Origin of the sequence: Azospirillum sp. Sh1 (assembly GCF_008365135.1) — a bacterium.
GTDB lineage: Bacteria > Pseudomonadota > Alphaproteobacteria > Azospirillales > Azospirillaceae > Azospirillum > Azospirillum oryzae.
In genome coordinates this window covers 1-55614 of sequence record NZ_VTTK01000008.1, presented here as the reverse complement: position 1 = coordinate 55614, position 55614 = coordinate 1, and the positions used below count along the sequence as shown (strand labels likewise).

Here is a 55614-nt window from a genome sequence, read left to right as displayed (position 1 = left end):
CCCGGCTGGTTGGTGACGATCCGCCACAGGTTCGCCAGCACGGTCAACGCCATGGCGATGGCCGGGAAGAAGCCCGCCGCCGCATAGAAGGCCATGGGGAAGCGCAGGACGGTGGAGAAGGTCTCCATCCCGATCAGCAGCTGAATCCAGCTCCCCTGCACGAACAGCCACAGGGCGTACAGCATCATCAGGTGCGCGATCACCGCGCAGGCCCGCCGGACCTTGGCCGGCAGGCGGCTCTGCAGGATCTCCAGGCCCAGGTGCCGCTGGTGGCGCAGCGCCACGGTGGCGCCCAGGAACACCAGCCAGACGAACATCAGCCGCGCGATCTCTTCCGCCGCGACGATGCCGCTGTTGAAGACATAGCGCAGGACGACGTTGCCGAAGACGAGACCGACCATGACCGCCAGCATCAGCGCCATGATCCATTCGGTGACCCGCTCCAGCAGATCAGCAACGCGCTTCATGCGTTCCTCCCAAATTCTTCATCGCCGGTCAGGCGGGCATGCGCATCGGCGACGATGGCCTCGGCCGACTGCGTCACCTCATAGGACAGCACCGGCTCGTCGGCCGCCGGCATCTCCAGGTCGGCGAACTGGCTGTCGACCAGGGCCATCGGCATGAAATGGGCGGTGCGCGCCCCCATGCGCGAGGCGATCAGCGCCTTGTCGCCGTGCAGGTGCAGGAACACCACCCGCCTGGACCCGCCGCGCAACTTGTCGCGGTAGCGCCGCTTCAGCGCCGAACAGGCGACGACCAGCCCCCTGCCCTCGCGGTCGGCATCGGCGATGAAGCCGGCCAGCGTGGCCAGCCAGCCGTCGCGGTCGGCGTCGGTCAGCGGGATGCCGGCCGACATCTTCTCGATGTTGGCGGGCGGGTGGTGGGCGTCGCCCTCGATGAATTCATCGCCCAGGGCCAGGGCCAGGGCTTGGCCGACGCTGGACTTGCCGCAGCCGGCCACGCCCATCACCACGACGATCTGCGGCCCGGCGCCGGCCGACGGGGCGGCCGGCTGGTCGGGCTGAATGGCGGTCATGCCGGGGGACGGCGCGATGGAGGGACCGTTCATGAGGCTCATATTCCCGAATACCGGTGCGGGACGGCGTCCGCGAAGCCAAGTCGCGGCGGGCCACGCACTGACAAGGTTATGTTAGCGCTATCATTCGCGGGTCACTGAGAGGTCCACGACCATGGAGGCCGGACTGCACGGATGACGCCGAGACGAGGTGCTGATACTGTTAGCGCTAACCTTGACGCGCGTAAAGAGTTTTGTTTGAGTTGCGGACAAACTGATCGGGGATGGCCGCGGGTTGCAGGCTTAAGCTCTGCGTGGCATGCGGCTGTTGCTGAGCATGATACACATCGGTGACTGGCGAGCCCGCGCGACCTTCCGTCGCGCCGGCCGAAATCGGAACGCCGGAACTGAAAGGACGAAGCCCTGTGACGACCCGTGGCGGTGATCGGCCAGCAACCCCGGCGGTCAAGACGCGCAAGCCGCGCTCCTCGCGCACCGGCCGCGCCACCATGGCGGACGTGGCGGAGCGGGTGGGCATCAGCGCCATCACCGTCTCGCGCGCCTTCAAGCGGCCGGAGCTGGTGGCGCCGGAGCTTCGCCAGCGCATTCTCGACACCGCGCAGTCGATGGGCTACGTGCCGAATCAGGCCGCCAGCGCGCTCGCCTCGGCGCGGTCGATGACGGTTGCGGTTCTGATCCCGTCGATGACCAACATGGTCTTCGTCGAGACGCTGGCCGGCATCCACGACATGCTGCTGCCGCGCGGCTACCGCGCCCTGATCGGCGTCACCCACTATTCCCCGGTGGAGGAGGAGCGGCTGATCCGCACCTATCTGCAGTTCCAGCCCGACGGGATCCTGCTGACCGGCACCGACCATACCGAAATCACCCGCACCTACCTGTCGGCGCTCTCCAGCCCGACCGTCCACATGATGGAGCTGCTGGACGACCCCGACAGCCTCAGCGTCGGCTGTTCGCAGGAGGAGGGCGGCCGGCTGATGACCACCCACCTGCTGGAGCGCGGCTATCGCCGCATCGGCTTCGTCGCCGTGCAGCTCGACCCCCGCACGCTGGCGCGGCTCGACGGCTACCGCCATGCGCTGGAGGAGGCGGGGCTGTATGACGAGAAGCGCGTCTGGCGCCTGCCCGACCCGTCCTCCATCCATCTGGGCGCGGCGATGATCGACCGGCTGATGGCGGAGAACAGCGACTGCGACGCCGTCTTCTTCTGCAACGACGACTTGGCCCAGGGCGCTTTGTTCCAATGCCAGCGCCGCGGCATCCGCGTGCCCGACCAGCTCGCCGTCGCCGGCTTCAACGACCTGCCGGCCTCGGCCTGGACCACCCCGACCCTGACCACCGTCGCCACGCCGCGCTATGCCATCGGCCGCCACGCCGCCGCCATGCTGCTCGACCTGATGGACGGCAAGGAGCCGCCGCAGCGCCGCCTCGACCTCGGCCTGACCTTCATCGCGCGGGAGAGCACGTGAGGGGGAGTGGTTGGCTGACGGTGCCCCCTCCCTAACCCTCCCCCACCTTCGGTGGGAGAGGGGACTGCCGCCGTCCTTTGCAGAACCCTCACCAAGCATCCTGCCCCCTCTCCCGCCGAAGGCGGGGGAGGGATGGGGAGGGGGCATCCGACAATGCGACAATGATCCGGATCAACTGCGGCGCGTAAGGCCCGGCATGGCTGACGCGCAGGCTCGGCGTCGCTAAGCCGCGGGGCCGGGCGTAGACTGTGCGCATGCTGACGCTTCGACATCTGGCGATCGACACCGTCCGGGAGAACGTCGCCTTCCTCAACCGCCGCTGCACCCGCTACCATGTCGAGGATTTCCTCGGGCTGGGCCGGGTGGAGGTGCGGAACGACGGCCGTTCCCTGCTGGCGGTGCTGAACATCGTCGACGACCCCGCCATCGTCGCCCCCGACGAGATCGGCCTGTCCGACCCCGCCTTCGGCCAGCTCGGATTGGCGGCGGGCTCCGCCGTCCATCTCGTCCCCCCGACCCCGCCGGAAAGCTTCGAGCTGGTGCGCGCCAAGGTCGGCGGCGCCGCCCTGACCGACGAGCAGTTGGCCGCCATCATCCGTGACGTCACCGACCAGCGTTACTCCAAGATCGAGATCGCCGCCTTCCTGATCGCCTGCGCCAGCTTCATGACGACGGCGGAGGTACTGGGCCTGACCCGCGCCATGATCGCCGCCGGCACCCGGCTGCACTGGGAAGGTCTCGGCACCATCGCCGACAAGCACTGCATCGGCGGCATTCCCGGCAACCGCACCTCGATGATCGTGGTGCCGATCGTCGCCGCCCACGGCCTGCCGATCCCCAAGACGTCATCGCGCGCCATCACCTCGCCCGCCGGCACCGCCGACACCATGGAGGTGCTGGCCAATGTCGACGTTCCGGTGGAGCGCATGCAGGCCCTTGTGCGCGAGGCCAAGGGCTGTCTGGTCTGGGGCGGCCATGTCCGGCTGTCGCCGGCCGACGACATCCTGATCTCGGTCGAACGTCCGCTGGCCATCGACACCCGCGAACAGCTGGTCGCCTCCATCCTGTCGAAGAAGGTGGCGGCCGGCTCCACCCATCTGCTGATCGACATCCCCGTCGGCCCCAGCGCCAAGATCCGCAGCGCCGGCGAGGCGGTGCGCCTGCGCAAGCTGTTCGAGCATGTCGGCGACCGTCTCGGCCTGACGCTGGAGGTGGCGATCACCGACGGTTCGCAGCCGGTCGGGCGCGGCATCGGCCCGGTGCTGGAGGCGCGCGACGTGATGGCCGTCCTGCGCAACGCCCCCGCCGGGCCCGCCGACCTGAAGGAGCGCGCCCTGCTGCTGGCCGGCCGCATCCTGGAATTCGACCCAGCGGTGCGCGGCGGCAGCGGCAACCGCCGGGCGCGCGAGCTGCTGGAATCCGGCGCCGCCCTGGCCTCGATGGGACGCATCATCGCCCTGCAGGGTCCGCCGCCCGCCGTGGCGACGCTGGGCTCGCTGGTGGCGGAGGTCGCCTCCCCCGCCGACGGGATCGTGTCGTCGCTTGACTGCTACCGCCTCGCCCGCATCGCGCGGCTGGCCGGCGCGCCGACCGACAAGGGCGCCGGCATCGACCTGCTGCGCAAGGTGGGCGACCCGGTACGCCGGGGCGAACCGCTGTACCGCATCCACGCCAGCACCAACGCCGACTTCACCTTCGCCCAGGCCCATGCGGCCGACGACAATGGGGTGCGGGTGGTGGGGTGAAGTAAGCAGGAGCCAATCCCCTTCTCCCCCCCGGGGAGAAGGTCGGGATGAGGGGGTTCGGCGCAGCCGAAGAGAGCCAAGAAGCGGTTCCCCCTCACCCTAACCCTCTCCCCGGGGGGGAGAGGGGATAGACCAGAAGGAGCCGACCCATGTCCCTGTCGCTGACCTTCCATGGTGCCGCCGGCACGGTGACCGGCTCCTGCTTCCGCCTGTCCACGCCGAACGGCGACGTGCTGATCGATTGCGGCATGTTCCAGGGCACCAAGACGATCCGGGAACTGAACTACCGCCCCTTTCCCTTCGATCCAGCCGCCATAAAGGCCGTCCTGCTGACCCATGCCCACATCGACCATTCCGGCCTGCTGCCGAAGCTGACCCGGCTGGGCTTCCGTGGCCGCATCCACGCCACCGGCGGCACGGTGGACCTGCTGGAATACATGCTGCCCGACAGCGGCTACATCCAGGAGGGCGAGGTCGAGCGGCTGAACCGCCGCAACCGCCAGCGCGGCCGTCCGCCGGTCCAGGCGATCTACACACAGGACGACGCCATCCGCAGCCTGCGCCGGCTCCGCCGCGTCGAGTACGACCGCTGGACCGAGATCCTGCCCGGCCTGCGCGCCCGCTTCTGGCAGGCCGGCCACATCCTGGGCTCCGCCTCCATCGAAATCGAAGCCATTGATGGCTTCGGGGGCGGCGCTGCCGAACCCACCCGCATCCTGTTCTCCGGCGATCTCGGCCCTGGCGGCAAGAGCTTCCACGCCGATGCCGAGGGGCCGGAGCGGCCGGACTGGATGGTGCTGGAGACCACTTACGGCGACCGCGACCGCACCGACCTGGACGAGGCCGGACGGCAGGCGGTGCTGCGCGCCGAGGTTTCCGCGGCTCTGGCCGCCGGGGGTGTCCTGCTGATCCCGGTCTTCGCGGTGGAGCGCACGCAGGAACTGCTCTACGACCTCGACTGCCTGTTCGACGGCGGCCAGCTGCCGGCGGTGGACGTCTTCCTCGATTCGCCGCTCGCCGACGCGGTGACCGGCGTCTTCCGCCGCCATCTCGCCGATCTGGAGACCGACGGCGACCCCTTCACCCGCGCCAACTTCCACCATGTCCGCGGCGTGCCGGACAGCCAGCGCCTCAACAGCATCGCCGGCGGCGCCATCATCATGGCGGCCAGCGGCATGTGCGACGCCGGCCGCATCCGCCACCACCTGAAGAACCGCCTGTGGCGTCCGCAGGACACCGTCCTTCTGGTCGGCTATCAGGCCCCCGGCACGCTTGGCCGCCTGCTGCAGGAGGGCACCCCCCGCGTCCGTATCCATGGCGAGGAGATCGCGGTGAAGGCGAAGGTCCGCTCCATCGACGTCTATTCTGGCCATGCCGACCGTTCCACGCTGCTGGATTGGGTGGAGGCCCGCCACGGCGTCGGCCACGGCCTGTTCCTGGTCCATGGCGAGGAGCCCGCCCGCGCCTCCATCCGCCAGGCCCTGCTCGACAAGGGCTGGTCGGCGGAGCGCATCGCCCAGCCGGCGCTGGACGACCGCGTCGATCTCGCCGCGCCGCGCCCGCTGGTGCCGGCCGACCGTCATCCCCGCCTCGCCCCCGCCGATCTCGCCGCCGGTCTCGACTGGCACAACCATTATGCCGAGGCTCTGCTGGCGCTCCGACGCACGCTCGACGCCGCCCCCGACGACGCGGCACGCGAACGCATCCTGGCCGGCGTCATGGGCGCTCTCGACACCAACGAGAAAGCCGGGAAAGGAACCCAGCCATGACCGTCAAGCGCATCCTCATCGCTCTGGTCCTGCTGGCGCTGCTCGGCGCCGGCGCGGCCTATGGCTGGCGGGCGATGCAGGGCAACCGGCTGCCCGCCGGCTTCGCTTCCGGCAATGGCCGGATCGAGGCAAACGAGATCGACATCGCCACCAAATACGCCGCCCGCGTCCTGACCATCCCGGTCGAGGAAGGCGATCTGGTGGAGGCCGGCGCCATCATCGCCACGCTCGACACCCGCGACCTCGAAGCGCAGCTCCGCTCCGCCGAGGCCCAGCTGCGCCAGGCCCGCCGCGCCCGCGACGAAGCCGTCGCCCTGGTCGCCCAGCGCGCCAGCGAGGCCGACTTCGCCGCCAAGGAGATGGAGCGGGCGCTGGTCCTGTTCGGCAAGGGCCATGTCTCCGAACAGCGCGTCGATCAGGCCCGCAACAGCCGCCGCACCGCCGACGCCGCGCTCGACGCCGCCAAGAGCCATCTCGCCAGCGCCGACGAGGCGATCACCGCCGCGGCCGGCGATGCCGACCGCCTGACCACCCTGGTCGCCGACGGCGTGCTGAAGGCGCCGCGCAAGTCCCGCGTCCTCTACCGTCTGGCCGAACCCGGCGAGGTGCTGGCGGCGGGCGGCAAGGCGGCGACCTTGCTCGACCTGTCCAACGTCTACATGACCTTCTTCCTGCCGACCGACACGGCGGGAAACCTCGCGCTCGGCGCCGACGCCCGGATCCTGCTGGACGCCGTTCCCGACACCGCGATCCCCGCCGCCGTCACCTTCGTCGCCCCGCGCGCCCAGTTCACGCCCAAGCAGGTGGAGACCAAGTCCGAACGCGACCGCATGATGTTCCGCGTCAAGGCCCGCGTGCCGGAGGCGCTGGTGACCCGCTACATCGAGCGGGTGAAGACCGGCCTGACCGGCATGGCCTATGTGAAGCTGGACGACAAGGCGGTCTGGCCGGATTGGCTGGAATCGAAGCTGACGCGGGAGGCTTCCTCTTCCCCCCAAAATCCTCCCTCTCCCCCCCGGGGAGAGGGTCGGGGTGAGGGGGAGGCACAGCGTGATTTTGCCGAAATGGCTCCCTCTCCCGCCCCGGGAGAGGGAAGGGGCCCACCGCAAAGCGGCGGGAAGGGTGAGGGGGTAGGCAAGAATCCATGCGCTTCGAGACCATGCGGTTCGGGATCCTTGGCTTCCCCCTCACCCTCCCCGCCTTTGGCGGGTCCCCTCCCTCTCCCGGGGCGGGAGAGGGCATCATCATGACCCCCGCCCCCGCCGTCTCGCTGTCCGGCGTGCGGCACCGTTATGGCGGGACGGTGGCGCTGGAGGACGCCTCCCTCGACATCCCCGCCGGGGCCAGCGTCGCGGTGATCGGTCCGGACGGCGTCGGCAAATCGACCTTGCTCGGCCTGATCTCCACCGCCAAGAAAATCCAACAGGGCAGCATCCGCGTCCTTGGCACCGACGTTTCCGACCGCCACGGCCGCGCCGCCCTCCAGCCGCGCATCGCCTACATGCCGCAGGGTCTCGGCCGCAACCTCTACGCCGAACTCAGCGTCGCCGAGAATCTCCAGTTCTTCGGCCGCCTCTTCGGCCTCGACGCAGCCGAGCGCCGGCGCCGCATCGCCGACCTGCTGGAGTCCACCGGCCTCGCCCCCTTCCCCGACCGCCCGGCCGGCAAGCTGTCCGGCGGCATGAAGCAGAAGCTCGGCCTGTGCTGCGCCCTGCTGCACGACCCCGACCTGCTGATCCTCGACGAGCCGACGACCGGCGTCGATCCGCTCTCCCGCCGCCAGTTCTGGGACCTGATCGCCCGCATCCGCGCAGGCCGCCCCGGCATGACCGTGCTGGTCGCCACCTCCTACATGGACGAGGCGGAGCGCTTCGACCGGGTCGTGATGATGAATGCCGGCCGCCTGCTGGCCCACGACACCCCCGCCACGGTGAAGGCGCAGACCGGGGCCGCCGATCTTGAGGAGGCCTTCGTCGCCCTGCTGCCGGACGAGTCCAAACGCGGCCACCAACGCCTGACCGTCCCGCCCCGTCCGCCCGAGCCCGTCGGCGCCGAACCGGCCATCGAGGCGATCGGCCTGACCCGCCGCTTCGGCGATTTCACCGCGGTGTCGGACATCAGCTTCCGCATCGGCCGCGGCGAGATCTTCGGCTTCCTGGGGTCCAACGGCTGCGGCAAGACCACCACCATGAAGATGCTGACCGGCCTCTTGCCCGCCAGCGCCGGCGAGGCGCGGCTGTTCGGCAAACCGGTGGACGCCACCGATCTGGAGAGCCGCCGCCGCGTCGGCTACATGGCGCAGGCCTTCTCGCTCTATGGCGAACTGACGGTGCGCCAGAACCTCGACCTGCACGCCCGCCTGTTCGACCTTCGCGATGCCGAAACCCGGCTGGCCGCGCTGGTGGAGCGCTTCGGCCTGTCGCCTTACATCGACGCGGTGGCCGACCGCCTGCCCTTGGGCGTGCGGCAGCGGCTGTCGCTGGCCGTCGCCATCCTGCACGGTCCGGAGTTGCTGATCCTCGACGAGCCGACCTCCGGCGTCGATCCGGTGGCGCGCGACCAGTTCTGGCGCGACCTGATCGCGCTGTCGCGCGACCAGGGGGTGACGATCTTCGTCTCCACCCATTTCATGAACGAGGCGGCGCGCTGCGACCGGGTGGCCTTCATGAACGCCGGCCGCGTCATCGCCGCCGGCCCCCCCGACGAGCTGCGCCGCCAACAGCAGGCCGACAGCCTGGACGACGCCTTCATCGGCTTCATGGAGCAGGCGGAGGGAGCCGAAACCGAAGAGAATCGCCCTCTCCCGCCCCGGGAGAGGGAGGGGACCCACGCCGAAGGCGTGGGGAGGGTGAGGGGTGATCCAAGCATCCCGAACCGCATGGCTTCGCGCCTACCCCCTCACCCTTCCCATGCTCCGCATGGGCCCCTTCCCTCTCCCGGGGCGGGAGAGGGAGTATCCTCCCTCTCCCGCCGCCGCCTGCTCGCCTACGCATGGCGCGAAACCCTCGAACTCCGCCGCGACCCCGTCCGGCTCACCGTCGCACTGCTCGGCACGGTGCTGCTCATGCTGGTCTTCGGCTTCGGCATCACCATGGATGTGGAGAACCTGACCTTCGCCGTGCTCGACCACGACCGCTCGCCGGAAAGCCGCGCCTACATCGAGCAGTTCGACGGCTCGCGCAGTTTCCGCGCCACCCCGCCCGCCGTGGACGCCCGCGACCTCGCGCTGCGCCTGCAACGCGGCGAGGCGTCGCTGACCATCGAGATCCCCGAAGGCTTCGGCCGCGACCTCCGCCGTGGCCGCATCCCGGAAATCGCGGTGCGCATCGACGGCGCCATGCCCTTCCGGGCGGAGACCATCCAGGGCTACGTCTCCGGCCTGCACCAGCGCTTCATCCAGGATACCGCCACCGCCGCCGGAGCCACCCTGCCCGCCGCGCCCGCCACCTTGGAGATGCGTTACCGGTACAACCAGGCCTTCCGCAGCCTGGACGCCATGGTCCCCGCCACCATCGGCCTGCTGCTGGTCTTCATCCCCGCCATCCTGGCCGCCCTCGGCGTGGTGCGGGAGAAGGAACTGGGCTCCATCACCAACCTCTACGTCACCCCGGTGACCCGGCTGGAATTCCTGCTGGGCAAGCAGCTGCCCTACATCGCGCTCGCCGCCTTCAACCTGCTGCTGATGGTGGCGATGGCCGTCACCCTGTTCGGCGTGCCGGTGAAGGGCAGCCTGTTCGGGCTGCTGCTGGGCGGGCTGGTCTATGTGGTGGCGACCACGGCGCTGGGGCTGCTGATCTCCGTCTTCACCGCGACGCAGACGGCGGCGGTGTTCGGCACCGCCATCGTCACCATGCTGCCGGCCACCCAATTCTCCGGCATGCTGCAGCCGGTGGCGACGCTGGAGGGCGGGGCGTGGCTGTTCGGCACGCTGTTCCCCACCACCCATTTCCTGAAGATCTCCGTCGGCGCCTTCACCAAGGGCCTCGCCTTCCCGGAGCTTCTCCCCTTCATCCTGGCGACCGCCGCCTTCGTGCCCGTCTTCCTGGCGCTGGGCGTCGCCTTCCTGCCGAAACAGGAGCGCTGAGCCATGATGCGCTTCCTCCGAAACAGCCTGACATTGGCGCGCAAGGAGTGGATCAGCCTTCTGCGCGACGTCTTCATGCTGGGCTTCGTCGTCTATTCCTTCACCTTCTCCGTCTACAGCGAGGCGACCGGCATCTCGCATGACCTGCGCAACGCCGCCATCGCCATCGTGGACGAGGACCGCTCCACCCTGTCGCAGCGTCTGGTCTCCAGCTTTCACCAACCGGAGTTCCAGGCCCCGGTGATGATCGGCCATGCCGAGGTCGATCCGGCGATGGATTCCGCCCGCTACACCTTCGTGCTCGACATCCCGCCCGATTTCCAGGCCGACGTGCTGGCCGGCCGCAGCCCGACGATCCAGCTGCTGATCGACGCCACCGCCATGATGCAGGCCGGCATCGGCGCCGGCACCATCGAGGGCATCGTCGATGACGAGGTCGGCCGCTTCGTCCGCCGCGAGGCCGAGGGGTCCGCCGCCCCGGTCAGCCTTCAAATCCGCGTCGCCTACAACGAGGCGCTCGACACGAAATGGTTCACCGGCACCATGGCGGTGGTCAGCAACGTCACCATGCTGGCGGTGCTGCTGGCCGGCGCCGCCCTGATCCGCGAGCGCGAGCACGGCACGCTGGAACATCTGCTGGTGATGCCGGTGCGCCCGGCCGAGATCATGGCCGCCAAGGTGTTGGCGAATGGTGCGGTGATCCTGGGCCTGACGCTGGTGGCGCTCTATGTGGTGCTGCGCGGCCTGTTGTCGGTGCCGCTGGCCGGCTCGGTCCCGCTGTTTTTGGCCGGGACGGCGCTCTACCTGTTCTTCGCGACGGCGCTCGGCATCTTTCTCGGCACCGTGGCGCGCTCGATGCCGCAGCTGGGCTTGCTGTTCATCCTGATCGTGCTGCCGATGGACATGCTGTCCGGCGGCTTCACCCCGCTGGAAAGCGAACCGGAATGGCTGCAGATGGCGATGCAGCTGTCACCGTCCACCCATTTCGTCGCCTTCGCCCAGGCGATCCTGTTCCGCGGAGCGGGCTTCGACGTGGTGTGGCCGCGCTTCGCCGCGACCGCCGGCATCGGCGCGCTGTTCTTCGCCTGGAGCCTGGTGCGGTTCAGAAGGCATTTGGCGAGTTTCAGGTGAGGGGGCGTGGTGCCCCCTCCCTAACCCTCCCCCACCTTCGGTGGGAGAGGGAACTCCGCCGCTCTTGCACTTAACTCCCTCTCCCGCGAGAGCGGGGGAGGGTTGGGGAGGGGGCACCGTCAGCCGACGACTCCCCACCCCCAAAAACACCCCTCAGTGCGACCCGCCGCCCTCGAACGACGGCGCGCTCAGCCCCGACGCCACCAGCTGCTCGATCAGCGCGTTCTTCAGCCGCTCCAGCCCTTCCTGGCTGTAGGACTCGGCGCGGGCCACCAGCACGTCCTGGGTGTTGGACGCGCGCAGCAGCCACCAGCCGTCGTCGGTCGTCACGCGGACGCCGTCGATGTCGTTGACTTTGGCGCCCGACGCCTTGACGCGGCCCTTGACCTCCTCGACCACGGCGAACTTGCGTTCCTCGTCGATCTGGAAGCGGGTCTCCGGCGTGTTGACCATGTCCGGCAGGCCGTCGCGCAGGTCCGCCAGCGTGGTGCCCAGCTTGCTGACCAGCCCGACCAGCCGCACGCCGCAATACAGCGCGTCGTCGAAGCCGTACCACTTGTCGGCGAAGAAGATGTGGCCCGACATCTCGCCGGCCAGCGGCGACCCGGTCTCCGCCATCTTGGCCTTCAGCAGCGAGTGGCCGGTCTTCCACATCAGCGGGTTGCCGCCATGCTTGGCGATCTCGTCGAACAGGGCCTGGCTGGCCTTGACGTCGGCGATGATGGTGGCGCCCGGATGGCTCTTCAGCACGTCGGCGGCGTAGAGCGCGACCAGTTGGTCGCCCCACACCACGCGGCCCTTGTGGTCGATGGCGCCGATGCGGTCGCCGTCGCCGTCGAAGCCGATGCCGATGTCGCAGCCATGCTCCGCCACCGCCTTCTTCAGGTCGACCAGATTGGCTTCGACCGTCGGGTCCGGGTGGTGGTTGGGGAAGTTGCCGTCGATGTCGTCGAACAGCAGGACATGGGTGCCCGGCAGCTTGGCGGTCAGGCGGCGCAGGATCTCGCCCGACGCGCCGTTGCCGGCGTCCCAGGCGATCTTCAGGTCGCGCGTGCCGTCATAGTCCTTCAGCAGGCGGGCGACATACTCATCCCTAACGTCGATCTTCTCCGACGAGCCCTGGCCCTGCTCCCAGTCGGCCTTGGCCGCCATGGTGCCGAGTTCCAGGATCTGCTGGCCATAGACCGGGCCCTTGCCCAGCATCATCTTGATGCCGTTGTAGTCCGGCGGGTTGTGCGAGCCGGTGATCATTATGCCGGCCGCCGCCTCGCGGTCGCGGGTGGCGAAATACAGCATCGGCGTGGGGCCGAGCCCGATGCGCAGGACGTGCAGGCCGGTCGAAACCAGCCCCTCGACCAGCGCCTCCTCCAGTTCCGGCGAGGACAGACGGCCGTCATAGCCGACGCAGACCGTCTTGCCGCCCTTGCGCACCACCACGGTGCCGAAGGAGCGGCCGACCGCGCGGGCGTCGGCGGGGGTCAGCGTCTTGCCGACGATGCCGCGGATGTCGTACTCGCGCAGCACCGTGGGGTGGAAGGTATGGGCTTCGCTCATCGTCTCGTTAGTCCTCTGTTGGACGCCGTCTTTGGACCGTTAGCCGCGGTCCATTCCACCCGCCGGCGACGGCCGGCCGATGGAGCTGTAGGTGAAGCCGGCCTTCGCCATGTCCTCGGGGTTGTAGATGTTGCGCAGGTCGATCATCACCGGCCGCTTCAGCATCGACTTGACCCGACGCAGGTCGAGCGCGCGGAATTCGTTCCACTCCGTGAGAATAGCGACGCAATCGGCCCCTTCCAAGGTGCCGTAGGCGTCCTTGGCCCATTCCACGCCGGGAAGCAGCTTTTCGGCCTCGTGCATCGCCGCCGGATCGAAGGCGCGCACATGGGCGCCGGCCGCCTGAAGCGCCGGGACGATGTCCAGCGACGGGCTGTCGCGCATGTCGTCGGTGTTCGGCTTGAAGGCGACGCCCAGCACGGCGACGGTCTTGCCGTCCACCGACCCGCCGCAGGCGGCGATGATGCGCTCCGCCATCTGCTTCTTGCGCTTGTCGTTGATGTCGACCACCGTCTCGATGATGCGCAGCGGGCTGCCGACCTGCTGGGCGGTGCGGACCAGCGCCAGCGTGTCCTTGGGGAAGCAGGACCCGCCGTAGCCCGGACCGGGGTGCAGGAACTTCTTGCCGATGCGGCCGTCCAGCCCGATGCCGCGCGCCACGTCATGGACGTTGGCGCCGACCTTCTCGCACAGGTCGGCGATCTCGTTGATGAAGGTGATCTTGGCGGCCAGGAAGGTGTTGGCGGCGTATTTGGTCAGCTCCGCCGTCTCCAGCGAGGTCACCACGATCGGCGTCTCGATCAGGTAGAGCGGCCGGTAGAGCCGGCGCATCACGTCGCCCGCGCGGTCGGAGGTGGCGCCGATGACGACGCGGTCGGGCCGCATGAAGTCGCCGATGGCGGAGCCTTCGCGCAGGAATTCCGGGTTGGAGGCGACGTCGAACTCGGCGTCGGGGCGCACGCGGCGGATGATCGCCTCGACCTCGCGGCCTGTCCCGACCGGGACCGTCGATTTCGTCACCACCACCGTGTAGTGGTCGAGATGCTGGGCGATCTCCTCGGCGGCGCCGAAGACATAGGACAGGTCGGCATGGCCGTCGCCGCGGCGCGACGGGGTGCCGACCGCGATGAACACGGCGTCGACGCCCTGCATCGCCTCCTTCAGATCCATGGTGAAGGACAGGCGGCCGGCGGCGACGTTGCGGGCGACCAGATCGTCCAGGCCGGGTTCATAGATCGGAATCTCGCCGCGCTTCAGCCGCTCGATCTTGCCGGCGTCCTTGTCGACGCAAGTGACGTGCACGCCGAACTCCGAAAAGCAGGCGCCGGAGACCAGGCCGACATAGCCCGTGCCGATCATCGCTATGCGCATCGCGTCCCCCTCATGTCCTTGAAAATAAGGAAACCTGTATGTCTCTGGGATGCCCTACCAGGGGGCGTTCCTCATGGCCGGTCTTTTCGATTGTCCGGCTCTTGTCATCGCGCAGCACTCAGTGGCGCAGTCCAAACGCACGCGCCCGCCGCCGTCCGGATCAGGGGACGGGGGCGGGCACGGCATCAGGACTGCAGCCCGTCGCTCAGCAATATTTGCGCAGCATCTCGCGCACCTTGTCGGCCATGTCCGGCCGGTTCAGCGCGTGGGCCAGCGTCGCCTCGATGAAGCCGACCTTGTCGCCGCAGTCGTAGCGGGTGCCTTCGAAGCGCAGGCCGTGGAACGGCTGGTTGCCGATCAACTTGGCCATGGCGTCGGTCAGCTGGATTTCGTTGCCGGTGCCGCGCTGCTGCTTTTCCAGATGGTCGAAGATTTCCGGCTGCAGGATGTAGCGGCCGATGATCGACAGCGTCGACGGCGCTTCTTCCGGCTTCGGCTTTTCGACGAGGCCACGGACGGTGGCCAGACGGCCGTCGTCCTTCTCGACGTCCAGGATGCCGTAGCTGCTGGTGCGTTCGCGCGGCACGTCGACGACGGCGACGATGTTGCCGCCGACCTCCTCATAGGCCTCGACCATCTGCTTCAGGCAGGGGGTCTTGCCCTGGACGTAGTCGTCGGGCAGCACGATGGCGAATGGGTCGTTGCCGATCAGGGCGCGGGCGCACCACACGGCGTGGCCGAGGCCGAGCGGAACCTGCTGGCGGGTGTAGAAGCAGCGGCCGGGAGCGATCTCGCTGTGGCGGACCTCCTCCAGCGCGTCCAACTTGCCGCGCTCTTCAAGCGTGCGGTTCAGTTCGGTGTCGGCGTCGAAATGGTCTTCGATGGCGCGCTTGGAACGGCCGGTGACGAAAACGAAATCCTCGATGCCGGCGGCGCGCGCCTCTTCGACGGCATGCTGCAGCAGGGGGCGGTCGACCAGGGGCAGCATCTCTTTCGGGATGGCCTTGGTGGCGGGCAGGAAGCGCGTGCCGAGACCGGCGACCGGGAACACCACCTTGCGCACGGGTTTCCGCATTGGACGTCTCTTGTGGTTGAGGCGAAATCAATTCCATGGTCCCACGGGACCGCCCAACCGCAAGCGAAGCCTGCGGAAGCACGGGCCGTGGTCCCCGGCTTTCTGCCACGCCTTCCGCGACTGCGCAACAAACCTTCCGAGACCGGGCAAAAGGCTAGTCCCGGCGGCCGAAATCAAAAGAAAACCGGCCGAATGTCCTCGTACAAGCCGATCTTTATCCGCAAGGTCCGAAGTCGGCCCGGACCTTTCTCATAGGCAGTAACGCTTGGAAAAGCGCGGCAAACCACGGGCGCGACACCGTGCCGCTGGCAATCCGCCGCCATGGCTTCGCTTACGGACTTTCCGTATGACGCTCGATTGCGATTTCGTCGCGAATACTTGCGCAAGCGGCCCGCCGGCGGCCATGGTGCCGGCCATGATCTCCGACTCGCGTACCTCCATCTTGCCGCCCCCGCCCTCGGCCACCCCACCCTCGTTGACGGCGGCCCAGTTGCATGCCCGCGTCCTGCACCGGGACACGGAGTGCTTCGTCATCGACAAGCCGGCCGGCCTGGCCGTCCACAAGGCCGGACGCATCACCGACCATCTGGAACTGTACCTGCCCCATCTCGCCGGGGCGGACGGCGACGACCCGATCGGCGAGCCGCCGAAACTCGCCCACCGGCTGGACCGCGACACCGCCGGCTGCCTGATCCTGGGCCGCACCCCCTGGGCGCTGAAGCGCTTCGGCCAGATGTTCGCCGCCGGCCATGTCGAGAAGACCTATTGGGCGGTGGCCGAGGGCATTCCGGAGGCAGACTCCGGCGTCATCGACCTGCCCCTGCTCAAGCGGATCGAGCCCAAATCCTCGTTGGGGGCCTCCCGCTCCTCCTGGACCATCCTGCCCGACCCCGCCGGCCAGCCGGCGGTCACCGAGTACCGCGTGCTGGGCACCAGCGCCGACGGCCGTTCCTGGCTGGAACTGCGCCCACGCACCGGCCGCACCCACCAGATCCGCGTCCATTGCGCCGCCATCGGCTGCCCGCTGGTGGGCGAGCCCTTCTACGGCCCCGAGCGCCGCCCATCCGGCAACCTTCACCTGCTGGCCCGCTCCGTCGCCTTCCGCATGGCCTTCGAATATGACGCCGTCAGCGCCGTCGCTCCGGCGCCGGAGCATATGCGGGACGCCCTGTCCACCTGCGGCTGGCAGGGAGGGTAAAGGCGCCCGCCGCGCAAAAGGGGGCTGCCGGCCTGTTCGCCGCATCCCATTGTTAAGGGGGGAAGGCCCCACAACCGACGGAGCGTACAGGATGGGACAGGCGGTCACCGACAACCGCGCCATGAACCGGTTCGAACTGGCGGTCGGCAGCCAGACGGTTTTCGCCGACTACCGCCGCAACGGCCGGACCCTGGTGATTTCCTATGTCGAGGCCCCGCCCTCGCTGCGCGGCACCGGCGCCGCCGGCCGCCTGATGGCAGGCGTGGTGGAAACCGCCCGCACCGAGGGGCTGAAGATCGTCCCCCTGTGCGGCTACGCCGCGATGTGGATCAGGCGCAACCGGCACGACGGCCTGCTGGCGTGAGGGCCGCTGACATTGCGTACACTGGGCCGGCGGGAACCGGGCACCACGCTTTTCCAATCGGCGAGTTGCCACTGTTCGCGCAGATAAGCACGATTAACCGCACTGCATGCCCGACAATGTCACGTCGCTACGCGACTTTTGGAATCTCGCTGTGCAGGATTTCGTTCCACTGGGCAGCATGAACAGCAGATAGCCACTCGGATCATTGTACCGACAGATAACCATTACGCCGTCGCTGATTTCCTCTGAATTGAATAGCCAAGTCGTCGTAACTCTGTCCTTCTTGCGTGTTTCCTTACTTGGAACAAGGGTGATGGGAAATTCCGCCAGCTCGTCGTTAGGATGGCCATTAATCACGACAGTTTCCGTCAGCGCGGCGCCAACCGGTAACCTGCCCTTCATTACCAAATAGGGAGAAAGGGAGTCTCCGATTTCCGTCGGACATGACAAATCAGCAGCGTTAGAACTGGCCGTCGGTGAAGCAGCTGCCGCCGCGAGGCCGATCAAAGCCCGACGGATCATTATTCCGATCATTTTTTCGGACCGTGCATCTTGTCACTCAGTACGACTGAATAATTTTCGGGGTGGTTAACAATATTTGAGCTTTTGCTCTTGATGCTAATCGTTCTTTTACTAGGCTTATGTCCTAACCATTGGTCAATGACGTGTATCCCATCTTTATCTTGCCCCATATATATAGCGGCGTGGTTGCCGCTGCTCATACTTGGGTATTTGCCATTGATAAATGTTGCAATGGCGGTTCCAACAGGAATGGTGGCATTACCCCAGACATCTGGTCCTTTGATCCATTGCGATGTCGGGGGTGCGCCGGTGGCCTTCTGGACCAGTGCAACGCATTGCCCGCTACCAACCGCTTTTCCTGCCTTCACATATGATTCGGGATCGCTGGCAATATACATGCTCATGTGTTCCGCAGCTTTCTGAAAACCGCCGGAAACTTTTGAAACAATCTCACGCAATGAAGAAATCATACCATTGTATTGCATTAAATCACCCCGTGCAGCAAAGTGCGTTTTTTATGATCTATAAATCTTAAATATTAAATAGACGTTAAATTGACATCGTACTCTACATGCTGCAGTAGTTTGTCTTGATATTTTTCCTAGATACACCGCACTCGGTGGCCAGCAGCAACGAAAACTCAGCTGGAAGAGTGTCGTGCGTCACCTGGAGTCAGCGCCTTTGCTTTTCCTACATGTCAAACCGTTTCGCGCGAGGCTTCCAAAACCACTCACGCCTTCCCGAAGCGGAAGAGGGATCAAACGCGACCGAGGCGGTCCTCCTATTTTTCACCCACCCTTTCCCCAACCACCTGAATTCATGATAGGAACATTGTCCCAATTATATACTTTACAAAGCAGTCCTACTAAACCATTGAAAACCGGAGTCGGATGGCGCATTTTTGTGAAAAGTATGGAGCGCCTGATGCCTACTCAGCTCAATGGACATGATCGTATTCCTAATTCCGTGAATATCAAGGTTACGCCGGAAATGGCTCGTGCTGGCGCAGCTATTCTAGAAAGCCTGTATGATGCTCTGCCCGGAATTTCCGAGGACGAAGCTGCATCTGTATTTCGGGCAATGATCGGCGAAATGAACAAACGCGGTCAGCGGCCTGGATGAGGCGCTGCTGTAATTCTTCGAAGCAATGAGCCATATGGCTTAATTCCTTCACTGTGTATCGATATCGCGGGCCCGCCATCTGTGGCTTTGTTTTCCGTGTGCTATAAATAGATGGAACAAGAAACCATTCCGTCGGCGACCGATTCAATCCATTTTCGTTTGAAACATAGGTGAAATCGCCAATCACCATGGCATGAGCAATCTCATTTCTCCGCGCCGCCGCAAGCTTATACAAGTTTGTCAAGTGACGTATTTTTGCTTTTAGGTCACTATTTGGATGGTCATCAAAAAAAGCATCATAGGCAGCAACAATCATTTCGCATTTCGCCGACGCTGCCGCCAGAGTGCCAAATGCCCGCATGACAACATAATCGTCTCTCAGAGATGCGGCGACTGCTGCATATAATGATGCAAATGCAACTTCGCAATTTTCCCATCGGTCCAATGCAAAGCCAACCTGAGTGTAGATGTCGCGTGCAAGCGCATCACCAACTTCGGCAAAGGGTGGGTTCGCAAAGGGGTTTGGTTCGAGGATATCGTCGTCCATAAGTGCCTCGTGTCTCAGATAGCTGTCAAAGTCCACGATATCGAGTAAGTTGTGGGTGCTTATCGATGGAGTGCGACATGGCTCATAAACCCAATGATGAATGTGTTCCACCGGACCAGATGGATCGCTTCACTGAGGTGGTGAAACGCATGCTTCGTACCCCACATAAATCGAAGAAAAGTCCAGTTGGCACACCAAAAAAGGAAGCGGATGAGCCAACCAAAGCTCATCCGCTTTGTAATGTCGGTTAGCTTGCTCGCAGAGTCGAGTCACTTTATCGCGCGAGCGTTGAGCAGATGCTTCACAATGTGCATCAGGGAATGGTAGTCGGCACTAGTGATCGTCGCCGGATCAGGCGATTGCCCACTCACCAATCCGCCGATAGGTCAGGCGCTTACCCTCGGCGCCTTTTAGCGCCTCCACGGTGCGCTCCGTATCGCCGATCTGGCGGTTCGAATAGCGGAAATCGAATTCCGTCAGGTAACGGTGGAGGTGCTTCTCCGCGCAGTGCTGGTAGATGCCCTTCATCCCGCGCTTGAAGATGCTGAAGTAGCCCTCGATCGTGTTTGTGTGCACTCGGCCGCGCGCATACTCCTTTGCAGAGTGATTGACCGTTTCGTGAATGTTGAACGCTTTGCCGGCGTCAGTGTAGAGGCGGCTCTCGTCCGTGTTCAGTTGGGAGCGCGGGTCGACGTTGCTGGACAGGACGGCCATGATGCTGGCCTTGGTCGCCGACCGCACATGGAAGGAACGCACCTTACCACCACGCTCTACCAGCGAGACGACGCAACGCTTGTTGGACGGGCCGGTGCGTCCACCCTTGGTAAAGGGACGGCCTGAGGTGGTGACGGTGGCCTTCTCCGCCTTTTGCCCGAAGTAGGTTTCGTCGGCTTCAATCGTCGACTCTGGACCGCCCATTGGGGTGTCATCGGTATCCGTCATAGCTTCGCGAATGCGGTGCGCCATGAACCAAGCCGACTTGTAGGTGATGCCCAGCATACGGTGCAGCTGATGGGCGCTCATCCCTTTCTTGGAGGTGGACAGCAGATAGGTCGCATAGAGCCATTTGTGGAGCGGGATATGCGAGCGCTCGTAGACGGTGCCGACCGTCACCGTGAACTGCTTACGGCAGTTGCGGCATTGGTACAGGCCAGGGCGGTGGGCTTTGCCCTCCAGCTTCACCGGATTGTGGCCTTCTCGGCAGTGCGGACAGTGAGCCCCGTCCGGCCAGCGGATCTGTTCAAGCCACTCGCGAGCGGCGGCCTCATCGGTGAAAGCAGGGTTCAGAGCATCGGCCATGGCTGCACCTCATTATGACCATCATAGTGCGCCTGAGGCTCGGCTTTGTAAAGTATATAAATGGGAACATTGTCCTGGCTCCACCAGAAAGGGACCGCCATGCCCCGCCGGATGCCGCCCGCCCGATCTGCGTTCCCCACCAACGGCTTCACTCCCGATGAAACACTGCGACACCGCCCGGATTCCTGTTTCACGGTGTTCCAAACGTCTCATCCGGTACCGCCCGCCGACCACCCCACCGCCGGATGAGACGATGGAACAGCCCCCCAAACCCTGTTCCACGCCGTTCCAAACCTCCTGCCCGGCGCCCCGCCGCCATGGACCGCGCGCCGTTGCTTTCGCGGCGGGAGTGCGGTTAAGTCCCCGCCGGTTTCCGCTGATCCGCGTCGAGTTCATGCCCGTCGAGTCCCTGGACGCCACCGCGTCGCGCCCCGCCCCCCCGTCTCCCGCCCCGCCCCCATCCGGCAGCGGGGTCGATGCCGCGTTGCGGGGGCTGGCCGGGGCCGCCGCCCTGGTGCTGGGGCCACTGGCGGCGCTCGCCCCGCGCGGGCTGCCGGTCTGGGCCATCCTGGTCCTCGTGCTGTCGCTGACCGGGCTGGCCCGTCGTGGAAGCTTCGGGCGCATCCTGCGGCTGACCCCGGCGGTGGCCGCGGTGGCGGCCTTCCTGCTGCTGGCCCTGATCTCCAGCCTGTGGAGCCCGTCGGACCGCGCGCTGGAGACGGTGCTGGAGATCGGCTACATCGCGCTCGGCGCGCTGGCCGGCGGCGCCTGGATCGCCGGGCTGCCGGCGGCGGAGGCGCGGCGGCTGGGCGGGCTGTTCCTGGCCGGCGGGCTGGCCGGCGGGCTGCTGTTCGCGGTGGAGGCGGCGCTGGACTTCCCGCTGAACCGCTGGTGGAACAGCGTGCCCGACGACCAGCTGCCCAACCTGCTGAACGGCAATGTGCCGAAACGGACGGCGGCGCTGCTCTGCCTGCTGGTCTGGCCGGCCGCCCTGGCGGTGGACCGCTTCGGACGCCGGATGCCGGCCCTGCTGGTGCCGGTGGGCTATGCGCTGGCCTGCCTGCCGCTTACCAGCCGCTCGGCCATGCTGGGCATCGCCGCCGGGCTGGTCACCTTGGCCGCCGCCCGCGCGTCGGCGCGCTGGACCCGCCGCCTGTTCAGCGCCGCGGTGACCGCAGCCTTCCTGCTGGTGCTGCCGGCCGCCCTGCTGTTCTCCGGCCCGCTCGACCTCGACCATTCGCCGCTGCTGTTCCGTTCCGCCCAGCACCGGGTGGAGATCTGGGGCCATGCGGCGGACCGCGCGCTGCGCACGCCGGTGTTCGGCCAGGGCATCGACGCCTCGCGCTCCCTGCCGCCGGAGGGGGCGGTGTCGGACTTCTCGCCGATCGGCGACAGCCTGCTGCCGCTGCATCCCCACAACGCCTTCCTTCAGGTCTGGCTGGAGACCGGTGCGGTCGGGGCGGCGCTGGCATTGGCCGTGCTGCTGATGCTGCTGGCCGCCACCGCCCGGCTGGAGCGCCGCGACCAGCCCTTCGCGCTCGCCCTGTTCGCCACGGCGATGGCGATGGGCAGCACCGCCTACGGCATCTGGCAGCCCTGGTGGATGGCAGGATTCCTTTCCGCCGCGCTGATGCTGCGGCTGGCAACCCGCATCGGGGCCCGTATCGGGGACAAGACACGATGAGCAAGCGCCCGCTCCGCATCCTGGTCATCAAGCTGGGCGCCTTCGGCGACTTCTTCCTGGCGCAGACGACCTTCGCCGCCATCCGCCGCCACCATGCCGGCGACCGGGTGACCTTGCTGACCCTGCCGTCCCTCGCCCCGCTCGCCCGCATGAGCGGCCTGTTCGACGAGGTGCTGGAGGACCCGCGCGAGCGTTCGCTGTCGGCCTATCTGGCGATCCGCCGGACGTTGCGCGCCCATCGCTTCGACCGGGTCTACGATCTCCAGGCGCAGACGCGCACCGACCTGTACCACCGGCTGCTGTTCCCCGGCCCCTGGCCGGAATGGTCGGGCACCGCCCATGGCGCCTCCCACCCCGACCGCTACGAGGGGCGGCGCAAGGTGCCGGTGCGCGACCGCTATGTCCGCCAGCTCGCCCCCTTCGGCATCGTGCCGGACGAGACGCCCGACCTGTCCTGGCTCGACGCCGACATCGCCAAGTTCAACCTGCCGGAACGCTTCGCCCTGCTGGTCCCCGGCTCCTCCCCCGGACGGCCGGACAAGCGCTGGCCGGTCCGCCGTTATGCCGAGGTGGCGGCTGCGCTGGCCGGACGCGGCATCATTCCGGTGGTGATCGGCACGGGCATCGAGAGCGACCTCGCCCGCGGCATCGCCGAGTATTGCCCGCAGGCTGTCGACCTCACCGACCGCACCAGCGTGCCGGAACTGGGCGGGCTGGCGCGCCGGGCCTGGGGGGCGGTCGGCAACGACACCGGCCCGACGCACCTGATCGCCGCGGTCGGCTGCCCCACCGTGGTGGTGTTCTCCGACGCCTCCGACCCGATCCACAGCACCGGCCCGCGGGTGCTGATCCACCACCGCCCCGACTTCGCCGACATCGACAGCGCCGGCGTGGTCGAGGCACTGGACCGCGCGCGGAACTTGGGAGGCACCTAACGGCAGAAGGGGCCTAATGACAGAAGGGAAACGGTGCCACCTTGGGCATGTAGATCGGGATCCACTCGCAATGGGTTGCCGGGTTCGGCAGCTTCCGGGTCTCGATGATCGGCCAGGCATGGGCCGCCACCACCACCAGCGCCACTCCGCCCAGGATCCAGCGCCGCGGCTTGGTCCGGTCCAGCAGCCCCGGCATCCGCGCCAGCACCCAGGCGGCGGACAGGATCGCCAGCGGGTCGGTGTAGGCGGCATAGGCGCGCTGGAAACCGCGCAGCGAGAACAGCGCCTCCAGCCCCCAGGCGACCAGCAGCAGGAACAGCGCCTGCACCGCGGCCAACCTTTCCCCCTTCCGCCACAACACCACCGCCCCGGCCAGGGCGAACCACTCCACGACGATGGTCTGCGGGATGTTGTCGGGGTGCAGGACGATGGTGCGGATCGCCAGCGTGCGGCCGATGCCGGCCAGCAGAAGCGCCAGCGTCCCCTGCCCCACCACGTTGCCCTGTCCCTGAAGCTCCGCCCCGTGCCGCCAGGAGGAGAAGACGAACATGTGCTCGACGAAGTTCGCCACGGCGATGGCGTTCTGCTCGTTCCAGCGGATGTCGAGCGCCAGCAGCCCGACCGCCAGCCCCAGCAGCACCGCCGCCGCCCCGGCCACCGCGCGGGCCGGGGGCACCCGATGCACCACCGCATGGACCAGGATGCCGACCAGCACCCAGCCGGCGACAATGCTCTGGTACCCGCCGCCCGACAGCCCGCCGCCAACGGGAGTGTAGGGATAAACCGCGCGTCCCCAGCCGGCCAGCCCGGCCTGGATCAGCCCGAAGGCCGGCACCGCCGCCGCTGCCGCCAGCAGCCCGACCACGGCCGCCGTGCCCCAGGCCGGTCCCGGAGCGGTTTCCGGCTCCGCCCGTCGCCCGAACAGGATCGCCGCCACCGGCAGCCCCATCGCCAGGAACACCGCCTGCACCTTGGTCACCATGGCCAGCCCGACCAGCAGCCCGCCCAGTGCCAGCTGCAGCAGCGACGCGCCGCCGCACGGCCTGCCCTCGGCCGGCCGCACCGCCCGCAGGACCAGCAGCAGCCCCAGCACGACGAAGCCGGCCGACAGCAGGTCGGTGCGCATCTGCCGCCCCTGCGCCGTCAGCCCGACGCCGAAGGCCAGCAGAACGCCGGCCAGCAGCGCCACCCGCCGGTCGCCCAGCAGCCCGCGCAGCAGCGTGGCATAGCTGACGGCGAAGGCGGCGGTCAGCAGGATCGACAGCGCCCGCCCGGCCTGGACCAGCGACTGCCAGACCGCCTGCGTCGCCGCCACGTCGCTGCCCGGCGGCAAGGCCGAGAGCGTGGCGACCGGCAGCAGCCCGACAGCATGCAGAAGCCGGTACCAGACGTCGATCACCAGGAAATAGCCGTAGCCGGGATGGTCGAAATATTCCTGCGGCAGCCCATCGCCGAACAGCAGCCCATGATAGGCCAGCACCAGATCCTGGTCCGAATGCACCCAGTAAGGCAGCCGGAACCCGACCAGCAATACCGACAGCGCCATCGCCGCGGCCAGCCCCAGGCACAGCAGCCACCAGGGCGCCGCCGCGGCACGGTCGAGCAGGGAGGGACGGGCGATGGAAGGTGCAGGCGTCATGATTCGCGCGGCTCACGGTTCAGGTCGGCGGGCGCCTTGTGGCACGGAAATGAGCGATTGGGAACCAGTGCGATCCTGCGGTGTTGCCCTCATGGAACGGCGGAGTCGGGAGTCTCCGCCTCTTTCGTGGTGCCTCGCACGAGTGGCTTTGCAACGTCGGCGGGTCGCTGCCACAAAATACGGTATGGCAGACGCGCCGGGCGGACAAATGCCGGACAGACACATGGGGGACTCGATGGCCGATACCGACGATATCCTGGAGCGTATCCGACGCCGCGCCCACGAATTGTGGGAGAGCGAGGGCCGTCCGCACGGCCGCGATTCCGACCATTGGACCCAGGCGGAAGCGGAAATCCGCGGCGCCGGCGCACTGGAGCCGACGGAAAAGGCCGCCGGATCGCGCAAGAAGGCCCCCATCTCCAAGGCCACCTCCAAGGCCGCCGGCAAGAGCACCCGCGCTGCCGCCGAATCCCTGTCCGAAGTCGCGAGCACCCCGGCGGATGGCGCCAAATCCGCCCCCGCCAAGTCCGCGAAGACCAAGCCGGCCACGGCCAAGCCGAAGACCGAGGATGCCCCCAAGGCGACAGCCGGAAAGACCACCGCCAAGGCGACCACCGCCAAGTCTCCGCGCAGCCCGAAAAAGGACGGCGGCAAGAGCGCCTCTGCCGACTGACCCCAGTCCGCTCTTCCTTCCACCGGCGGAACCCTGCGGCCCCGGAGCCGGTTGTCAGGTCGATCCTGCAATCTTCTCCGGAGGACCTGTCATGGCCGGTACGCCGTCGATGGACGACTGCATCCGCAACTGCACCGACTGCCACACGATCTGCCTGGAAACCGTCGCACATTGCCTGACCAAGGGCGGTGCGCATGCGGAGGCCGGGCATATCCGTCTGCTGCTGGACTGCGTCGACATCTGCCGCACCAGCGCGGATTTCATGACCCGCGGCTCCCGCTTCCACCACCTCACCTGCGGCGCCTGCGCCGAGATCTGCGCCGCCTGTGCCGACGACTGCGACCGCATGGCCGACGACTCCATGATGAAGCGGTGCGCCGAGATGTGCCGCCGCTGCGCCGAAAGCTGCCGGTCGATGTCGAGCATGGCCGCCTGATCCGGCTCCCACTCTACTCCATCACCGCCGCGTCCTCCGGCGCCGGAGCCCCGGCCTTCGGCCGCCGGAGCAGCAGCAGCATCGGGATCACCAGCAGCGCGACGTACATCATCAGCTTGAAATCGTCGATGTAGGCGATCATCGCCGCCTGCTGCGTGACCTGGGCGTTCAGCACCGCCAGCGCCTGAGGCGAGGCGGTGACCTGCTCCGTCATCGCCTGGGAGAACGGCGTCAGATGCGCGGACAGGCTGGCGTGGTTGACCTGGGTGTTCTGCGACAGCAGGGTCATCACCACCGAGATGCCGACGCTGCTGCCCAGGTTGCGGACCAGACTGAACAGGCTGGCGGCGTCGGTGCGCAGCCGCGGCTCCAGCGTGGCGAAGGCGATGGTGCTGAGCGGCACGAAGACCAGCCCCAAACCCAGCCCCTGCACCACGCCGCTGACGATGATCGGCTCGCGGTCCATCACGATGGCGAAGCCGGTCATGTACCACAGCGACCAGCTGGTCAGCAGCACCCCCGCCAGGATCAGCAGCCGCGCGTCCACCCTGCGCACCAGCCGTCCCACCATCAGCATCGAGATCATCGTGCCGACGCCGCGCGGCGCCAGCACCAGCCCCGTGGTGACCGTCGGGTAACCCAGCAGGTTCTGCAGCATCGGCGGCAGCAGCGCCATGGTCGCCAGCAGGATCACGCCGATCACGAAGATCAGGATCAGGCCGGTGACGAAGTTGCGGTCGCGCAGCAGCGCCGGGTCGATGAAGGGCTCGGTCTTCGTGTTGCCGTGGGCGGTGGCGATGTGGATGGCGAAGATCCAGAAGGCGCAGGCGGCCAGCGCCGTCTCGATCCAGATTTCGGTCGCGCCGAACCAGTCCAGCTGCTCGCCGCGGTCCAGCAGCATCTGGAAGGCGCCGACCGCCAGTCCCAGCATGGCGAAGCCGAAGAAATCGAAGCCGCGCTGCCGGCCCTTGGTCTCGTGCAGGAAGACCAGCATGCCGAAGAAGGCGAGCAGCCCAACCGGCAGGTTGATGTAGAAGACCCAGCGCCAGCTGAAGCTGTCGGTCAGCCAGCCGCCCAGCGTCGGCCCGGCGATGGGACCGACCATGATGCCGGCGCCCCATAGCGCCATCGCCTGTCCATGCCGCTCCTTGGGGTTGATGTCCAGCAGCACCGACTGCGACAGCGGCACCAGGGCCGCGCCGAAGATACCCTGCACCAGCCGGAAGGCCACCATCTGCGTCAGGCTGCCGGCCAGCCCGCACAGCACCGACGCGGCGGTGAAGCCCGCCACTGCGATCAGGAACAGCCGCTTGCGCCCGAACCGGTCGGCCATCCAGCCGGTGGCCGGCGTCGCGATGGCCGCCGCCACGATATAGGAGGTCAGCACCCAGGTGATGGTGTCCTGCGCCGCCCCCAGGCTGCCCTGCATGCTGGGCAAGGCGACGTTGGCGATGGTGGTGTCCAGCACCTGCATGATGGTGGCGAGCATGATCGACACGGTGATCATGCCGCGATGCTTCACCTCATGCGGGGCGGCAGGGGATTGGCTGGCGGCCATGGAATGCCTGCGGATGATTGTCGGTTGGTGGGGGCTGAAGGCCTTACCGGATCGCCGCGACCGCGTTGCCGATCACGCCGGGCAGCGGCCGGCTGTAATGGGTGTCGACCTCCACCTCGGCGCTCAGGCCGGTGCGCAGCGGCACGCCTGCGGCCCCCGACTGATCGCCATCCGTCCCGTCTATGCGCAGACGGACCGGCACGCGCTGCACCACCTTCACCCAATTGCCGGTGGCGTTCTGGGCGGGCAGAACCGAGAACTCCGATCCGGTGCCGGCGCCGATGCTCTCGACATGGGCGGTCAGGGTGCGTCCGGAATAGGCGTCGAGCACCACGGTCGCGGTCTGGCCGACCGCCATATGGGTCAGGTCGGTTTCCTTGAAGTTCGCCTCGACCCAGCTCGACCCGCTCATCACCAGACTGACCGCCGACAGCCCGACCGAGGCATATTGCCCGACCAGCAGCCGGTCGGTCTGGCTGACCACGCCGTCGGCCGGCGCCGTCACCACGGCATGGTCGAGGTCGCGCTGCGCCGTGGCCTTCTTCGCCAGCGCCTCCAGCACCATCGGATGGCGGTCGGTGGGGATGTCGGGATCGCCGCCCAGCGCGGCACGGGCGCTGACCACCGCCTGCTTCTCCGTGTTCAGGTCCTGCTGCGCCGCCATCAGGTCGTGGCGCACGGAATCATAGGTCGCGCGTGCGGCGACGCCGGTCTTCAGCAGGTCCTGCTGGCGCTGGAACTCGCGCTGCTCGAAGGCGACCTTCTCCTCCGCCGCGGCCTGCTTGGCCTGCTCCTCGCCCAGGTCGGCGCGCAACTGCTCCACCTTCAGCCGGGCCGACGCCAGCGCGGCTTCCGCCTGCTGCAACGCCAGCCGGTAAGGCTCGTCATCGATGCGGAACAGCAAGTCGCCGCGATGGACCGGCTGGTTCTCGCGCACCGCCACCTCGACGATGCGGCCGGAAACATCCGGGCTGATCGTCACCTTGTCCTGCTGGACATAGGCGTTGTCGGTCGAGACGTAGCGTCCGCCGACCACATACTCATAGCCGCCGCCGACCGCCACCAGCAACGGCAAGGCGGCCATCAGCAGCCAGCGGCGCCAGCGCGTCCGGCGGACGGGTTTGGCGGCAGGGCGGGTTTCGGTATCGCGGTCGGTCACGGCGGTCATAGCGGTCGGGTCCCGAAGGAAAAAACGGAAAGCGTCAGGCCTTGACGGCGATTTTCTCGGCAGTCGTCTTCTCGGCCGGTTCAGCCCGGCGGTCGGACAGGTTGGCGCGCATGTGGGCCAGCATCCCGACCAGCTTGGCCTCGGCATCGGACGGCAGACCGGCCAGCGCCTCCGCATAGATCCCGGTGGCGAGCGCCCGGCCCTGCTCCAGCACCGCATGCGCTTTCGGCGTCAGGTGCGGCAGGCGGGCACGCCGGTCGGTGGGGTCGGCACGGCGCTCGATCCAGCCGCCCTCCTCCATGCGGTCGATCTGCCGGCAGAGCGTGATCGGTTCGATTTCCAGGAGATCGGCCAGAGCCGCCTGCTTGATCCCCTCGTTCCGCGCCAGCGTGGCGATCACCGACCATTGCGCGCGGGTCAGGCCGAGATGGCGGGCGCGCTGGTCGAAACGGACACGCATCATGCGCGCCGTATCGGTCAGGACTGCACCCAAGCTCATCGAATGGGGGCTTGCAGAGCGGGAATCGGCGGCGGAGGACATCGGCATATCATAAGCTTGCTTATCGGTTTCGATGAATTAATAAGCCTGCTTATCATCGGCAATCCTCGCGGCGTGCATGGCAGGGCCACGCCGATGTCGCGTCTCAGGCCTCCGCGACGGGATCGCGCCTCTGGCGCGCGCGACAGGAGATTGCTAAGGTGCCCACCCGTTTCGTTCCATTCCTTTCGCCAACTCGCCCGAATCGACCAGCTGAGGACCGATCCATGCCGCACTACCGTTCCCGCACCTCCACCCACGGCCGCAACATGGCGGGCGCGCGCGGCCTGTGGCGGGCGACCGGCATGAAGGACGGCGATTTCGGCAAGCCGATCATCGCCATCGCCAATTCCTTCACCCAGTTCGTACCGGGACACGTCCACCTGAAGGATCTGGGCCAGTTGGTCGCCCGCGAGATCGAGAAGGCCGGCGGCGTGGCGAAGGAGTTCAACACCATCGCGGTGGATGACGGCATCGCCATGGGCCATGGCGGCATGCTGTACAGCCTGCCCTCGCGCGAGTTGATCGCCGACGCGGTGGAGTACATGGCGAACGCGCACTGCGCCGACGCGCTGGTCTGCATCTCCAACTGCGACAAGATCACGCCCGGTATGCTGATGGCCGCGATGCGTCTCAACATCCCGGCGGTCTTCGTCTCCGGCGGCCCGATGGAGGCCGGCAAGGTCAAGTGGCGCGGCAAGGTCAAGTCGGTCGACCTGATCGACGCCATGGTCGCCGCCGCCGACCCGACCGTCTCCGATGAAGAGGCGGCGGAGATGGAGCGCGGATCCTGCCCGACCTGCGGCTCCTGCTCCGGCATGTTCACCGCCAACTCGATGAACTGCCTGACCGAGGCGCTGGGCCTGTCGCTGCCCGGCAACGGCACCATCCTGGCGACCCACGCCGACCGCAAGGAGCTGTTCCTCGCCGCCGGCCGCCTCGCCGTCGATCTCTGCCGCCGCTGGTATCAGGAGGAGGACGCCACCGCCCTGCCGCGCGGGATCGCCAGCAAGGCGGCGTTCGAGAATGCGATGACGCTCGACATCGCCATGGGCGGCTCGACCAACACCGTCCTGCACATCCTGGCCGCGGCGCAGGAAGGCGGCATCGACTTCACGATGGCCGACATCGACCGGCTGTCGCGCCACGTCCCCAACGTCTGCAAGGTCGCCCCGGCGGTGGCCGACGTCCATATCGAGGACGTGCACCGTGCCGGCGGCATCTTCGGCATCCTGGGCGAACTGGACCGCGCCGGCCTGCTGAACCGCGAAGCCCCCACCGTCCATGCCCCGACGCTGGGTGACGCGCTGGACCGTTGGGACGTGATGCGCACCCAGGACCAGTCCGTCCACACCCTGTATCGCGCCGCCCCCGGCGGCATCCCGACCGTCGTGCCCTTCAGCCAGGAGCGCCGCTGGCCGGAACTGGACCTCGACCGGGAGAAGGGCGTGATCCGCAAGGCCGAAAACGCCTTCAGCCAGGACGGCGGCCTCGCCGTTCTGTACGGCAACATCGCGGAGAACGGCTGCATCGTGAAGACGGCGGGCGTCGATGCCTCCAACCTCGTCTTCGCCGGGCCGGCCCGCGTCTTCGAAAGCCAGGACGACGCCGTCGCCGGCATCCTGGGCGATGTGGTCAAGGCGGGCGAGGTGGTGGTCATCCGCTACGAGGGTCCGCGCGGCGGCCCCGGCATGCAGGAAATGCTGTACCCGACCAGCTACCTGAAGTCGAAGGGGCTGGGCAAGGCCTGCGCACTGGTCACCGACGGTCGTTTCTCCGGCGGCACGTCGGGGCTTTCGATCGGCCATGTCTCGCCGGAAGCGGCGCAGGGCGGCGCCATCGGGCTGGTGCAGGACGGCGACCGCATCGAGATCGACATCCCCAACCGCATCATCCGCCTCGCCGTCGATGACCAGGAGATGCAGCGCCGCCGCGATGCGATGAACGCCAAGGGTGTGGATGCCTGGAAGCCGGCCAGCCGCGACCGCGTGGTTTCCCCGGCGCTCCGCGCCTATGCCGCCTTGACGACCAGTGCCGACCGCGGCGCCGTGCGCGACGTGTCCCAGGTGGAGAACATCGCCGTCCGACGCTGAGCCGGGTTGACTCCGGCCAGCGTCAACCGCGACCGAGTCAGGCACAGCGGATATTCATCACAAGTAACAATCAAGGCGCCGCGCAAGTCGCGGCGCTTTCTTTTTGCCCCGAATTACATACACCGATATGTTGGCTTCCGCCTGCGCGAAAATCTTAGGGCGATACATCGCTCGGATGTTCGCAAAATTCGAATTGCATGCTCTAATATGCCAACGCGAATTCCGCAAAGGGGGCGGACATGGCGGACACCATGTTGGGCACAGCGACGGACGAAGGCCGTCCTTGGCAGGAGGCATCACGCCTGCCGGGCGACAAGCCGCGCGAGCGCAAGGTGGTAACGGCGATGTTCGTCGACATCGTCCGCTCCTCCGCCATCGTGGCCGGCCGTGATCCGGAGGATGCCGACGACCTGCTCCTCTCCATCCTGGATCGCGTGACGGAGGCGGTGCCGCGTTTCGAAGGCACGGTTACGCAGATGCTGGGCGATGGTTTCCTGGCGACCTTCGGCGCCCCCGGCGCCAAGGAGGACCATGCCCTGCGCGCCTGCCTGGCTGCCCAGGACATCCTCAGCGCAACCCGCGACGAACATGGAAGGCCGCTTTTCCAGATCCGCATCGGCATCAGTTCCGGCGACGCCGTGACCCATGTGGTGACCAACGGCCTGTGGACCGACTATCGTGCCGTCGGTGAATGCGTGCACATGGCCGCCAAGCTGCAGCAGCGCGCCGCCTCCGACACCGCTCAGCTCAGCCGCGACACGCTGGACCTGATCCCGGTCGGCGTGACGGCGCGCCCGATGGGAAGCCTGCGTTTGTCCGACGAGGTGGAGCCGATGCCGGCCTTCCTGCTCGACGGAGCCCGCGCCGTCCGCCGCACCGCCACCGACCTGCTGTCCGCCACCGACGCCCCCTATGTCGGCCGCGAGCAGGAGGTGGCGACCCTGTTCGCCATCGCCGATTCGGTGGAGGCCGGGGCACCCGCCCAGCTTCTGCTGCAGGGGGATGCCGGAATTGGCAAGTCGCGGCTGGTGGGGGAGTTTCTGCGCGATCCCCGCAGCCGGCGCTGGACTCTGCTGCAATGGCCGCAGATGCCGATCCGCCGTCTGGCCGATCCCGACGACCTCGAAGCGGTGGCGCTGAGCCTGGCGGAGCAGGTGGCGGGCCGTGCCAGCGAGGAAGGCGTCGGCTGGGTGTGCGAGGCCGCAGGCCGCCGCTCCGGTTCGCTGGCGGGCGACGCCGTGCGGGCGCTGTTCGGCCTGCCGGGGCTCGACCCGCTGTGGAGCGGCCTTGATGCGGCGCAACGCCTGTCGCTGGGCATCGAAGGCCTGGTGGGGGCGACGCTTGAACTCGCGGCTCCGGTTCCAACGCATGATGGCGCCGAGACCGATGGCGAGGGGGTCGTGGGCCGGCCGCTGCTGGTCCTGGTCGAGGATGCGCATTGGGCGCGGCCGGTGATGGTGCGGCTGCTGGATCGGCTGGCGGAAGCACTGCCGGGGTCCGGGTCGCGCCTGTTGCTGCTCGCCACCCGGCGACCGCCGCCGCTGGGGCCGGAATCGCGGGAGCAGGGCTGGAACGGCCGGCCGGGCGCGCGGCGCATGGAATTGGGTATGCTGTCGCCGGATCAGGTGCAGAGTTTCCTGGCCCATTGGCTGGGGCCGGACTGGTCGCTGGTGGAGTTGAAGGCCCAGGTCGCCACCCGCTGCCAGGGCGTTCCGCTCTATCTGGAAGAGGTTCTGCGCACGCTGGAGACAGCCAACGCCATCGAAGGCACGCCGGGATCCTACCGGCTGATCGACCCGCTGGTGGTCGACAAGCTGCCGCGCACGCTGCATGCGCTGCTTGGCGAGCGCATGGACCTGATGACGCTGGAGCGGCGCCGGCTGCTGATGAATGCCGCCGTGATCGGAACCACCTTCGATGCCGGGCTGCTGCAGGCGTTGACCTGCCTGCCCATGCCGGTCCTGTCCGACACGCTGGCCTATCTGGAGCGCGCCGGCTTCGTGCTGCGCACCCGCCTGCTGCCCAACCTGGAGTATTCCTTCAAGCACGCGCTGATCCAAGAGGTCGCCTACGCCACCCTGACGAAGTCCGACCGCCGGGCGCTTCATGCCCGCGTGCTGGAGGCGCTGCGCCACCGCCGCGACGCCGACCTGCCCAACCGCCTGGACCTGCTGGCCCACCACGCCTTCAAGGCGGAAAGCTGGGCGGCAGCACACCTGTTCGGCCGGCGTGCCGGCGTGCGGGCGGAGCTGCGCTCGCGGTTAGAGGACGCGAGCCGGCATTACCGGAACGCCTTGACTGCGCTTGACCGCTGCCCGGACACGCCGCGCAACCGGTTGCGTCGGATTGACGGCTCCATCGCCCTGGCACGCGCCAATCTTCCGCGCGGGCTCACTGACGCTGCTCATCCATTGGAACAGGCTCGGCAACTCTCCCTGGTCATATCGGACACACGACGCTACGCGCGGGCATCTTCGATGATGGCCGCAACGGAATGGGCGCATGGAAACATCGACCAAGCCATTCAGTACAGCGAGCAGGGTCTGGGAGCGGACAACGGCAAATTTGATCTAAACACCCGCATCCAGCTTCTGGTTCGGTATGGCGGTGTTCTGGCCGAGAAAGGTCGTTTCAGTGACAGTTGCCGCATTCTCGGAATGGCGCGCAAGATGCTCACAGGCGCCCAGCCTCGGGAGCGATTCGGGCTTGCCACCATCGGTGAAGTCGGAGTGCTCGCAAACCTAGCTCGCAGTTTTGCTGAAATGGGCTACGAGGTCGAGGCAAATTCCATTGCTCTAAGTGCGGTGGAAGCTGCCGAAGTTAGTGCACATAACTTTTCAAGACTATTTGCACTCGAACACTTAGGTCTGGTGCATCTCCTGCTCGACAATCATGTTAGCGCTCTACCTCACTTGGAGATGGCGCTGGAACTCTGCGGCACGACCAACTCGAAGCTCCACAGAGCTTTTCTACTTGGTGCCACTGGTTATGCACAAGTTCATTGCGGCCGGAGATCAGACGGCTTACATTTACTTAAGGAGTCTTTGCTTTCTGCTCGCAGAGAAGGCGGAAATGCTTACATCCACCAAGTTCATATCTGGTTTGGCGAGACATGCTTGTTAACTGGTGACGTGCCGGCAGCTCTGCATCAAGCGCTTCTTGTACAGGATTCCGCAAAAAGAACCGGCAGAGATGGTTATCTTATAAAAGCGCGCGCTCTTGAAGCCGAGGCTACATTTATCCAAAGTGGTGGCAACGCCTACGCAACTCAAATGTTGGCACAGGCAGAGCAGGAAGCGCGCAGTTTATTAATGTCTCGCGTCGCAGCAAGATGCGCTAAACGAAAAAATCCAATTACTGTTTTCTGATTTCAAGGTTATACCGAAAGGAAAACTGCTACGATCCGACAATCAACGAGATTCAGCCTGTCGGTAATAATCGAGAACGTAGTTGCGAATAGCACTTGTCAGTGGCGTGCTTGATGGCCGCAATGCATCCACTTCCCGACAAAGCTCCTGAACAGGCCTGCGTTCTTTACGGGCAATATCGTCCAATCCGCTCCAAACCACAGCCTCCAAACGAAGGCGGGCGCGCCGATCAGGCAACGGAATTGTACGCGACACCACCGTAGGCCAAGTCATCAAGGCGCTGAGATCGATTATGCCAGGCATGTGATCAACAGCCTTCTTTTGAATGAACATGGCCCCACTCCTCCCGTGTGCTGTGGGACAGCATCGCACGAGGCATGACGCTGTCTGCCCTTCTGTCTAATTCCAGATGCATAACCGGCACTGTGAAATTTTTCACAGCCGAACATCCCTTCGAATGTGAAGAGTTTGCCCGTCACCGCACACTTGAAGGATTAGCTCCATGAACGTTTCGATCTCCCAGGCTTCCATGATCCGTGGCGCCGATGGCCGTCTCTATGCCGTGACCGCGCATGGCGTGTCCGAGGTTGCCGACAGCGCCATCGCCACCGCCCGCACCCACATCCGTTCCGGCGACCGCGCCGGCTTCCAGTCCTCCGACCACGAAGCCGCCCGTATCCTGATCACCCCGGGCGCCTGATCGGGTTCCCGGTTCCGGTTCTTCGGACCGTGGCCACCAGCGCCGCTTCAGGTGCTGACCGGCCACGGACCCGGGAACGGGACGCGCCCTCTCGATTCTCCTCCGCCCCGGACAAGCCGCGATGCCCTTCGATCTGCTCGATGTCAAAGCCTCCGTTTCGGATGCGGTGAAGGCCCACACGGTCGGCACCCACCGGGTCATGGCGCCCGAACAGACCCTGGCACGGGTCGCCCCGTTCCTGCCGATCATGGGGATCACCCGGGTCGCCAACGTCACCGGACTGGATGCCGTCGGCATTCCGGTGGTGATGGTGACGCGGCCGAACTCACGCTCCATTTCGGTGTCGCAGGGCAAGGGAGTGACGCTCGCCGCCGCCAAGGCGTCGGGGGTCATGGAGTCGATCGAGAGCTATCACGCCGAACGCATCACCCTGCCGCTGAAGTTCGCCAGCTTCGAGGAGCTGCGCTGGACCCACCCGGTGGTGGACGTCGACCGCCTGCCCCGGCTGTCGACCGGCAGCTTCAACCCCAACAGCCCCATCCTGTGGATCGAGGGGCAGGATTTGCTGAACGGCGGCCCGAAATGGGTTCCGTTCGAGATGGTCCACCTGAATTTCACCGTGCCGATGGCCCCCGGCCACGGCGCCTTCCTGGCCGGCTCCAACGGGCTGGCGTCGGGCAACCACAAGGTGGAGGCGATCAGCCACGCCGTCACCGAACTGGTGGAGCGCGACGCGACCACCCTGTGGCGCCTGCAGGATCCAATTGGCCAAGCGACGACCCGCATCGACCTTGACAGCATCGACGATCCGGTCTGCCGCTCGCTGATCGACCGGTTCGAAGCGGCCGGCGTCGCCGTCGGCGTGTGGGAGACCACCAGCGACGTCGGCCTGCCCGCCTTCCTCTGCCGCATCGTCGAGCGCGAGGAGATGCCCCAGCATTCCATCCGCCCGGCCACCGGCATGGGTTGCCATGCGGCGCGCGAGATCGCCCTGTCCCGCGCCCTGACCGAGGCGGCGCAGAGCCGCCTGACCTTCATCGCCGGCGCCCGCGACGACATGCCCCGCGCCGAGTATGAGCGCCACCTCGACCCTGCCCATCATGCCCGCTGGAAGGCCATGATCGTGGAGGGCGCCGGCCGGCGCTCCTTCCACCATTGTCCGACCAGCACCGCCCCCACCATCGAGGCCGACCTCGCCCACCAGCTCGACCGGCTGCGTGCCGTCGGCATCGAGGAGGCGGTGGCGGTCGACCTGACCAAGCCCGAATTCGGCATCCCCGTCGTGCGCGTCGTCGTGCCGGGGCTGGAGGGTGCCGACGAATCCCCCGATTACCTGCTGGGCGAACGCGGCCTGCGCGTGCTCGGCGCCCAAGCCATGGAGAAGGCGGCATGAGCGGCGTCTATGTCTTTCTCGGCCCCACCCTTCCGCGTGAGGACGCGGCGCGGGAGCTGGACGCCACCTATCTGCCGCCGGTCGCCCAGGGCGACGTTCTGCGGCTGTGCGCGGAAAAGCCTGCGGCCATCGGCATCATCGACGGTTTTTTTGAAAGCGTGCCGTCGGTCTGGCACAAGGAAATCCTCTACGCCATCCATGCCGGCATCCCGGTGTTCGGCGCCTCCAGCATGGGGGCGCTGCGCGCGGCGGAGCTGTATCCCTTCGGCATGGTCGGCGTCGGCGCCATCTTCGAGGCGTTCCGCGACGGCCGGCTGGAGGATGACGACGAGGTGGCGGTGATCCACGGCCCGGCCGAGCTGGGTTACACCTCCCTGTCGGAGGCGATGGTCAACATCCGCCGCACCCTGTCCGACGCGACGGCCGACCGGGTGCTGACCGCCGAGACGGCCCTGCGCCTGGAATCCATCGCCAAGGAACTGCCCTACCGCGAGCGCGGATTTGGCCGGATGCTGCGGCTGGGCGGCGATATCGGCCTGCCGGCGTCCGAATTGGCGGCGTTCCGCAGTTGGTTGCCGCAGGGTCGGTTCGACCAGAAGCGCGAGGATGCCAAGGCGATGCTGCGCACCATGGCCCGGCGGCTGGGCCGTCCGACGGGTGACGATGCGGCGCCGGAGGCCCGCTTTCACTTCGAGCGCACCGTCCTTTGGGAACGTGCCCTGCGCGACGCGGCTCCGCTCGCGATGTAAGGGCGTATCCGCTAGACTGATCGCGCCGGGGTGGCGATGACCGCCAGCCCGGCGCGAAACTGTGCCTGGACGGATGGATGAACGCGCCGATGGATATTGCGGCGGTACTGAGGCGCAACCGGCTGCTCGGGGAACTCGATGCCGGGCAGATGGCGGAAATGCTGACGCTGGGCCGCATCGCCCGCTTCGATGCCGACCAGATCATCTTCGACAAGGGGGACCCCGGCGACAGCCTGTTCGCCGTGTTGAAGGGGCAGATCGCCATCCGCACCTCCTCGGCGGACGGCAAGACGATGCTGCTGAACATCCTGGAAGCCGGTGATGTCCTGGGCGAGATCGGCCTGATCGACGGGCGGGAACGCACGGCCGCCGCGATCGCCCTGCGGCCGGTCGAGCTTTACCGCATCGACCGGGCCGACTTCATCCCCTTCCTGGAACGCCATCCGCGCCTGTGCACCCGCATGATGGTCGTGCTGTGCGACCGGCTGCGCTGGGTATCGGAAAACATCGAGGACGCCGTCTTCCACGACGTGCCGCGCCGGCTTGCCCGCCGGCTGCTGCTGCTGTCGGACAGCTATGGGCAGCAGACTTCTGCCGGCCTGCGGCTGACCCTGCCGCTGTCGCAGGAAGCCCTGGCCAACATGCTGGGCGTCACCCGTGAAATGGTGAACAAGTGCCTCGGCGCCCTGCGAAAGGCAGGAGTGGTGACATATGCCAAAGGTTTTATCGTCATCAATGATCTGGCATTGCTAAAGGACATGGCCGGTGACCCCGAACGGGTTCCCTAGGGGGAATCCTTACCTGCCTAAAGTTTTGTTCCCAAAATGGGTTGTGGTCGCGTTATAGTGTGCATGCGTTGGGGGCAATCGCACGGGTAGCACGAGGGCTTAAGAGCATGTCGAGCGAAGGGAATAACAAATCTCGCGTCGATCAATTTACGGGCGTCGCTTCACTGACGTCCCGCACGCTCAAATTGTCCGGGCGCGATGTCACGATCCGATTGGAGCCGTCTTATTGGGAAGGGCTCGAAGAAATCTGCCGTCGGGAGGATCTGACGGTGGACGAACTCTGCTACGACGTCCGTGACCGCATGGAGCAGCAGGGCCGCCGCTCTTCCCAGGCCGGCGTGTCGCTTGCCAATGCCTTGCGCGTGTTCGTCGTCGGCTATTTCCGGCAGGCGGCGACCGAACGCGGCCATGCGCGTGCCGGTCATGGCCAGGGCCGCCCCTTCATCGCGACACCCTTCGACATCGTCCCGGTCACCAGCGACAGCTGACACCTGAAAAAAAGCCGGGACTCTTGGGGACAGGCCTATCGACCCGCCCCCAATGCGTTAAGCCGCCCGTCTTATTGGGCGGTCCAGCCGCCATCCATCGTCAGGGCCGCACCCCGCATGTTGCCGGCGGCCTCCGAGCACAGGAACACCGCCAGTTCGCCCAGCTGTTCCGGCGTAACGAAGGACTTGGACGGCTGCTTTTCGCTCAGCAGTTCGCGCCCGGCCTCCTCCACCGACAGGTTGCGCGAGGCGGCCAGCGCATCGATCTGCTTTTGCACCAGCGGGGTCAGCACCCAGCCTGGGCAGATGGCGTTGCAGGTGATGTTGGTCTCCGCCAGTTCCAGCGCCGTCACCTTGGTAAGGCCGATCACGCCATGCTTGGCGGCCACATAGGCCGACTTGTTGACCGACGCCACCAGCCCATGCACCGACGCGATGTTGATGACGCGGCCCCAGCCGCGCGCCTTCATGCCCGGCAATGCCGCACGGGTGCCGTGGAAGACGGCCGACAGGTTGATGGCGATCACCGCGTCCCAGCGTTCCACCGGGAAGGCATCGACCGGCGCCACATGCTGGATGCCGGCATTGTTGACCAGCACGTCCAGCCGGCCATAGGCCGCTTCGGCGGCGGCGACCATCGCCTCGATCTCCTCCGGCTTGGACATGTCGGCGCCGTTGTGGGCGACGCGCACGCCGAACTCCGTCGAGAGCGACCGGCACAGCTCGGCGATGTAGCCGGCATCGCCGAAGCCGTTCAGCATCAGGTCGGCGCCCTGGCCCGCAAGCTGCCGTGCGATCCCAAGGCCGATCCCGCTGGTGGACCCAGTAACGAGCGCGGCCTTCCCCTTCAGATTGGTCATTCTTCTTTATCCTTCGATCGGCATGGAACGGAGGTCCGGAGCGACGATCAACTCGCACCCGGTGTTGGCGATCACCTGCTCCACCGTGACACCGGGGGCGGTTTCCTTCAAGACGAGCCCGGCATCGGTCGGCTCGATGACGGCGAGGTCGGTCACCACCAGGTCGACGCGGCGGACCGAGGTCAGCGGCAGGGCGCAACGCTCGACGATCTTCGCCTCGCCCTTGGCGCTGTGCTGCATGGCGACGATCACCCGGCGGGCGCCGGTGACCAGGTCCATCGCCCCGCCCATGCCCGGCACCATCTTGCCCGGCACCATCCAGTTGGCGAGCCGCCCCTCGCGGTCCACCTGCAGGCCGCCCAGCACGGTGACGTCGAGATGGCCGCCGCGGATCAGCCCGAAGGAGAGGGCGCTGTCGAAGGACGCCGCCCCCGGCAGGGCCGAGATGGGCGAGCCGCCGGCGTCGGTCAGGTCGTGGTTCTCCGCACCGGTGATCGGGCCGGACATGCCGACGATCCCGTTCTCCGATTGGAAGAACACGTGGCGTCCGGCGGGGACATAGCGGGCGACCAGGGTCGGCAGGCCGATGCCCAGGTTGACGAGGTCGCCGTCCTTCAGTTCCAGCGCGACGCGCTTGGCGATCAGGGTCTTTTCATCCATGGCTCGATACTCCCCGATCAGCGCGGCTTGGAGGTGACGATGTGGTCGACCAGCACCGACGGCGTCATCACGGCGTCGGGCGGGATGCAGCCGACGGGCAGGATGTCCTCGGCCTCGGCGATGACGGTGGCGCCGGCCATCGCCATCAGCGGGTTGAAGTTGCGGGCGGTCAGAGCGTAGGTCAGGTTGCCGTACAGATCAGCCTGCTTGGCGGCGACCAATGCGAAGTCGGCCTTGATCGGCATTTCCAGCAGATAGGTCACGCCGTCGATCTCGACCTTGCGCTTGCCTTCCTCCACCGTGGTGCCGACGCCGGTGGGGGTCAGCACGCCGCCCAGCCCGACGCCGCCGGCACGGATGCGCTCTGCCAGCGTGCCCTGCGGCACCAGCTCCACCTCGATGTCGCCGGCGATCATCTGCTTCTGCGTCTCGGGGTTCAGGCCGATGTGGCTGGTGACGACACGGCGCACCAGCTTCTCCACCACCAGCTTGCCCAGCCCGTTGTTGGGCCGGGCGGTGTCGTTGGCGATGATGGTCAGGTCGCGCTTGCCCTGGCGGATCAACTCGTCCACCAGCCGGTTGGGGCCACCGACGGCCATGAAACCGCCGATCAGCAGGGAAGCGCCGTCGGGAATGCGCGCAACGGCCTCTTCCAGGGATATGAGCTTGTTCTTCATGATCAGACGATCCCGGTCAGGTAGTAGACGGCGATCACGAAGAAGACCGCCAGCGTCTTGATGCAGGTGACGGCGAAGATGTCGCCGTAGGACTGCCGGTGCGTCAGCCCGGTGACGCCCAGCAAGGTGATGACGGCACCGTTGTGCGGCAAGGTGTCCATGCCGCCGCTGGCCATCGAGGCGACGCGGTGCAGCACCTCCATCGGGATGCCGGCGGCATTGGCGGCGGTGATGAACTGGTCGGCCATGGCAGCCAGCGCGATGCTCATGCCGCCGGACGCCGACCCTGTGATGCCCGCCAGCGCGGTGACCGTCACCGCCTCGTTCACCAGCGGGTTGGGGATGGCTGACAGCGCGTCGCGGATCACCAGGAAGCCCGGCAGCGCCGCGATCACCGCGCCGAAGCCGTATTCCGACGCCGTGTTCATCGAGGCCAGCAGCGACCCGCCGATGGCGGCCTTCGTGCCCTCGGCGAAGCGCTGGGACACCGGCTTCCAGGCGAAGGCCAGCACCAGCAGGATGCCGCAAAGCAGCGCCCCTTCCACCGCCCAGATGCCGGCGACGGCGGAGACCTGCGTCACCAGCGGCTTGGCGCCGGGGGTCAGCGCCACCTCGCTGGTGGCGCCGTAAATGCCGGGAATCGCCATGGTGAACAGCTTGTTCAGCACGCCGACGGCGACCAGCGGCGACAGCGCCAGGATCGGATTCGGCAGCAGTTCGGACGCCACCGGCTCCGGCTCGTTGGTGTGGCCGGCGCCATAGCCCTCACCGCGCGCGATGGCAGAGCGCACCCGCCATTCCAGATAGATCAGCCCCAGCGTCAGGATGAAGACCGAGCCGATCAGGCCCAGCCAGGGAGCGGCATAGGCGTCGGTCTTGAAGAAGGTGGTGGGGATGATGTTCTGGATCTGCGGTGTGCCCGGCAGCGCATCCATGGTGACGGTGAAGGCGCCCAGCGCGATCACGCCGGGGATCAGGCGCTTGGGAATGTCGCCCTGCCGGAACATCTCCGCCGCGAAGGGATAGACGGCGAAAACCACGACGAACAGCGACACGCCGCCATAGGTCAGCAGCAGGCAGACCAGGACGATGGAGGTCACCGCACGCTCGCGCCCGACCAGCTTGATGACGGCGGAGACGATCGACTTGGAGAAGCCGGACAGTTCGATCACCTTGCCGAACACCGCGCCCAGCAGGAAGACCGGGAAGTACAGCTTCACGAAGCCGACCATCTTGTCCATGAACAGGCCGGTGAAGATCGGCGGCACGGCGGACGGATCGGTCAGCAGCACCGCCGCCAGCGCCGCCACCGGCGCGAAGAGGATGACGCTGAAGCCCCGGTAGGCGACCAGCATGAGGAACGCGAGCGCTCCCAAGCAGATCAGGAAACTCATTTGGACGATGCTCCCTCGGTGGTTCTTTTCGGATGGCCGACGTCTTGGATGTCGGTTCCGGGCATTGCGGCTGAGACAGCCGGCGCAGCCTCTCGTGGTGGACCCGGCTACGGGTGCATGCATCGATATGAGCAAGGGTCATGCCACTGGCAGGGAGCACAGTCGTCGCAGGCGAAACCTTTGACACCGCTGACTTTTTGCACTGCACACAAAACCGCAAGCCAAGTTTGCTGTCTCATATCAGAGACTAAACGCAGGCAAGAATCTCCTATTTGAGATTTCGTCTCATTTTCTAGACAGAGATCGCGGCGTGAAACGATCCCAGCGGCCGGCGGTTGAGCGGGCCAATGGAATGCCGCTTGACCTTCCAATCGCTGGAAGGCGCAGCCTGTCCCAATCGGGCATCACACGCCGTCAAGGGAGAAGACCCATGCTGACATTGAAGGTTTCCGGAATGACCTGCGGCCATTGCGCCCAGACCGTGACCAAGGCCGTGGAAGCCGTTCCTGCCGTGGATCGTGCGCTGGTCGATCTGAAGGCCGGCGAGGTTGCCGTCGAAGGCAACGCCGACGAATCCATCATCCGGCAAGCCATCGAGGATGCCGGCTATGAGGTGCAGGGCCGGGCGTAAGGCACCGGCGGCACAAGAAAATGGGCGCCGGACCATGCGGCCGGCGCCCATTCTCGGTGACGTTTTCCCGGAAGGTTCGTTGAAGGACTTTTATTTGGTCAGGATCAGCTTGTTGGCGCGGGTCACGCGCAGGCGGTAGCTCTGTCCGGCGTGCTGGATCACGATCTCGCGGCTGCCCGACATCAGACGGGCGGACTCGACCACCGGCAGGGACGCGGCGACGAAGGAAGCGGGAGCAGAGACGGCGATGTCGTGCATGGCGTGTCTTTCTTGCTGGACGGACGTTGCGGTCGGCGATGTCCGGGCGTGAACCCTGAACCGGACCCTACCCTCGCTCGACCTTAATTGCAAGTCATTCTCATTCGCTTTTAGAGTGCTCCGTTCCGATCGCCCTGGTCAGTCCCGAACCACGCTGCGAACCATCCAGCGCAGGCCCACCACCAGCAGCTTGTTGTATTCGTTGACCAGCAGGTTCGCGGTGCCGGGCCACATCCACCAATCGTCCAGATGGACGGTGGGAGCGACGACGGGATGGGGGACCAGTTCCACGTCGGGCATCGCCATCGCCAGTTCCAGCATGCTGCGGCGCATGTGATAGTTGGCCGTCACCAGACGAAGCGAACGGAACCCCTGGTCGCGCATCCAGTCCGCCGTCTCATAGGCGTTGCCGATGGTGCTGTCGGCGGAATAGCCCAGCGTGATGCAGCATTCCATCTCGGTCGGGGAATGGCGGGAGAGCTTCAGCAGTTCCTGCACCTCCACCCCGTCATAGACGCCGGACACGAACAGCTTCTTCGCCCGCCCGGCGGCCAGCAATTCCAGCCCGGTGACCAGCCGGTTGCTGCCGCCGGTCAGCACGACGATGGCGTCGGTCGGCCGTTGGGCATCGGCGCCGGTTGGGGGCGAGCGCGGCACGTCGGCCGCATACCAGAACAGACCGGCCAGCCAGGCAACCGCCAGCACCAGCACGCCGGTCAACAGATGGCCGATCGCCCGCGCCATCACCCCGCTGCCGCGCTGCCGGTGGTGGGTGAGGCTCATCGCGACCCCGTCACGGCATCGACTCCAGCGTGCGCAGCACGGTCCAGCGCGCAGTCGCCAGGGCCAGCAGGGCAAGCGCCGCCGGCACCAGCAGCAGAACCACCCATTGCCAGGGCTCCAGCGCCAGATCCGGCAGCAGGCTGGCCCGCAGGCCCTGGGAGGCGCGGTGCAGCCCATACATGGTGCCGCCGGCCAGCAGCAGACCGATCCCGCCGCCGCGCAGGCTCAGGGACACCACGTGACGCTCGAACTGGCGGGAGACATAGCGGTCGGTGGCGCCCATCAGATGCAGCAGCTCGACCACCGGCCGATGGATGGCAAGACCGGTGCGCACCGCGAAGACCACGGTCATCACCGCCGCCGCGCCGATCAGCACCACCACCCCCAGCGCCGCCAGCCGGATCGCCCCGGCGAAGGAGCGCAGGTCGGCCAGCCACACCGCATGGTCGTCCAGCGTCGCCCCCGGCGCCGCGGAGGTCAGGCGCAGGCGCAGGCCCGCGACGTCGACCGGCCCATTGGCGACGACGTCGATCATCCGCGGCATCGGCAGCAGCGGGTCGGAAGCACCCGATCCCAGCCAGGGCTCCAGCAGCCGGGCGATCTCGCCCCCGCTCAGCAGGGTCGCCGACCCGATCCCGGGGGTGGAGCGCAGCACGGTCAACGCCGCCTCCGCCCGCTCGTCCAGCGGCGCCACGGGAGCGCCCGGCATCGGCGCCACCTGCACGGTCAGCCCGCCGGCCAGCCCGCTGTCCCAACGTTGCGCCATGTCCGAAACCAGCATGGCGCCGGCCAGCGCCAGAGCCGCCAGGAACGCCATCAGCGCGGTGATCCAGCCGAGAAAGCGCGAGGAGGGATCGACCGCCAGCGGCAGGTCGGAACGGGGACGCACGGGGCGAAGCGCCATGCCGCTACTCCCACGCCGGGTCGTTGGCCCGCGCATCCTTGGCGCGGAGCTCAACGCGGCCGCGCGCCGGCAGCACCATCAGGCGGCCGTTGTCAAGATGCAGGCGCGGATGGTCGAAACGGCGGATCAGCGCTTCGTTGTGAGTGGCGATCACCACGGTGGTCCCCAGCTTGTACAGTTCCTCGAACAGATAGAGCAGCCGCATGCCGATGCCGTCGTCGACGTTGCCGGTGGGCTCGTCGGCCAGCAGCAGCCGCGGCCGGTTGATGACCGACCGGGCGATGGCGACCCGCTGCTTCTGCCCGCCCGACAGGGTCGACGGCTTGGCATGCAGGTGGTTGCCCAGCCCGACCCAGCGCAGGATCTCGCTGCAATGGGCGACCACGTCGGCCTCCGGCGTACCGGCCATGCGCAGCGGCAGCGCGACATTGTCCAGCGCCGACAGATGGTCGAGCAGCGCGAAATCCTGGAACACCACGCCGATCTGCCGGCGCAGTTCCGGCAGGTCGCGGCGGGTCACCATCGCCATGTCGCGGCCGAACAGGGTGACGAGCCCGCGCGAGGGCCGGTGGGCCAGATACATCAGCTTCAGCAGCGACGATTTGCCCGCCCCGCTGGCGCCGGTCAGGAAATGGAAGGATCCCGGCTGAAGGGTAAAGCTGATGTCGCGCAGCACCTCCGCCTCGGTGCCGTACCGCAAGCCGACATTCTCGAAACGAATCACGATCCCACCACAGCTCGCCATCCCCTCCACGCCGGGGACAATGCACCCGGCCGGGGGCGGAGTCCACCCCGCCCCGCAACCTGCCGCAATGCCCCCCTGTCCCCTCCCTGGCCACGCGGAATACTTGAGAAGTCGGCGAAGACCTGACAAGTTGCCGGCCATGATCTGGATCCGGTCCCTTGCCTTCAACATCGCGTTCCATCTCTGGACCGCGCTGATGTGCTTCGCCCTGCTGTGGATGCTGCTGCTGCCGCGTCCGCAGATGGTCGCGGTCGTGAAATGGTATCTGCGCACGGTCGGCTGGCTGGAGCGCACGCTCGTCGGCATCCGCTACGAGGTGCGCGGGCGCGAGAACCTGCCCGACGGTCCTTTCCTGCTGGCGGCCAAGCACCAGTCGGCCTGGGAGACGATGAAGCTCCACCTGCTGGTGAAGGACCCCGCGATCATCCTGAAGCGCGAGCTGATGTGGATCCCGATCTGGGGCTGGTACGCCGCCAAGGCGAAGATGATCCCGGTCGACCGTGGCGCCGGCGGGGCGGCGATCAAGTCGCTGATCCGCAACTCCCGCCCGGTGCGGGACGAGGGTCGCCCGATCGTGATCTTCCCGCAGGGCACCCGCGTCGCGCCGGGCACCTACCGGCCCTACCGCATCGGCGTCGGCGTGCTTTATGACAGCCTGGGCATTCCCATCGTGCCGATGGCGCTGAATGCCGGGCTCTATTGGCCGCGCCACAGCTTCCTGAAGCGCCCCGGCACGGTGGTGGTGGAATTCCTGCCGCCGATCATGCCCGGACGCCCGCGCGCCGAGGCGATGCGCGACCTGGAGGAGCGGCTGGAGGCCGCGAGCGACCGTCTCGTCACCGCCGCCGGCGGCCCACCGACCCTGCGCCCGTCGCAGCCGGAACCGGAACGGGACAAGCGCACGGTGACCGCCGTTTCGTAAAGGCGGTCGCCAACAACGGGCCACGACGGTTAATTCCTTGAGCACGGCCGCGTATCTGCCTACGCTCGCGCAACGAATCGCCGGAAGGGCCGGTTGAACCGGCTCCGGATGACGCGCGAGAGGAAGATGACGCAAACCGAGAAGCCCCAAAGGCCCACCCGGCGTCAGGACCGCTGGACGGGCCGATGGCGTGCCGCCGCCGTCGCCCTTCTGATGACGGTGCAGCCGCTGTCGGTCCCCGTCGGCGCAATCCTCACCGCTCCCGCGGCCCCAGCTCCGCTTGCCATCGCCGCCTCCGTTGCAGCCGTCACCCTGGCGCCAGCGGAGGCCGAAGCCCGTGCCGGCTCCAGCAGCCGGTCGTCGGGCGGGTATTCGCGGCCGTCGCGCACCCCGTCCATCGGCGGCGGCAGCGGCGGCTACACCCGCCCCTCCGCCCCGCGCACGCCCTCCACAGGAAGCGGCGGCGGCTGGTTCTCCGGCGGTTCTTCCAATTCCAGCGGCGGCTATGCCCGGCCGGGCAACAGTGCCCCGCCGGTCGCCGCCCCGCCCAGCTCGGCCGGTGACCGCAGCTTCAGCCAGCAGGGCTCGGCGGATGCGTTGAACCGCTACCGCACCAAGCAGGAGAACGACCGCACGCCGCCGGCCCAGCCAAGCGCTCCGCCGCCCGCCGCCTCCACCCAGGGCCGCAGCAACGGCTCCAGCGGATCGGGCTGGGGGTGGGGCTGGGGATCGGGCGGATCCTCCTACCGCACCCCGTCCACCCGGCCGGCGCCGGCCAATCCCTATGGCGGTTACGGCTGGAGCCCGCCGCCCTACACCTACAGCGCGCCGCGCCGCTTCGGCATCTGGGACGGGCTGTTCCTGTGGTTCATGCTCGACACGCTGACCCGGCCGGGCCATGCCGCCTTCTTCCACAACAACGCCGACGACCCCGGCTATCGCGAATGGCGGCAGGAGGCCGACCGGCTGGCCCGCGACAATGCGGAGCTGCGCGCCAAGCTGGACCAGCTCGACCAGTCGGTGGCCGCCCAGGCCGGAACCCCGCGCGAGGCGGGACAGCTGCCGCCCGACGTGCCGGCGGATCTGGCCCGCGCCGACTCCGCCAGTTCGGTGGACAGCGCCAGCGCGGCACAGGCGTCGCGCGGATCCGGCGGGCACGGCTTCTGGTGGTGGGGCCTGCTGCTGCTCGGCGTCGCGGTGCTGTTCCTGCTGTGGCGGGCGCGGCGCCGGATGGATGCGCCACCAAAATCGGGTCCAGTCGCCAACAGTCCTGTTTCCAAGGGCTCTGGCTCCAAGGGAGGATCGGACGTGCCCCTGTTCGGAACGATCGGCAATTACGTGAACCAGAAGCTCAGCGGCAAGACCTACAGCCCGTCGCTGTTCCGGCTGGGCATGACGGTCACCATCGACCCCACGCCCTTCCTGCTGGCGGAGAGCGCCACCAAGGTCAAGGCGCCGGACACCGGCACCGACCGGCTGGTGTCGATCGAGGCGGTCGGCACCGTCACCTCCGGCCCGGCCACCGTCTACCGCCTGCATCTTCCGGGCGGCGGCTTCTTCCAGATCCATCTCGGCCCCGACGGGCAGCCGGACGAGTGCCGCTATTTCACCCCGATCGACAGCGTCACCCCGTCCGACGAGGGCGAGTGGGGGTTCTGGCTGGACGATGCGGAGGGGATGATCGGTTGGCCGGAGTTCCAGACCAAGGACGGCAAGCTCTATCCCCGCATCTGGCAGCCGGGCGCCAGCCGCATCCAGCCCTTCACCCTCAGCGAGGCGCGCCAGACCCTGCGCGGGACCGAGACGGTGGTCAGCCAGTCGATGCTGTACGGCGCCCCGACCAACGCCGGGGATCCGGCGCCCGCCACCGAATACATCCTGGTGGAGGCGGTGGAGCGGTCCGGCCGCGCGTCGGTCGAGATCGCCGCCGGCATCGACGTGAATCCCGCCTCCCTCTCCCTGTCCTAACCCACACGACAAGAGTGCCGGCCCCATGGAAAGCACCTTCGGTTCCATCCTGACCGCGCTCGGCACCGGACTTCCGGTGCTGCTGGTCCAGCTCGCCACCGCGCTGGCGCTGCTGGTGGCGGGCGTCGCCGTCTACACCCGCATCACCCCCTTCGACGAGCGCCGGCTGGTTGCGGAAGGCAATGCCGCCGGCGGCCTGACGCTGGCGGGGTCCATCGTGGCGCTGGCCATTCCGCTGGCGGCGACGCTGGCGACCAGTTCCTTCGTGCTGGACATCCTGTTGTGGGGCGTTGTGGCGGTGATCCTGCAGCTGGTCGCCTTCGCCGTGGCGACCCTGCTGATCCGCGACCTGCGCGGCCAGATCGAATCGGGCAACGTCGCGTCGGCGGCGGCGCTGGTCGGCGTCCAGCTTGGGGTGGCGCTGATCAACGCCGCCGCCATGGCCGGATAGCAGGGGCGGGTCAAGGAAGGCCGGACCATCTCCCCCGGGAGGTAAGGATGGGGGTCTGGTTCCGGGATCGTCCCCTCCCCATCTGTGCAGGCGAAGCGTCCGTCGCCCCGTTGCGAGGGGGGCGCCTCCAACAACCCTTCTTCGACAGGAATCAGCCATGCTTGCCTTCATCCGCAACCTTATGGGTGTCAAGACCGACCAGGCCGTCCAGGGCGCCATGGAGGCGCTGGTGCGCTGGGATCCGAAGTCCGCGACCGAGGCGGAGCTGCGGACCATGGAGCAGCATCTGGACGGTCTGGGGCGTCAGGTGGCGGAGGCCCGCGCCATCCATGACCGCGAACAGCGCGAAGCCGACGCGATCAAGGCGCTGTCGAACCAGCGCATGGCCGCGGCCGAGCATCTGCAGCGCCAGATCGACGCCGAGACCGACCCGTCGCGCAAGGCCGCCCTGGAAAAGAGCCTGGAGACCGTCGTCGCCATGCTGGAGGAGATGGCTCCGGAGATCGAGCGCGAGGTCCGCGATGCGGTCGAGGCCCGCGAGTTCCTGGAGATGCTGGAAAAGAACTATGCCGACGCCGGCGCCAAGCTGAAGGCCGCCCGCGCCGAGCTGACCCGCGCCCAGCGCGACATGGGCCGCGCCGACCAGCAGCGCGCCATGGCCGAGCGTCAGGCCGAAGCCGCCCGACAGGCCGCCGGCCTCGCCGGCGCGACCAGCGGCCTGACCGTCGCGCTGAAGGCGATGCAGGACACCGCCGCCAAGGATCTGGCCGCCGCCGAGGCCGCCAAGGCCAAAGCCAAGCTGCTGCACCCCTCGACCCCGGAGAAGGAAGACCCCAACATCGCCGCCGCCCTGGCCGCCGCGTCGGGCAAGACCATGCCGACCAGCCTGTCCGACCGTCTGGCGGCGCTGAAGGCCAAGCAGGGCTGAGGGTGACGGGATCGGCGGGGGGAGACTCCGCCGATCCTTACCTCCTGGGGGATGGAACAGCGTGGAACGGTTTCCGGCGGCTGTTCCATTTGGCCGTTGGCCCGTCTGCCGGCCTTACAGACGGCCGAAGGCAGCCTTTCCGCCCTGACGCTCCAGCGCCGAGCCGAGGTTGGGGTAGGGATCGTCGGGGTTGAGGGTCCAGGGATAGACGCCCTTCGGCCCGGTCGATTCCGGGCGGGCGAGGATGGCGGCGACGGCGCGCGGATCGGGCGCAGTGCGTTCCCGGAAGGCACCGGGGATGCTGTCGTCGTCGAGTTCGGGGACGATGTCGGCAGACGGGTCGGCGGACAGGTCTTCCGACGGCTGCCGGGTTTGCGGTTGTTGAGCCGGCTGGGCGGCGAGACCGTCGAGGATGCCGAGCCGGTCGGCCAGCCAGCGCACGGTCGACGGATCGCCGGAGGAAACCAGCCGCTCGATCTGCTCGACGACCAGACTGCGCAGCGACGACAGGCGCAGGTCGGCCTCGCGGCTCAGGGCCTGCCGCTCCCACCAGACCCTGTGACGGAAATCCTTGGAGCCGTAATAGGCCCGCCACAGGGTGGTGCGGCTGCAGCCCATGGCGCGGGCGACATAGAGGAAGCTGCTGCCGCGCGCCAGCATGCCGGCGGCCATGATCCATTGTTCCTCATGGAATTGCGAACCGGGGACCAGCGAGCCTTCGGAAGGCACCGGCGGTTCTTCGGCCCAGAGGGGGAAATGGTCGTTCTGAAGGGTACGGCTGTCGAGGGCCATGGCGTCGCTCCGCAGGATGATGGGACGGTCGCGGAGAGGTTATAGGAAAATTATCCGCTCATGGCGTATTTTTGCGAAATCCGCTGCGAGCAATGCGTCGGGCCGTTATTCTGGGGCCGGTCACTGCGCGAGTGTAAACCGCTGATTCCGTGCGGCTTCGCGTGGGAGCGTTGCAAGAGTGTTCATCCCGCCGTTTCGCGATTTCACACAAGAATTGTGTTTCCTACACCCAATATTTGGGGCAAATTTAGCCGTTACCGATGGGGGCATGATGGGTAAGCTGGCGACAATCGGAAAGGCGACCATCCGGGTCCTCGGCAACGACCACCTTCCCCCGCATTTCCACGCCAAGGGCACCGACTTCGAAGCCCTGGTCTCGATCGAGACATTCGAGATCATCGCCGGCGACCTGCCCACCGCCATCCGCAAGGAGGTCCAGAACTGGAGGTCCAGAGCTGGGCCGCCGCCAACAAGGACCGGCTGGTGAGCGAGTGGAACGCCTGGAACCCAACATCCCCTTCGCCTGAAAGGAGGCGCGCCCATGATCCCGCCCGTCCTGCCGCAAGGCCCCCGCCCGATCCCGCGGCTCGCCGCGGTTGCGCCGGCCGCGGGTGCCGTCCTGGCGCTGACCTGGGACGACGGCCGCGCCGACCGCGTTGACCTGACCGGCTGGCTGGAATCCGGACACCCCTATTTCCACCAGCTGCGCGACCCCACCGTCTTCGCCTCCGCCCGCCTGGTCGACGCCACCACGGTGGAGTGGAACGGCGACGAGGATCTGGCCATCGACAGCATGCACCTCGCCCTGCTGGCCGAACAGCAACGCCCCTTCGGTCAGCCCGAGCTGATCGCTTGGCAGGATCGCCACGATTTGTCCAACCAGGAGGCGGCCGATCTGGTGGGGGTGCATGTCAACACCTGGTCGAACTGGCGCACCGGCGCCACCGCCGTGCCGGCCATGCTCGGCATCGTCTGCCGCGCCTTCAGCCGCGACCCGCTGCTGTTCGCCGCCCGCTACCGCCCCCGCCGGCCCGGCCGTCCGCCGGCGGCAGCCGAATAGGGGCAGCTATCGGCGAGCCGTCGTCACAGCTGAACAACAATCCGCCTCTCCTGCAGCCGCCCCCCAATCCTTACGTCTCGGGGGAGGTCACCTTCGCCGCTTTCGGCTTGCGGGCAGCGACCTCGAAGGCGACGTCCTCGATCATGCCGGCGGTGAGGGAGGACAGGGCCGATTTCAGGCTCGGCCAGTGGTTCATGCGGGCGGTGTCGGCGACGGCGGCGTTCTTGGCTTTCAGGACGAGGCGGCGGCCGCCCTGGGGGGCTTCCTCCACCCGGTCCGGCTCCAGTTCGGCCAGCAGCGGGGCGGGGACCTTGCCCTTCAGGGCGTGGAGGACGGCGGCCCACAGGGCCGTCACGTCGTCGGCGTCGGGCAGCGGGCCGAGATCGGCGAGGCCGGATTCCACCGGATCGGCAGGGGCGACGGTGTCGACCTTGCCGATGCGCCGCGCACGGCGGCCGGCGCTGTGGCGTTCGCGCTCCAGATAGGTCTCGGCCGCCTCCTCCTCGTCCTTGGCGAGGAAATCCAGGGTCACCGCCTCGATCTTGCGGCCTTTCCGCTTCATCTTGTCTTCCGGCATGCTGACACGGAAGGGGGCGAGCTGGTTCACCTCGGCGATGGCGCGGTCGATGGTGCGGGTGCGCAGGATGCCGAAATCCTTGTAGGCACCCTCCGGCACGTTCATCAGCTTGCGCAGCGTGTCGATGTCCAGTTCCAGCGACGGATAGTCCATCTGGTAGCGCTGCATGCCGATCTCGTAGAGCTTCAGCGCGTAGGTGCTGGTGACCTTGACCATCGCCGGCCCGGACAGCTTGGCCCACAGCTGCGACGAGCGCTGGATTTCCAGGAAGGCGTCGGTGAACTGAAAATGGATGTCGGCGGCGTCGCTGTCCTCCTCCTCCTCCGGCCGGACATAGCTGGAGAGGATGCGCAGCTCGGCGCGCGACCGGCGGCCACGGAAGGGGCCGATGACCACGAGGCTGGAGTCGAAGATCTCCTTCAGCGCGTCGAAGATGCGCTCGTTGCCCTTGTGGTTGCCGCGCACCACCCGCTTGGGCAGGCGGTAGAGCTTGTTGGCGAAGTTCTGGCTGCCGGCCAGATGGATCATGAAGTTCAGCATCTTCTGCGCCGGCAGCGACAGGCGCGTGCCGTTGGCGGGATAGCTGTAGACCGCCTCCGCCGCCTTGATCAGATGCTTGTAGCCGTCGCGCTCGAAGGTGGCGCTGGCGACGCGGGCGGTCAGGCCGGCGACCGGGGCGGCGGATTCGGTGCCGACCGCCGGCAGAGTGGCCGCCGCGCCGTCGCCGTCGATCACCGCGCCACCGGCCAGATCCTCCGGACCCAGCACGACGAGGTTGGGGGCGGCGGTCTTCGCCGTATTGGCCGTGTTCGCCTTGGTGGGCGCAGCCGCGTCCGACGGGACGGACTCCTCCGCCACCGCACCGCGCGCCTTCCTGCGCCCCGTACCCGCCATCGCCTTCCTCCCGCGAAATCGAGCGAGGCTAAATCAATCCTTACCCCAAAAACAAGTAAGGAAAGGGTCGCGCCGCAGAATCCCGATCATCCTTACATCCTGGGGGCGGAACCCTTACGCCCCGGGGGGTGTGCGACTCGCCCCCACCCGGTAAGGCTGTTTCCCCCACCCTGTAAGGAAGATTCGATGCGACTCGCGGACTCCCCTAGGGATTCGCGCCGACGAATCCTCTTAAAAGGGAAAGGGAGAGGCAAGCGCCCGCTAAGTGCCGGATCTGCCAAGGCTTCCCAGATGCGAATCTCAGCCGGACAGGCCGGTCGGGAGGGTTGCATGCCGCGAATCGGACCGACTCGAGTCACCGGAGGGGCCTTATGGGACCTGCTCTATCCTTACTGCCTGGGGGCATTCAGGCATTTTTGCTGTTCGGGGGTCGGTGGGCAAGCGCCATCCTTACGGCTTGGGGGCACCCGATGCCGGATCCAGGCCCCCGAGAGGTAAGGATGACGGGATTCTGCAGAGTTGAGAGTCCGATTCTGGGGCGTGTCAGGAGTCTCAAGGGCCTACCCGCCCCCAGGATGTAAGGAAGCCCGCCCCCAAGCCGTAAGGATGGATGGGCGGGCTCATCAGCGGCAATGGGGCGGGATCCGGCCCCCAGGAAGTAAGGATGGGAAGAGGGAATTGATTAAGTTTTTGATTTAAAATAATTTTTTAATGTGCCGCCAGCAGGAACAGCCCCTGGCCGAGATAGACGCCGGCGGTTCCCATCACCAGATAGCGGCTCCACAGGCGGAACTGGGCGTCGCTCATGCGGTCCAGAACGCGGCGGGAGAGATTCGTGCCCAGCAGGGCCATGGCGATCGACAGCAGGATCACCGTCCACTCCACCGTCTCGTCGGCGCTGCCGGCCACCAGCGGGGCGAAGTAAGCGATCTTCACCAGATGGCCGACCGACTGGATGGCGGCCTTGGTGGCGACAACGCTCTGGCGGGTCATGGCGCTGCGGATGAAGAAGGCGTCGAGCAAGGGTCCGGAGATTCCGGCGAGCAGCTGGATCCCCATGCAGAGGAAGCCGCCCAGCACGCCATGCAGCGGCTTCTGCGCGTTCAGCGCCCAGCGGGCGGGGATGGCCAGCGCCAGGAAGGGCGTCAGGCCAAGAATCAGCAGCGACACCGCACGGTCGGGCACGGCGCCGACCAGGGCGAACAGCAGGCCGGCCACGGAGCCGCCCAGCGCGAATCGCAGGATGATCGGCCAGACCACATGGCGGCGCCACAGCCACGCCCGCCAGCCGTTGGAGGCGAACTGGGTCACGCCATGCAGCAGCATCGCCGACGGCACCGGCAGCAGGATCAGCAGCAGGCCCATCAGCACCATGCCGCCGGCCATGCCGAACAGGCCCGACAGAAACGAGGTCACGAGAACGGTGAGGCCAAGCCCCACCATCAGCGGAAGCGTCAGCATGACGGAGCCCGAATGTCAGAGATGATGCGGAAAAACTCGCACGCGCGCGGTTGCGCCGCAAACGGCATTGTTCGATGCTGAGGCCCAGGAAAAGTTTGGGTCAAGTAAGGATGGACGCATGCGCCGACTGCCCTCGCTGAACGGTCTGCGCGCGTTCGAGGCGGCGGCCCGCCATGGCAGCTTCACCGCGGCGGCGGCGGAGCTGCATGTCTCGCAGGCCGCGATCAGCCGGTTGGTGAAGCTGCTGGAGGAGCGGCTGGGCTTCGCCCTGTTCGACCGGCGGGCCAACGCGCTGGTGCTGACCGAACGCGGCCGGGCGCTGCAGCCGGCCTTGACCGAAGCCTTCGACGGCATCGCCCGGCGGGTGGAACAGGTGTCGGCGATGCGGGCCGGGCCGGTGCTGACGGTGGGGATGGGGGCGACGGTGGCGGTGCGCTGGCTGATTCCGCGCCTGTCGAGCTTTCATCTCGCCCATCCGGAGATCGAGGTGCGGATCGCCACCGGCGGGGCGGGGGCGCCGATGAACGACGACTGGACCTGCGCCGTCCTGCTGGGCGACGGCCAGTGGCCGGGCTATGAGGCGGAGCGGCTGTTCTCCTCCAGCCTGCAGCCGGTCTGCGCGCCGCGGCTGGCGGCCGAGCTGCGCGGGCCGGCGGATCTGGCCGGCGCCACCCTGCTGCATGTGTCGCATTGGGGGGAGGACTGGCCGCGCTGGCTGGCCGCCGCCGGGGTGGCGGATCCGGCGGCGGCTTCGGGAATAAGGGGGCTGTCCTTCGGCAGCTATGCCATGACCTTGCAGGCGGCCATCGACGGCGTCGGGGTGGCGTTGGCGCCCCGGCTCTACATTCTGGACGACATCGCCGCCGGGCGGCTCGCCACGCCGTTCGGGCTGGCGGTGCCGATGGTCCATTCCTGGTATCTGGTCCATCGCGCCTCCCGCCGCGAGGATGCGGGGCTGGCGCCCTTCCGCGACTGGCTCTATGCGGTGTGCGCGGAGGTGGGGTGAGAGGTCGTGGGTTTTTATGCTACGTATCGGATCTCATCACGAGCTTCCTTCGACCGTCATTCCCGCGAAGGCGCACTGCTGTCCGGGATTTTCAGGGCTCGGCCAGTTTGAGGCTGAGTTGGCGGTCTGGCGGTCGTTTTTGCGGTG

General features: G+C 67.2%; 52 protein-coding genes (1 of these 52 only partly in view). 27 read left to right on the top strand and 25 right to left on the bottom strand.

Translation table 11 applies throughout. From position 1 onward, the window contains the following. Together FZ029_RS10420 and FZ029_RS10415 are read right to left on the bottom strand one after the other, a co-directional pair. Window positions 1-467 carry the 5' portion of a TRAP transporter small permease gene (locus FZ029_RS10420; RefSeq protein ID WP_149269186.1) on the bottom strand. It extends 115 nt beyond the left edge of the window, so 467 of the gene's 582 nt are visible here — the first part of the coding sequence; the start codon lies at window positions 465-467; its stop codon lies off the left edge, out of view. Next, on the bottom strand, window positions 464-1069 hold the full coding sequence (locus FZ029_RS10415) for a gluconokinase (RefSeq protein ID WP_149269185.1): 606 nt from the start codon (window positions 1067-1069) through the stop codon (window positions 464-466). The genes FZ029_RS10420 and FZ029_RS10415 overlap by 4 nt, the downstream gene beginning before the upstream one ends. A 371-nt stretch (window positions 1070-1440) precedes the next feature. On the opposite strand from FZ029_RS10415, the gene FZ029_RS10410 reads away from it, so the two are divergent. The 6 genes from FZ029_RS10410 (at window position 1441) to FZ029_RS10385 (ending at window position 11234) form a co-directional block, all read left to right on the top strand. Continuing rightward, on the top strand, window positions 1441-2505 hold the full coding sequence (locus tag FZ029_RS10410; protein WP_247892250.1) for a LacI family DNA-binding transcriptional regulator: 1065 nt from the start codon (window positions 1441-1443) through the stop codon (window positions 2503-2505). Window positions 2506-2759: 254 nt separating this feature from the next. Next, a complete protein-coding gene (locus FZ029_RS10405) occupies window positions 2760-4250 on the top strand; it encodes a thymidine phosphorylase family protein (protein ID WP_149269184.1) in 1491 nt (496 codons plus the stop codon). 149 nt (window positions 4251-4399) lie between these two features. Continuing rightward, window positions 4400-6019: an MBL fold metallo-hydrolase gene (locus FZ029_RS10400; protein WP_149269183.1), complete on the top strand. Its 1620-nt coding sequence runs from the start codon at window positions 4400-4402 to the stop codon at window positions 6017-6019. Continuing rightward, window positions 6016-7269 carry an HlyD family efflux transporter periplasmic adaptor subunit gene (locus tag FZ029_RS10395; protein ID WP_247892249.1) on the top strand — a complete coding sequence of 418 codons (1254 nt, stop codon included), beginning with the start codon at window positions 6016-6018 and terminating at the stop codon, window positions 7267-7269. The genes FZ029_RS10400 and FZ029_RS10395 overlap by 4 nt, the downstream gene beginning before the upstream one ends. Further along, window positions 7266-10103 (top strand): ribosome-associated ATPase/putative transporter RbbA, encoded by a 2838-nt coding sequence (gene rbbA, locus FZ029_RS10390; RefSeq protein WP_149269182.1) that lies wholly within the window; start codon window positions 7266-7268, stop codon window positions 10101-10103. Before FZ029_RS10395 ends, rbbA begins: the two co-directional genes overlap by 4 nt. 3 nt (window positions 10104-10106) lie before the next feature. Next, window positions 10107-11234 carry an ABC transporter permease gene (locus FZ029_RS10385; RefSeq protein WP_149198807.1) on the top strand — a complete coding sequence of 376 codons (1128 nt, stop codon included), beginning with the start codon at window positions 10107-10109 and terminating at the stop codon, window positions 11232-11234. Window positions 11235-11387: 153 nt separating this feature from the next. Here the strand turns inward: FZ029_RS10385 and FZ029_RS10380 are convergent, their stop codons facing one another. From FZ029_RS10380 to galU, 3 genes are all read right to left on the bottom strand, one after another. After that, window positions 11388-12788, bottom strand: a complete 1401-nt coding sequence (locus FZ029_RS10380; protein WP_149269181.1) for a phosphomannomutase/phosphoglucomutase — start codon at window positions 12786-12788, stop codon at window positions 11388-11390. A gap of 39 nt (window positions 12789-12827) precedes the next feature. Next, window positions 12828-14159 carry a UDP-glucose/GDP-mannose dehydrogenase family protein gene (locus FZ029_RS10375; protein WP_149269180.1) on the bottom strand — a complete coding sequence of 444 codons (1332 nt, stop codon included), beginning with the start codon at window positions 14157-14159 and terminating at the stop codon, window positions 12828-12830. 205 nt (window positions 14160-14364) lie between these two features. Continuing rightward, window positions 14365-15234: a UTP--glucose-1-phosphate uridylyltransferase GalU gene (gene galU / locus FZ029_RS10370; protein ID WP_149198810.1), complete on the bottom strand. Its 870-nt coding sequence runs from the start codon at window positions 15232-15234 to the stop codon at window positions 14365-14367. Between the two features lie 415 nt (window positions 15235-15649). Between galU and FZ029_RS10365 the strand changes: the two genes are divergently transcribed. Both FZ029_RS10365 and FZ029_RS10360 read left to right on the top strand, forming a co-directional pair. Beyond that, a complete protein-coding gene (locus FZ029_RS10365; protein WP_149269179.1) occupies window positions 15650-16432 on the top strand; it encodes an RNA pseudouridine synthase in 783 nt (260 codons plus the stop codon). 91 nt (window positions 16433-16523) lie between these two features. Next, a complete protein-coding gene (locus FZ029_RS10360; RefSeq protein WP_149269178.1) occupies window positions 16524-16796 on the top strand; it encodes a GNAT family N-acetyltransferase in 273 nt (90 codons plus the stop codon). 93 nt (window positions 16797-16889) lie between these two features. Here the strand turns inward: FZ029_RS10360 and FZ029_RS10355 are convergent, their stop codons facing one another. From FZ029_RS10355 to FZ029_RS10340, 4 genes are all read right to left on the bottom strand, one after another. Further along, a complete protein-coding gene (locus tag FZ029_RS10355) occupies window positions 16890-17318 on the bottom strand; it encodes an STY0301 family protein (protein WP_149269177.1) in 429 nt (142 codons plus the stop codon). Window positions 17319-17326: 8 nt separating this feature from the next. Beyond that, window positions 17327-17803, bottom strand: coding sequence for a BPSL0067 family protein (locus FZ029_RS10350; protein WP_211104134.1), 477 nt, complete (start codon window positions 17801-17803; stop codon window positions 17327-17329). A gap of 524 nt (window positions 17804-18327) precedes the next feature. Further along, window positions 18328-18987: a hypothetical protein gene (locus FZ029_RS10345; RefSeq protein WP_149269176.1), complete on the bottom strand. Its 660-nt coding sequence runs from the start codon at window positions 18985-18987 to the stop codon at window positions 18328-18330. A gap of 351 nt (window positions 18988-19338) precedes the next feature. Continuing rightward, entirely contained in the window at window positions 19339-20286 is a 948-nt protein-coding gene (locus tag FZ029_RS10340) for an IS1595 family transposase (RefSeq protein WP_149269175.1), read from the bottom strand. A 394-nt stretch (window positions 20287-20680) separates the two neighbouring features. Here FZ029_RS10340 and FZ029_RS10335 point away from each other — a divergent pair, with 394 nt between their 5' ends. Then, complete coding sequence (locus FZ029_RS10335) at window positions 20681-21970, top strand: O-antigen ligase family protein (protein ID WP_247892248.1); 1290 nt, start codon at window positions 20681-20683, stop codon at window positions 21968-21970. Then, a complete protein-coding gene (locus FZ029_RS10330) occupies window positions 21967-22905 on the top strand; it encodes a glycosyltransferase family 9 protein (RefSeq protein WP_149269173.1) in 939 nt (312 codons plus the stop codon). The genes FZ029_RS10335 and FZ029_RS10330 overlap by 4 nt, the downstream gene beginning before the upstream one ends. A 13-nt stretch (window positions 22906-22918) precedes the next feature. On the opposite strand, the gene FZ029_RS10325 is transcribed toward FZ029_RS10330, so the two are convergent. Next, window positions 22919-24544, bottom strand: a complete 1626-nt coding sequence (locus FZ029_RS10325) for a phospholipid carrier-dependent glycosyltransferase (protein ID WP_149269172.1) — start codon at window positions 24542-24544, stop codon at window positions 22919-22921. Between the two features lie 235 nt (window positions 24545-24779). Between FZ029_RS10325 and FZ029_RS10320 the strand changes: the two genes are divergently transcribed. Together FZ029_RS10320 and FZ029_RS10315 are read left to right on the top strand one after the other, a co-directional pair. Further along, a complete protein-coding gene (locus FZ029_RS10320; RefSeq protein ID WP_149269171.1) occupies window positions 24780-25217 on the top strand; it encodes a DUF2934 domain-containing protein in 438 nt (145 codons plus the stop codon). Window positions 25218-25308: 91 nt separating this feature from the next. Continuing rightward, window positions 25309-25653 (top strand): four-helix bundle copper-binding protein, encoded by a 345-nt coding sequence (locus tag FZ029_RS10315; RefSeq protein WP_149269170.1) that lies wholly within the window; start codon window positions 25309-25311, stop codon window positions 25651-25653. Window positions 25654-25666: 13 nt separating this feature from the next. Here FZ029_RS10315 and FZ029_RS10310 read toward each other — a convergent pair whose 3' ends face one another. The 3 genes from FZ029_RS10310 to FZ029_RS10300 are packed head-to-tail and all read right to left on the bottom strand — an operon-like array spanning window position 25667 to window position 28878. Next, on the bottom strand, window positions 25667-27211 hold the full coding sequence (locus FZ029_RS10310; protein WP_149269169.1) for a DHA2 family efflux MFS transporter permease subunit: 1545 nt from the start codon (window positions 27209-27211) through the stop codon (window positions 25667-25669). 43 nt (window positions 27212-27254) lie between these two features. Then, complete coding sequence (locus FZ029_RS10305) at window positions 27255-28379, bottom strand: HlyD family secretion protein (RefSeq protein WP_149269168.1); 1125 nt, start codon at window positions 28377-28379, stop codon at window positions 27255-27257. Between the two features lie 34 nt (window positions 28380-28413). Beyond that, a complete protein-coding gene (locus FZ029_RS10300; protein WP_247892247.1) occupies window positions 28414-28878 on the bottom strand; it encodes a MarR family transcriptional regulator in 465 nt (154 codons plus the stop codon). 266 nt (window positions 28879-29144) lie between these two features. Here FZ029_RS10300 and ilvD point away from each other — a divergent pair, with 266 nt between their 5' ends. Together ilvD and FZ029_RS10290 are read left to right on the top strand one after the other, a co-directional pair. Continuing rightward, the gene (gene ilvD / locus FZ029_RS10295) at window positions 29145-31010 is read left to right on the top strand and encodes a dihydroxy-acid dehydratase (protein ID WP_149198823.1); all 1866 of its coding nucleotides are present in this window, start codon (window positions 29145-29147) and stop codon (window positions 31008-31010) included. Window positions 31011-31249: 239 nt separating this feature from the next. Beyond that, window positions 31250-34378: an adenylate/guanylate cyclase domain-containing protein gene (locus FZ029_RS10290; protein WP_149269166.1), complete on the top strand. Its 3129-nt coding sequence runs from the start codon at window positions 31250-31252 to the stop codon at window positions 34376-34378. A 42-nt stretch (window positions 34379-34420) separates the two neighbouring features. Here the strand turns inward: FZ029_RS10290 and FZ029_RS10285 are convergent, their stop codons facing one another. Further along, window positions 34421-34711 (bottom strand): ribbon-helix-helix domain-containing protein, encoded by a 291-nt coding sequence (locus tag FZ029_RS10285; protein ID WP_149269165.1) that lies wholly within the window; start codon window positions 34709-34711, stop codon window positions 34421-34423. A 169-nt stretch (window positions 34712-34880) separates the two neighbouring features. On the opposite strand from FZ029_RS10285, the gene FZ029_RS10280 reads away from it, so the two are divergent. The 5 genes from FZ029_RS10280 (at window position 34881) to FZ029_RS10260 (ending at window position 38496) form a co-directional block, all read left to right on the top strand. Continuing rightward, a complete protein-coding gene (locus FZ029_RS10280; protein WP_149198826.1) occupies window positions 34881-35078 on the top strand; it encodes a hypothetical protein in 198 nt (65 codons plus the stop codon). Window positions 35079-35199: 121 nt separating this feature from the next. Continuing rightward, window positions 35200-36471, top strand: coding sequence for a YcaO-like family protein (locus tag FZ029_RS10275; RefSeq protein WP_149269164.1), 1272 nt, complete (start codon window positions 35200-35202; stop codon window positions 36469-36471). Continuing rightward, the gene (locus FZ029_RS10270; protein ID WP_149269163.1) at window positions 36468-37220 is read left to right on the top strand and encodes a TfuA-like protein; all 753 of its coding nucleotides are present in this window, start codon (window positions 36468-36470) and stop codon (window positions 37218-37220) included. Before FZ029_RS10275 ends, FZ029_RS10270 begins: the two co-directional genes overlap by 4 nt. Before the next feature lie 77 nt (window positions 37221-37297). Next, on the top strand, window positions 37298-38008 hold the full coding sequence (locus tag FZ029_RS10265) for a Crp/Fnr family transcriptional regulator (RefSeq protein WP_149198829.1): 711 nt from the start codon (window positions 37298-37300) through the stop codon (window positions 38006-38008). A 107-nt stretch (window positions 38009-38115) separates the two neighbouring features. Further along, the gene (locus FZ029_RS10260; RefSeq protein ID WP_149269162.1) at window positions 38116-38496 is read left to right on the top strand and encodes a ribbon-helix-helix domain-containing protein; all 381 of its coding nucleotides are present in this window, start codon (window positions 38116-38118) and stop codon (window positions 38494-38496) included. A 71-nt stretch (window positions 38497-38567) separates the two neighbouring features. On the opposite strand, the gene FZ029_RS10255 is transcribed toward FZ029_RS10260, so the two are convergent. Genes FZ029_RS10255 through FZ029_RS10240 form a run of 4 tightly spaced genes read right to left on the bottom strand, consistent with a single transcriptional unit; the run spans window position 38568 to window position 42087 of the window. Next, entirely contained in the window at window positions 38568-39356 is a 789-nt protein-coding gene (locus tag FZ029_RS10255) for a 3-hydroxybutyrate dehydrogenase (protein ID WP_149198831.1), read from the bottom strand. A 6-nt stretch (window positions 39357-39362) separates the two neighbouring features. Then, window positions 39363-40016, bottom strand: coding sequence for a 3-oxoacid CoA-transferase subunit B (locus FZ029_RS10250; protein WP_149198832.1), 654 nt, complete (start codon window positions 40014-40016; stop codon window positions 39363-39365). Window positions 40017-40033: 17 nt separating this feature from the next. Next, window positions 40034-40693, bottom strand: a complete 660-nt coding sequence (locus FZ029_RS10245; protein WP_085091945.1) for a 3-oxoacid CoA-transferase subunit A — start codon at window positions 40691-40693, stop codon at window positions 40034-40036. A 2-nt stretch (window positions 40694-40695) separates the two neighbouring features. Then, window positions 40696-42087, bottom strand: a complete 1392-nt coding sequence (locus FZ029_RS10240; protein ID WP_149269161.1) for a GntP family permease — start codon at window positions 42085-42087, stop codon at window positions 40696-40698. Between the two features lie 430 nt (window positions 42088-42517). On the opposite strand from FZ029_RS10240, the gene FZ029_RS10235 reads away from it, so the two are divergent. Continuing rightward, window positions 42518-42718 (top strand): cation transporter, encoded by a 201-nt coding sequence (locus tag FZ029_RS10235; RefSeq protein WP_149269160.1) that lies wholly within the window; start codon window positions 42518-42520, stop codon window positions 42716-42718. A gap of 90 nt (window positions 42719-42808) precedes the next feature. Here the strand turns inward: FZ029_RS10235 and FZ029_RS10230 are convergent, their stop codons facing one another. The 4 genes from FZ029_RS10230 to ftsE all read right to left on the bottom strand — a co-directional run bounded on the left by FZ029_RS10230 (window position 42809) and on the right by ftsE (window position 45387). Then, complete coding sequence (locus tag FZ029_RS10230; RefSeq protein WP_083897402.1) at window positions 42809-42976, bottom strand: hemin uptake protein HemP; 168 nt, start codon at window positions 42974-42976, stop codon at window positions 42809-42811. 138 nt (window positions 42977-43114) lie between these two features. Then, window positions 43115-43759: a YdcF family protein gene (locus FZ029_RS10225; protein ID WP_149269159.1), complete on the bottom strand. Its 645-nt coding sequence runs from the start codon at window positions 43757-43759 to the stop codon at window positions 43115-43117. Between the two features lie 10 nt (window positions 43760-43769). Beyond that, window positions 43770-44663, bottom strand: coding sequence for a hypothetical protein (locus FZ029_RS10220; RefSeq protein WP_149269158.1), 894 nt, complete (start codon window positions 44661-44663; stop codon window positions 43770-43772). Window positions 44664-44667: 4 nt separating this feature from the next. Continuing rightward, complete coding sequence (ftsE, locus tag FZ029_RS10215; protein WP_149269157.1) at window positions 44668-45387, bottom strand: cell division ATP-binding protein FtsE; 720 nt, start codon at window positions 45385-45387, stop codon at window positions 44668-44670. 160 nt (window positions 45388-45547) lie between these two features. Between ftsE and FZ029_RS10210 the strand changes: the two genes are divergently transcribed. The 4 genes from FZ029_RS10210 to FZ029_RS10195 all read left to right on the top strand — a co-directional run bounded on the left by FZ029_RS10210 (window position 45548) and on the right by FZ029_RS10195 (window position 49677). Then, the gene (locus FZ029_RS10210) at window positions 45548-46330 is read left to right on the top strand and encodes a lysophospholipid acyltransferase family protein (protein WP_149198839.1); all 783 of its coding nucleotides are present in this window, start codon (window positions 45548-45550) and stop codon (window positions 46328-46330) included. 126 nt (window positions 46331-46456) lie between these two features. Then, the gene (locus FZ029_RS10205) at window positions 46457-48298 is read left to right on the top strand and encodes a DUF2491 family protein (RefSeq protein ID WP_247892246.1); all 1842 of its coding nucleotides are present in this window, start codon (window positions 46457-46459) and stop codon (window positions 48296-48298) included. 25 nt (window positions 48299-48323) lie between these two features. Further along, window positions 48324-48749, top strand: a complete 426-nt coding sequence (locus tag FZ029_RS10200) for a DUF350 domain-containing protein (protein WP_149198841.1) — start codon at window positions 48324-48326, stop codon at window positions 48747-48749. A gap of 157 nt (window positions 48750-48906) precedes the next feature. Next, window positions 48907-49677, top strand: coding sequence for a hypothetical protein (locus FZ029_RS10195; RefSeq protein ID WP_149198842.1), 771 nt, complete (start codon window positions 48907-48909; stop codon window positions 49675-49677). 114 nt (window positions 49678-49791) lie between these two features. Here the strand turns inward: FZ029_RS10195 and FZ029_RS10190 are convergent, their stop codons facing one another. Then, a complete protein-coding gene (locus FZ029_RS10190; RefSeq protein WP_149269155.1) occupies window positions 49792-50469 on the bottom strand; it encodes a hypothetical protein in 678 nt (225 codons plus the stop codon). A 268-nt stretch (window positions 50470-50737) separates the two neighbouring features. Between FZ029_RS10190 and FZ029_RS10185 the strand changes: the two genes are divergently transcribed. Both FZ029_RS10185 and FZ029_RS10180 read left to right on the top strand, forming a co-directional pair. Next, on the top strand, window positions 50738-50956 hold the full coding sequence (locus FZ029_RS10185; RefSeq protein ID WP_247892245.1) for a DUF4160 domain-containing protein: 219 nt from the start codon (window positions 50738-50740) through the stop codon (window positions 50954-50956). A gap of 54 nt (window positions 50957-51010) precedes the next feature. Continuing rightward, on the top strand, window positions 51011-51529 hold the full coding sequence (locus FZ029_RS10180; protein WP_149269154.1) for a DUF2442 domain-containing protein: 519 nt from the start codon (window positions 51011-51013) through the stop codon (window positions 51527-51529). A 70-nt stretch (window positions 51530-51599) separates the two neighbouring features. Here FZ029_RS10180 and FZ029_RS10175 read toward each other — a convergent pair whose 3' ends face one another. After that, a complete protein-coding gene (locus FZ029_RS10175) occupies window positions 51600-53000 on the bottom strand; it encodes a replication initiation protein (RefSeq protein ID WP_149269153.1) in 1401 nt (466 codons plus the stop codon). 708 nt (window positions 53001-53708) lie between these two features. Continuing rightward, window positions 53709-54461, bottom strand: a complete 753-nt coding sequence (locus tag FZ029_RS10170) for a sulfite exporter TauE/SafE family protein (protein ID WP_149269152.1) — start codon at window positions 54459-54461, stop codon at window positions 53709-53711. A 118-nt stretch (window positions 54462-54579) separates the two neighbouring features. Between FZ029_RS10170 and FZ029_RS10165 the strand changes: the two genes are divergently transcribed. Then, a complete protein-coding gene (locus tag FZ029_RS10165; RefSeq protein ID WP_149269151.1) occupies window positions 54580-55467 on the top strand; it encodes a LysR substrate-binding domain-containing protein in 888 nt (295 codons plus the stop codon). The last annotated feature ends 147 nt before the right edge of the window (window positions 55468-55614 follow it).

Bases quoted from the DNA above. Each gene is read 5' to 3' on its own strand.
- FZ029_RS10275 (WP_149269164.1), top strand. From the start codon at position 35,200: ATGCCCTTCGATCTGCTCGATGTCAAAGCCTCCGTTTCGGATGCGGTG.
- FZ029_RS10380 (WP_149269181.1), bottom strand. From the start codon at position 12,788: ATGAGCGAAGCCCATACCTTCCACCCCACGGTGCTGCGCGAGTACGAC.
- FZ029_RS10265 (WP_149198829.1), top strand. From the start codon at position 37,298: ATGAACGCGCCGATGGATATTGCGGCGGTACTGAGGCGCAACCGGCTG.
- FZ029_RS10405 (WP_149269184.1), top strand. From the start codon at position 2,760: ATGCTGACGCTTCGACATCTGGCGATCGACACCGTCCGGGAGAACGTC.
- FZ029_RS10240 (WP_149269161.1), bottom strand. From the start codon at position 42,087: ATGAGTTTCCTGATCTGCTTGGGAGCGCTCGCGTTCCTCATGCTGGTC.
- ilvD (WP_149198823.1), top strand. From the start codon at position 29,145: ATGCCGCACTACCGTTCCCGCACCTCCACCCACGGCCGCAACATGGCG.
- FZ029_RS10345 (WP_149269176.1), bottom strand. From the start codon at position 18,987: ATGGACGACGATATCCTCGAACCAAACCCCTTTGCGAACCCACCCTTT.
- FZ029_RS10195 (WP_149198842.1), top strand. From the start codon at position 48,907: ATGCTTGCCTTCATCCGCAACCTTATGGGTGTCAAGACCGACCAGGCC.
- FZ029_RS10190 (WP_149269155.1), bottom strand. From the start codon at position 50,469: ATGGCCCTCGACAGCCGTACCCTTCAGAACGACCATTTCCCCCTCTGG.
- rbbA (WP_149269182.1), top strand. From the start codon at position 7,266: ATGACCCCCGCCCCCGCCGTCTCGCTGTCCGGCGTGCGGCACCGTTAT.
- FZ029_RS10360 (WP_149269178.1), top strand. From the start codon at position 16,524: ATGGGACAGGCGGTCACCGACAACCGCGCCATGAACCGGTTCGAACTG.
- FZ029_RS10175 (WP_149269153.1), bottom strand. From the start codon at position 53,000: ATGGCGGGTACGGGGCGCAGGAAGGCGCGCGGTGCGGTGGCGGAGGAG.
- FZ029_RS10325 (WP_149269172.1), bottom strand. From the start codon at position 24,544: ATGACGCCTGCACCTTCCATCGCCCGTCCCTCCCTGCTCGACCGTGCC.
- FZ029_RS10165 (WP_149269151.1), top strand. From the start codon at position 54,580: ATGCGCCGACTGCCCTCGCTGAACGGTCTGCGCGCGTTCGAGGCGGCG.
- FZ029_RS10200 (WP_149198841.1), top strand. From the start codon at position 48,324: ATGGAAAGCACCTTCGGTTCCATCCTGACCGCGCTCGGCACCGGACTT.
- galU (WP_149198810.1), bottom strand. From the start codon at position 15,234: ATGCGGAAACCCGTGCGCAAGGTGGTGTTCCCGGTCGCCGGTCTCGGC.
- FZ029_RS10280 (WP_149198826.1), top strand. From the start codon at position 34,881: ATGAACGTTTCGATCTCCCAGGCTTCCATGATCCGTGGCGCCGATGGC.
- FZ029_RS10230 (WP_083897402.1), bottom strand. From the start codon at position 42,976: ATGCACGACATCGCCGTCTCTGCTCCCGCTTCCTTCGTCGCCGCGTCC.
- FZ029_RS10205 (WP_247892246.1), top strand. From the start codon at position 46,457: ATGACGCAAACCGAGAAGCCCCAAAGGCCCACCCGGCGTCAGGACCGC.
- FZ029_RS10285 (WP_149269165.1), bottom strand. From the start codon at position 34,711: ATGTTCATTCAAAAGAAGGCTGTTGATCACATGCCTGGCATAATCGAT.
- FZ029_RS10395 (WP_247892249.1), top strand. From the start codon at position 6,016: ATGACCGTCAAGCGCATCCTCATCGCTCTGGTCCTGCTGGCGCTGCTC.
- FZ029_RS10340 (WP_149269175.1), bottom strand. From the start codon at position 20,286: ATGGCCGATGCTCTGAACCCTGCTTTCACCGATGAGGCCGCCGCTCGC.
- FZ029_RS10260 (WP_149269162.1), top strand. From the start codon at position 38,116: ATGTCGAGCGAAGGGAATAACAAATCTCGCGTCGATCAATTTACGGGC.
- FZ029_RS10355 (WP_149269177.1), bottom strand. From the start codon at position 17,318: ATGATCCGTCGGGCTTTGATCGGCCTCGCGGCGGCAGCTGCTTCACCG.
- FZ029_RS10400 (WP_149269183.1), top strand. From the start codon at position 4,400: ATGTCCCTGTCGCTGACCTTCCATGGTGCCGCCGGCACGGTGACCGGC.
- FZ029_RS10250 (WP_149198832.1), bottom strand. From the start codon at position 40,016: ATGGATGAAAAGACCCTGATCGCCAAGCGCGTCGCGCTGGAACTGAAG.
- FZ029_RS10210 (WP_149198839.1), top strand. From the start codon at position 45,548: ATGATCTGGATCCGGTCCCTTGCCTTCAACATCGCGTTCCATCTCTGG.
- FZ029_RS10335 (WP_247892248.1), top strand. From the start codon at position 20,681: ATGCCCGTCGAGTCCCTGGACGCCACCGCGTCGCGCCCCGCCCCCCCG.
- FZ029_RS10350 (WP_211104134.1), bottom strand. From the start codon at position 17,803: ATGCAATACAATGGTATGATTTCTTCATTGCGTGAGATTGTTTCAAAA.
- FZ029_RS10245 (WP_085091945.1), bottom strand. From the start codon at position 40,693: ATGAAGAACAAGCTCATATCCCTGGAAGAGGCCGTTGCGCGCATTCCC.
- FZ029_RS10220 (WP_149269158.1), bottom strand. From the start codon at position 44,663: ATGGCGCTTCGCCCCGTGCGTCCCCGTTCCGACCTGCCGCTGGCGGTC.
- FZ029_RS10315 (WP_149269170.1), top strand. From the start codon at position 25,309: ATGGCCGGTACGCCGTCGATGGACGACTGCATCCGCAACTGCACCGAC.
- FZ029_RS10170 (WP_149269152.1), bottom strand. From the start codon at position 54,461: ATGCTGACGCTTCCGCTGATGGTGGGGCTTGGCCTCACCGTTCTCGTG.
- FZ029_RS10320 (WP_149269171.1), top strand. From the start codon at position 24,780: ATGGCCGATACCGACGATATCCTGGAGCGTATCCGACGCCGCGCCCAC.
- FZ029_RS10225 (WP_149269159.1), bottom strand. From the start codon at position 43,759: ATGAGCCTCACCCACCACCGGCAGCGCGGCAGCGGGGTGATGGCGCGG.
- FZ029_RS10180 (WP_149269154.1), top strand. From the start codon at position 51,011: ATGATCCCGCCCGTCCTGCCGCAAGGCCCCCGCCCGATCCCGCGGCTC.
- FZ029_RS10235 (WP_149269160.1), top strand. From the start codon at position 42,518: ATGCTGACATTGAAGGTTTCCGGAATGACCTGCGGCCATTGCGCCCAG.
- FZ029_RS10255 (WP_149198831.1), bottom strand. From the start codon at position 39,356: ATGACCAATCTGAAGGGGAAGGCCGCGCTCGTTACTGGGTCCACCAGC.
- FZ029_RS10375 (WP_149269180.1), bottom strand. From the start codon at position 14,159: ATGCGCATAGCGATGATCGGCACGGGCTATGTCGGCCTGGTCTCCGGC.
- FZ029_RS10185 (WP_247892245.1), top strand. From the start codon at position 50,738: ATGATGGGTAAGCTGGCGACAATCGGAAAGGCGACCATCCGGGTCCTC.
- FZ029_RS10290 (WP_149269166.1), top strand. From the start codon at position 31,250: ATGGCGGACACCATGTTGGGCACAGCGACGGACGAAGGCCGTCCTTGG.
- FZ029_RS10330 (WP_149269173.1), top strand. From the start codon at position 21,967: ATGAGCAAGCGCCCGCTCCGCATCCTGGTCATCAAGCTGGGCGCCTTC.
- FZ029_RS10385 (WP_149198807.1), top strand. From the start codon at position 10,107: ATGATGCGCTTCCTCCGAAACAGCCTGACATTGGCGCGCAAGGAGTGG.
- FZ029_RS10305 (WP_149269168.1), bottom strand. From the start codon at position 28,379: ATGACCGCCGTGACCGACCGCGATACCGAAACCCGCCCTGCCGCCAAA.
- FZ029_RS10310 (WP_149269169.1), bottom strand. From the start codon at position 27,211: ATGGCCGCCAGCCAATCCCCTGCCGCCCCGCATGAGGTGAAGCATCGC.
- FZ029_RS10300 (WP_247892247.1), bottom strand. From the start codon at position 28,878: ATGAGCTTGGGTGCAGTCCTGACCGATACGGCGCGCATGATGCGTGTC.
- FZ029_RS10270 (WP_149269163.1), top strand. From the start codon at position 36,468: ATGAGCGGCGTCTATGTCTTTCTCGGCCCCACCCTTCCGCGTGAGGAC.
- FZ029_RS10415 (WP_149269185.1), bottom strand. From the start codon at position 1,069: ATGAACGGTCCCTCCATCGCGCCGTCCCCCGGCATGACCGCCATTCAG.
- FZ029_RS10365 (WP_149269179.1), top strand. From the start codon at position 15,650: ATGATCTCCGACTCGCGTACCTCCATCTTGCCGCCCCCGCCCTCGGCC.